52 protein-coding genes, 2 tRNA genes and 1 pseudogene (2 of these 55 cut by a window edge) are annotated in these 57,671 nt (G+C 54.5%); 19 read left to right on the top strand and 36 right to left on the bottom strand.

Annotated elements, in window-relative coordinates; genetic code table 11:
* On the bottom strand, positions 1 to 27 hold the beginning of the coding sequence (efp, locus tag J7412_RS10255; RefSeq protein WP_209065234.1) for an elongation factor P. 537 nt of this gene lie to the left of the window's left edge; 27 of the gene's 564 nt are visible here — the first part of the coding sequence; the start codon lies at positions 25 to 27; its stop codon lies beyond the left edge, outside the window.
* 219 nt (positions 28 to 246) lie between these two features.
* On the opposite strand from efp, the gene J7412_RS10250 reads away from it, so the two are divergent.
* A complete protein-coding gene (locus J7412_RS10250) occupies positions 247 to 567 on the top strand; it encodes a DUF6280 family protein (protein ID WP_209065235.1) in 321 nt (106 codons plus the stop codon).
* Positions 568 to 763: 196 nt separating this feature from the next.
* On the opposite strand, the gene J7412_RS10245 is transcribed toward J7412_RS10250, so the two are convergent.
* From J7412_RS10245 to J7412_RS10235, 3 genes are all read right to left on the bottom strand, one after another.
* Positions 764 to 1,759 (bottom strand): hypothetical protein, encoded by a 996-nt coding sequence (locus tag J7412_RS10245; RefSeq protein ID WP_209078770.1) that lies wholly within the window; start codon positions 1,757 to 1,759, stop codon positions 764 to 766.
* A 73-nt stretch (positions 1,760 to 1,832) separates the two neighbouring features.
* Positions 1,833 to 3,251 (bottom strand): TolC family outer membrane protein, encoded by a 1,419-nt coding sequence (locus J7412_RS10240; protein WP_209078558.1) that lies wholly within the window; start codon positions 3,249 to 3,251, stop codon positions 1,833 to 1,835.
* A gap of 43 nt (positions 3,252 to 3,294) precedes the next feature.
* A complete protein-coding gene (locus J7412_RS10235; protein ID WP_209078557.1) occupies positions 3,295 to 3,948 on the bottom strand; it encodes a protein-L-isoaspartate O-methyltransferase in 654 nt (217 codons plus the stop codon).
* A gap of 244 nt (positions 3,949 to 4,192) precedes the next feature.
* On the opposite strand from J7412_RS10235, the gene J7412_RS10230 reads away from it, so the two are divergent.
* Positions 4,193 to 4,266: transfer RNA gene (locus tag J7412_RS10230), tRNA-Cys, on the top strand.
* A 282-nt stretch (positions 4,267 to 4,548) separates the two neighbouring features.
* Here J7412_RS10230 and J7412_RS10225 read toward each other — a convergent pair.
* The gene (locus J7412_RS10225) at positions 4,549 to 4,950 is read right to left on the bottom strand and encodes a hypothetical protein (protein ID WP_209078556.1); all 402 of its coding nucleotides are present in this window, start codon (positions 4,948 to 4,950) and stop codon (positions 4,549 to 4,551) included.
* A complete protein-coding gene (locus tag J7412_RS10220) occupies positions 4,950 to 6,365 on the bottom strand; it encodes a GMC family oxidoreductase (RefSeq protein WP_209078555.1) in 1,416 nt (471 codons plus the stop codon). The genes J7412_RS10225 and J7412_RS10220 overlap by 1 nt, the downstream gene beginning before the upstream one ends.
* Before the next feature lie 536 nt (positions 6,366 to 6,901).
* Between J7412_RS10220 and J7412_RS10215 the strand changes: the two genes are divergently transcribed.
* Genes J7412_RS10215 through J7412_RS10200 form a run of 4 tightly spaced genes read left to right on the top strand, consistent with a single transcriptional unit; the run spans position 6,902 to position 11,299 of the window.
* Positions 6,902 to 7,513 carry an alginate O-acetyltransferase AlgF gene (locus J7412_RS10215; RefSeq protein WP_209078554.1) on the top strand — a complete coding sequence of 204 codons (612 nt, stop codon included), beginning with the start codon at positions 6,902 to 6,904 and terminating at the stop codon, positions 7,511 to 7,513.
* Between the two features lie 10 nt (positions 7,514 to 7,523).
* Positions 7,524 to 8,942: an MBOAT family protein gene (locus J7412_RS10210; protein ID WP_209078553.1), complete on the top strand. Its 1,419-nt coding sequence runs from the start codon at positions 7,524 to 7,526 to the stop codon at positions 8,940 to 8,942.
* Positions 8,943 to 8,954: 12 nt separating this feature from the next.
* Positions 8,955 to 9,983, top strand: coding sequence for a hypothetical protein (locus tag J7412_RS10205; RefSeq protein WP_209078552.1), 1,029 nt, complete (start codon positions 8,955 to 8,957; stop codon positions 9,981 to 9,983).
* Positions 9,980 to 11,299: a hypothetical protein gene (locus tag J7412_RS10200; protein ID WP_209078551.1), complete on the top strand. Its 1,320-nt coding sequence runs from the start codon at positions 9,980 to 9,982 to the stop codon at positions 11,297 to 11,299. Before J7412_RS10205 ends, J7412_RS10200 begins: the two co-directional genes overlap by 4 nt.
* An 81-nt stretch (positions 11,300 to 11,380) precedes the next feature.
* Here the strand turns inward: J7412_RS10200 and J7412_RS10195 are convergent, their stop codons facing one another.
* Complete coding sequence (locus J7412_RS10195) at positions 11,381 to 12,253, bottom strand: SDR family oxidoreductase (RefSeq protein ID WP_209078550.1); 873 nt, start codon at positions 12,251 to 12,253, stop codon at positions 11,381 to 11,383.
* A gap of 131 nt (positions 12,254 to 12,384) precedes the next feature.
* Here J7412_RS10195 and J7412_RS10190 point away from each other — a divergent pair, with 131 nt between their 5' ends.
* The 3 genes from J7412_RS10190 to J7412_RS10180 all read left to right on the top strand — a co-directional run bounded on the left by J7412_RS10190 (position 12,385) and on the right by J7412_RS10180 (position 14,817).
* Positions 12,385 to 13,284: a LysR family transcriptional regulator gene (locus tag J7412_RS10190; protein ID WP_209078549.1), complete on the top strand. Its 900-nt coding sequence runs from the start codon at positions 12,385 to 12,387 to the stop codon at positions 13,282 to 13,284.
* 157 nt (positions 13,285 to 13,441) lie between these two features.
* The gene (locus J7412_RS10185; RefSeq protein WP_209078548.1) at positions 13,442 to 13,915 is read left to right on the top strand and encodes a carboxymuconolactone decarboxylase family protein; all 474 of its coding nucleotides are present in this window, start codon (positions 13,442 to 13,444) and stop codon (positions 13,913 to 13,915) included.
* The gene (locus J7412_RS10180) at positions 13,912 to 14,817 is read left to right on the top strand and encodes a sigma-70 family RNA polymerase sigma factor (protein WP_209078547.1); all 906 of its coding nucleotides are present in this window, start codon (positions 13,912 to 13,914) and stop codon (positions 14,815 to 14,817) included. Before J7412_RS10185 ends, J7412_RS10180 begins: the two co-directional genes overlap by 4 nt.
* A 45-nt stretch (positions 14,818 to 14,862) precedes the next feature.
* Here J7412_RS10180 and J7412_RS10175 read toward each other — a convergent pair whose 3' ends face one another.
* A complete protein-coding gene (locus J7412_RS10175; protein ID WP_209078546.1) occupies positions 14,863 to 16,272 on the bottom strand; it encodes a DUF1266 domain-containing protein in 1,410 nt (469 codons plus the stop codon).
* 266 nt (positions 16,273 to 16,538) lie between these two features.
* Between J7412_RS10175 and J7412_RS10170 the strand changes: the two genes are divergently transcribed.
* Positions 16,539 to 16,615: transfer RNA gene (locus J7412_RS10170), tRNA-Arg, on the top strand.
* Between the two features lie 907 nt (positions 16,616 to 17,522).
* On the opposite strand, the gene J7412_RS10165 is transcribed toward J7412_RS10170, so the two are convergent.
* Both J7412_RS10165 and J7412_RS10160 read right to left on the bottom strand, forming a co-directional pair.
* Entirely contained in the window at positions 17,523 to 19,658 is a 2,136-nt protein-coding gene (locus tag J7412_RS10165; RefSeq protein WP_209078545.1) for a hypothetical protein, read from the bottom strand.
* 1 nt (position 19,659) lies between these two features.
* Positions 19,660 to 20,754 carry a phosphatase PAP2 family protein gene (locus J7412_RS10160; RefSeq protein WP_209078544.1) on the bottom strand — a complete coding sequence of 365 codons (1,095 nt, stop codon included), beginning with the start codon at positions 20,752 to 20,754 and terminating at the stop codon, positions 19,660 to 19,662.
* Positions 20,755 to 21,017: 263 nt separating this feature from the next.
* Here J7412_RS10160 and J7412_RS10155 point away from each other — a divergent pair, with 263 nt between their 5' ends.
* Complete coding sequence (locus J7412_RS10155; protein ID WP_209078543.1) at positions 21,018 to 22,604, top strand: hypothetical protein; 1,587 nt, start codon at positions 21,018 to 21,020, stop codon at positions 22,602 to 22,604.
* 100 nt (positions 22,605 to 22,704) lie between these two features.
* Here the strand turns inward: J7412_RS10155 and J7412_RS10150 are convergent, their stop codons facing one another.
* The 7 genes and pseudogenes from J7412_RS10150 to J7412_RS10125 all read right to left on the bottom strand — a co-directional run bounded on the left by J7412_RS10150 (position 22,705) and on the right by J7412_RS10125 (position 32,459).
* Positions 22,705 to 24,657, bottom strand: coding sequence for a serine protease (locus J7412_RS10150; protein WP_209078542.1), 1,953 nt, complete (start codon positions 24,655 to 24,657; stop codon positions 22,705 to 22,707).
* A gap of 6 nt (positions 24,658 to 24,663) precedes the next feature.
* Entirely contained in the window at positions 24,664 to 25,833 is a 1,170-nt protein-coding gene (locus J7412_RS10145) for a GDSL-type esterase/lipase family protein (protein WP_209078541.1), read from the bottom strand.
* 24 nt (positions 25,834 to 25,857) lie between these two features.
* The gene (locus J7412_RS10140; protein WP_209078540.1) at positions 25,858 to 28,089 is read right to left on the bottom strand and encodes a hypothetical protein; all 2,232 of its coding nucleotides are present in this window, start codon (positions 28,087 to 28,089) and stop codon (positions 25,858 to 25,860) included.
* Positions 28,090 to 28,460: 371 nt separating this feature from the next.
* On the bottom strand, positions 28,461 to 29,813 hold the full coding sequence (locus J7412_RS10135; RefSeq protein ID WP_209078539.1) for a hypothetical protein: 1,353 nt from the start codon (positions 29,811 to 29,813) through the stop codon (positions 28,461 to 28,463).
* Positions 29,814 to 29,827: 14 nt separating this feature from the next.
* Complete coding sequence (locus J7412_RS10130; RefSeq protein WP_209078538.1) at positions 29,828 to 30,199, bottom strand: hypothetical protein; 372 nt, start codon at positions 30,197 to 30,199, stop codon at positions 29,828 to 29,830.
* 729 nt (positions 30,200 to 30,928) lie between these two features.
* A pseudogene (locus J7412_RS21845) lies at positions 30,929 to 31,087 on the bottom strand (IS6 family transposase); the annotation flags it as partial.
* Positions 31,088 to 31,568: 481 nt separating this feature from the next.
* On the bottom strand, positions 31,569 to 32,459 hold the full coding sequence (locus J7412_RS10125; RefSeq protein ID WP_209078537.1) for a LysR family transcriptional regulator: 891 nt from the start codon (positions 32,457 to 32,459) through the stop codon (positions 31,569 to 31,571).
* A 162-nt stretch (positions 32,460 to 32,621) separates the two neighbouring features.
* On the opposite strand from J7412_RS10125, the gene J7412_RS10120 reads away from it, so the two are divergent.
* Complete coding sequence (locus J7412_RS10120; RefSeq protein WP_209078536.1) at positions 32,622 to 33,560, top strand: DMT family transporter; 939 nt, start codon at positions 32,622 to 32,624, stop codon at positions 33,558 to 33,560.
* Positions 33,561 to 33,572: 12 nt separating this feature from the next.
* Complete coding sequence (locus J7412_RS10115; RefSeq protein ID WP_209078535.1) at positions 33,573 to 33,803, top strand: hypothetical protein; 231 nt, start codon at positions 33,573 to 33,575, stop codon at positions 33,801 to 33,803.
* A gap of 139 nt (positions 33,804 to 33,942) precedes the next feature.
* On the opposite strand, the gene J7412_RS10110 is transcribed toward J7412_RS10115, so the two are convergent.
* Together J7412_RS10110 and J7412_RS10105 are read right to left on the bottom strand one after the other, a co-directional pair.
* Positions 33,943 to 34,338, bottom strand: a complete 396-nt coding sequence (locus J7412_RS10110; protein ID WP_209078534.1) for a hypothetical protein — start codon at positions 34,336 to 34,338, stop codon at positions 33,943 to 33,945.
* Positions 34,339 to 34,617: 279 nt separating this feature from the next.
* A complete protein-coding gene (locus J7412_RS10105; protein WP_209078533.1) occupies positions 34,618 to 35,529 on the bottom strand; it encodes a LysR family transcriptional regulator in 912 nt (303 codons plus the stop codon).
* A 136-nt stretch (positions 35,530 to 35,665) separates the two neighbouring features.
* On the opposite strand from J7412_RS10105, the gene J7412_RS10100 reads away from it, so the two are divergent.
* The 3 genes from J7412_RS10100 (at position 35,666) to J7412_RS10090 (ending at position 38,617) form a co-directional block, all read left to right on the top strand.
* A complete protein-coding gene (locus tag J7412_RS10100) occupies positions 35,666 to 36,406 on the top strand; it encodes an SDR family oxidoreductase (protein WP_209078532.1) in 741 nt (246 codons plus the stop codon).
* Between the two features lie 30 nt (positions 36,407 to 36,436).
* Entirely contained in the window at positions 36,437 to 37,564 is a 1,128-nt protein-coding gene (locus J7412_RS10095) for an aldo/keto reductase (RefSeq protein ID WP_209078531.1), read from the top strand.
* 261 nt (positions 37,565 to 37,825) lie between these two features.
* Positions 37,826 to 38,617, top strand: coding sequence for a hypothetical protein (locus tag J7412_RS10090; protein WP_247743859.1), 792 nt, complete (start codon positions 37,826 to 37,828; stop codon positions 38,615 to 38,617).
* A 793-nt stretch (positions 38,618 to 39,410) separates the two neighbouring features.
* On the opposite strand, the gene J7412_RS10085 is transcribed toward J7412_RS10090, so the two are convergent.
* From J7412_RS10085 to J7412_RS10035, 11 genes are all read right to left on the bottom strand, one after another.
* Complete coding sequence (locus J7412_RS10085; RefSeq protein ID WP_247743858.1) at positions 39,411 to 40,937, bottom strand: ABC-three component system protein; 1,527 nt, start codon at positions 40,935 to 40,937, stop codon at positions 39,411 to 39,413.
* Positions 40,938 to 41,168, bottom strand: coding sequence for a hypothetical protein (locus J7412_RS21835; RefSeq protein ID WP_247743857.1), 231 nt, complete (start codon positions 41,166 to 41,168; stop codon positions 40,938 to 40,940).
* Positions 41,165 to 41,410: an ABC-three component system middle component 6 gene (locus J7412_RS10080; protein ID WP_209078530.1), complete on the bottom strand. Its 246-nt coding sequence runs from the start codon at positions 41,408 to 41,410 to the stop codon at positions 41,165 to 41,167. The genes J7412_RS21835 and J7412_RS10080 overlap by 4 nt, the downstream gene beginning before the upstream one ends.
* The gene (locus tag J7412_RS10075; protein ID WP_209078529.1) at positions 41,407 to 42,318 is read right to left on the bottom strand and encodes an ABC-three component system protein; all 912 of its coding nucleotides are present in this window, start codon (positions 42,316 to 42,318) and stop codon (positions 41,407 to 41,409) included. Before J7412_RS10075 ends, J7412_RS10080 begins: the two co-directional genes overlap by 4 nt.
* Before the next feature lie 589 nt (positions 42,319 to 42,907).
* Positions 42,908 to 43,123: a hypothetical protein gene (locus J7412_RS10070; RefSeq protein ID WP_209078528.1), complete on the bottom strand. Its 216-nt coding sequence runs from the start codon at positions 43,121 to 43,123 to the stop codon at positions 42,908 to 42,910.
* Between the two features lie 540 nt (positions 43,124 to 43,663).
* Positions 43,664 to 44,977 (bottom strand): hypothetical protein, encoded by a 1,314-nt coding sequence (locus J7412_RS10065; protein WP_209078527.1) that lies wholly within the window; start codon positions 44,975 to 44,977, stop codon positions 43,664 to 43,666.
* Positions 44,978 to 45,467: 490 nt separating this feature from the next.
* Positions 45,468 to 46,052 carry a TniB family NTP-binding protein gene (locus tag J7412_RS10055; RefSeq protein ID WP_348540493.1) on the bottom strand — a complete coding sequence of 195 codons (585 nt, stop codon included), beginning with the start codon at positions 46,050 to 46,052 and terminating at the stop codon, positions 45,468 to 45,470.
* A 14-nt stretch (positions 46,053 to 46,066) separates the two neighbouring features.
* On the bottom strand, positions 46,067 to 46,456 hold the full coding sequence (locus J7412_RS10050) for an ATP-binding protein (protein WP_209078522.1): 390 nt from the start codon (positions 46,454 to 46,456) through the stop codon (positions 46,067 to 46,069).
* On the bottom strand, positions 46,446 to 48,587 hold the full coding sequence (locus tag J7412_RS10045) for a hypothetical protein (RefSeq protein ID WP_209078521.1): 2,142 nt from the start codon (positions 48,585 to 48,587) through the stop codon (positions 46,446 to 46,448). Before J7412_RS10045 ends, J7412_RS10050 begins: the two co-directional genes overlap by 11 nt.
* Complete coding sequence (locus tag J7412_RS10040; RefSeq protein ID WP_209078520.1) at positions 48,584 to 49,108, bottom strand: TnsA endonuclease N-terminal domain-containing protein; 525 nt, start codon at positions 49,106 to 49,108, stop codon at positions 48,584 to 48,586. Before J7412_RS10040 ends, J7412_RS10045 begins: the two co-directional genes overlap by 4 nt.
* A 417-nt stretch (positions 49,109 to 49,525) precedes the next feature.
* Positions 49,526 to 49,771, bottom strand: coding sequence for a helix-turn-helix domain-containing protein (locus J7412_RS10035; RefSeq protein WP_209078519.1), 246 nt, complete (start codon positions 49,769 to 49,771; stop codon positions 49,526 to 49,528).
* Between the two features lie 943 nt (positions 49,772 to 50,714).
* On the opposite strand from J7412_RS10035, the gene J7412_RS10030 reads away from it, so the two are divergent.
* The gene (locus J7412_RS10030; protein ID WP_209078518.1) at positions 50,715 to 50,987 is read left to right on the top strand and encodes a hypothetical protein; all 273 of its coding nucleotides are present in this window, start codon (positions 50,715 to 50,717) and stop codon (positions 50,985 to 50,987) included.
* A 131-nt stretch (positions 50,988 to 51,118) separates the two neighbouring features.
* Here the strand turns inward: J7412_RS10030 and J7412_RS10025 are convergent, their stop codons facing one another.
* The 5 genes from J7412_RS10025 to J7412_RS10005 are packed head-to-tail and all read right to left on the bottom strand — an operon-like array spanning position 51,119 to position 54,860.
* On the bottom strand, positions 51,119 to 51,565 hold the full coding sequence (locus tag J7412_RS10025; protein ID WP_209078517.1) for an SgcJ/EcaC family oxidoreductase: 447 nt from the start codon (positions 51,563 to 51,565) through the stop codon (positions 51,119 to 51,121).
* Positions 51,566 to 51,603: 38 nt separating this feature from the next.
* Entirely contained in the window at positions 51,604 to 52,134 is a 531-nt protein-coding gene (locus tag J7412_RS10020; RefSeq protein WP_209078516.1) for a hemerythrin domain-containing protein, read from the bottom strand.
* A 2-nt stretch (positions 52,135 to 52,136) separates the two neighbouring features.
* Positions 52,137 to 52,751, bottom strand: coding sequence for a glutathione S-transferase N-terminal domain-containing protein (locus tag J7412_RS10015; RefSeq protein ID WP_209078515.1), 615 nt, complete (start codon positions 52,749 to 52,751; stop codon positions 52,137 to 52,139).
* A 26-nt stretch (positions 52,752 to 52,777) separates the two neighbouring features.
* Positions 52,778 to 53,620 (bottom strand): hypothetical protein, encoded by an 843-nt coding sequence (locus J7412_RS10010; protein WP_209078514.1) that lies wholly within the window; start codon positions 53,618 to 53,620, stop codon positions 52,778 to 52,780.
* 1 nt (position 53,621) lies between these two features.
* Positions 53,622 to 54,860, bottom strand: a complete 1,239-nt coding sequence (locus tag J7412_RS10005) for a hypothetical protein (protein WP_209078513.1) — start codon at positions 54,858 to 54,860, stop codon at positions 53,622 to 53,624.
* Between the two features lie 264 nt (positions 54,861 to 55,124).
* On the opposite strand from J7412_RS10005, the gene J7412_RS10000 reads away from it, so the two are divergent.
* Entirely contained in the window at positions 55,125 to 55,463 is a 339-nt protein-coding gene (locus tag J7412_RS10000) for a helix-turn-helix domain-containing protein (RefSeq protein WP_209078512.1), read from the top strand.
* A gap of 294 nt (positions 55,464 to 55,757) precedes the next feature.
* Here J7412_RS10000 and J7412_RS09995 read toward each other — a convergent pair whose 3' ends face one another.
* On the bottom strand, positions 55,758 to 56,777 hold the full coding sequence (locus J7412_RS09995) for a LacI family DNA-binding transcriptional regulator (RefSeq protein WP_209078511.1): 1,020 nt from the start codon (positions 56,775 to 56,777) through the stop codon (positions 55,758 to 55,760).
* An 80-nt stretch (positions 56,778 to 56,857) separates the two neighbouring features.
* Between J7412_RS09995 and J7412_RS09990 the strand changes: the two genes are divergently transcribed.
* Positions 56,858 to 57,671: the 5' portion of a phytanoyl-CoA dioxygenase family protein gene (locus J7412_RS09990; protein ID WP_209078510.1), read on the top strand. Its footprint extends 368 nt past the window's final position; only the first 814 of its 1,182 coding nucleotides appear in the window; it begins with the start codon at positions 56,858 to 56,860; its stop codon lies off the right edge, out of view.

Raw genomic sequence — 57,671 nt, 5'->3', positions numbered from 1 at the left:
AATTTCATTTCCGTTGATCTTTGGCATGTTCAGAAACCGATAGAAAAAAGGTTGATTGAGTTGTTTCGCCTCCTATATCTGGCCAGTCGGCAGCTGGCAAGGAGGCCCGATGCGGAGCCCGATTTTTGAGCGATATGCACTTCACGCATAGAAGCTATGCAAATACAGGCTACCCGAATCGCGCGGAATGCTTCATAAGGAGCGGCACGCCGAAAAACACAAGAGCAATAACACAAGGACGACGAGATGACCGATTTCGTTGATGCAGCGGCTTACAACAATGAACAAGGCAACCGCGCCCGCAAACTCTTTGCGGCAGTTGTTTTGGCTGCGTTGGATGATGCCATTGCGGACGACAAAAAATACGGCAATGGTCCGGAGCAAATCGCGCGTTGGGCGCGGTCCCGCGACGGTCGCGAAGTGCTGTCCTGCGCCGGTATCGACCCGAACGAACGCGTGGTCGAAGGGCTGATGGAATTTGTCGGCAAGGGTGTTCGCACCTCTGTTGCGTTGTCGCGTGAAGAAAGCGAACGCCGCAATGCTGCTGCTCAGGCAGAAGCTGCCTAAGGCAAGCCACAAGCTGCCAAACAAAAAACGCGCCTAAAAGGGGCGCGTTTTTTGTTTTCTAATGCCATGCACAAATGCCGAAACCGGCTGTGGTATCACCGGGAAATCACTGGGGTATCGCTGATTTCATCGCTGGATGAAGCAGGCAAAAGACCTGCGCGCTCAAGGTGCAAAAGCCGTGGTGCGCGGTTGCTGGTCAGCCCAGATCATGCGCGGCCAGCGCGCGATGGATCTCCCGCCGCACCAGCTTGCGCACATTGCGCGTGATGCGCTCACCCAGCGCGCCCTGAAGCTCCTGACGCACAATGTCTGCCACCATCTCGCGCAGCATTGCCTCGTCGATTTCAGAGGTCTCTTCCAGCGTCTCCGCCAGTTCTTCGATGCCGGGCAATTCTGCGGATTGCACGACCTCTTCATGTATCTTGCCTTCCAGATCCGCCATCATGGACTCCGCCGCAACAACATCCTCCTCATGATGCGCCCGCTCTGCTGCTGCCATATCAATGGCGGCAACATCCTCTGCGGTTTCAGCATCACGGAACTGATGAATGCGTGTTTCCAGAACTTGCTTGAAGTCAAATGGCCGATCTTCCTCGATCGGCTCCTGAGGCAGATCTGCTGCCTCCTCCGTCACCTCGGCCGCGTCACTTTGGGCCTCAGCGTCCGCCGCCTCTACCACATCTTCGACAGAGGAAAGCGCCTCCTCTTCGACAGCATATTCATCGCTGTCTGAGAGGGCTTCATTTGCAAAAGCCTCGATGTCGAGATCATCTTCGGCTTCCAGCGGGGACAATGCAAAAGGGTCTTTCGGCTCGTAAGGATCCTCTTTGGAGGCCCGCACGATATCCGCATCAAAGGAAAACTCATCCGCCTGACGAGTCGACGCCAGCGTCTCCTCGCCCTCAGCCGAAGCGCTCTCTACATCAGCCTCCGGCAAGTCATCCGCTTCCGGCACACGCTGCGCCGGTGTCAACACCAACGCAAGCGGCGCATCTGCGGCAGACGCTGTTTCGTCAGCCTCTGTCTGGGCCTCAGTCGAAACCTCAGCCTCGCCACGAAAGGCAGACAACGGAGCGGCCGCGTCCTCAGACGCATCGTCATCCCGTGCATCAACCGACCGGTTGTCAGAAACCAGTCGGCGAATGGAAGACAACACATCTTCGATTTCAGTATTTGTTACCGCGTCAGACATCGTTGATTACCGCTCTTACCTCACCGCGAGTGTAACGATTGGGAATGAACGGCACAACAGATAGGAAAAATTGTTATTCTTTCCCAATGGCTCGCAGCACACGGTCCAGCTGTTGCCCCTGCTTTGAGCGCAGCGCTGGCGCGTCTTTAACCAGGTTGTAATAGGCTTCCGGATCGTAGCGCTCCACTCGCAGGTTCAGGTGATCCACCGTCAGCAGCCCCATGGAGGAAAGCACACCATAGGCAGCCACAATCTGTGTCGCCTGTGCGGTGATTCGATCTGCTTCCGCGTCGAGCAGATCCTGCTCTGCGGTCAGAACATCCAGCGTGGTACGTGCGCCCAGTTTGGCTTCCTCACGAACACCCTCAAATGCAATCCGCGCTGCATCCACCTGACGGCCGCTGGCCTGAATTTGCGAACCAGAAGCCACAAAGCGCGACCATGCCGTGCCCGCCTGCTGACGGATATTGTGGCGTGTCAGGTGCAAGGAGGCCCGCACCGCATCGCGGCGTGCCATGCTCTGGCGCAGCAGCGCCGACAGGCGGCCGCCCTGATAAATCGGGCCGGAGACCACAACACCGAAGTTTGCCCCTTCGCTGTAGTTGTCGTTGTCAAAACGCTGGGTCGTGGCCACCGAGGATTCAAAGCTCAGCGACGGGTTCATAACCGCGCGCGCACGGTTCACGTTGAACTCAGCCGCCAGAATTTCGTGCTGAACGCGGCGCATGTCCGGGTGCGAGCGGATGGCCACGGCTTTGGCTTCTTCAATCGAATTGGCCGCGCTTGGCAGAGAGGTCGGGGTCACAAGATTGTTCGGACGCGAGCCAATAGCCGCTGCGTAAAATTCTTCGCTTGCTGCGAGATCGCCCTGGGCTGCCGCCAAAGAGGCGCGCGCACCGGCAAGCCGTGCTTCGGCCAGCGCCACGTCGGTGCGGGTCACTTCGCCAACCTCAAAACGGTCCTGTGCGGCCTGCAGTTCGCGCTCCAGAAGGCGCAGGTTGTTGATGCGCAGCTCTACGATTTCCTTATCGCGCACCACGTCCATGAAAGACTGTACCGCGTCAAACAGCACCTGCTGCTCTACAGAAACCAGCGACTGGCGGGTGGCCAGCACGGTTTCCTTTGTGGCTTCCACAGCGTTTTTGGTCGCGCCGCTGTCATAGAGCAAAATGCTCGCAGAGATGCCCACAGAGCTGCTGGTCGCCCAGTCGGTGACGCGGCGGTTGCCGGTCGCGCTGGAGCGGTTGGCGCTGTAGTTGTGATCAATGCTGGCAGACCAGTTGATGATCGGACGCAGCAAGGCGGTGGAGGCCGCGACATCTTCGTCGGCAGCACGCAGCAACGCACGGTTTTGCTCAAGCAAACCGCTGTGTTCATAAGCGGTGGCCAGCGCGTCTGAAAGCGTCTGCGCCTGAGCAAACCCGCTCAACCCAACGGTCAGCGAGAGCGCAAGCATGCCATGCCGGGCCGTTTTTTTGAAAGTGTGAAACATTTTTGCTGCCTCTTTTTCTATCCGCGCAAGGTGCCTGTTTTGCTTATAATTCAAAAGCGCGCTGTTTCTCAAAACCGGGCAAGACCGGCGCATTTGCATTAAACGCAAAGCTCCAGTTGACCTGGCCATCAATTTTATACCCGATGCGCACAACCCCCAGCGCACCTTCCACAAAGAGGGCGCCAATCCGGCCACCCTCTTTGAGCTGTTCAAGAATCGTTGCAGGAAGCTCTTCAACGCCGCCCTGCAAAAGGATCACATCATAGGGGCCGTGTTCTGCTGCGCCCTCAGCAAGCGCGCCGGTATGCACAATCGCATTGTCTGCGCCCTGCTCGCTCAAGGTGGTCTGCGCCTCAGAAGCGCGGGACTCGTCATCCTCAACGGCAATCACCGCCTCCGCCATGCGCGCGATGACCGCGGAGGAATACCCCAGCCCGGTGCCGATATCGAGCACCAGCTCTTCGTTCTGAATATCCAGCGCGTCCAGCATCTTCGCAAATGTGCGCGCATCCAGCACCACCCGCCCCGAATCCAGCGAGACGCAGGTGTCGGCATAAGCCGCGGCGCGCTGCCCTGTCGGCACAAACGCTTCACGCGGCACCTCCAGAAGGGCCTCAATCACCGTGTATTTTGTCACGTCTGACGGGCGGACCTGTGTGTCCACCATGGTGGTGCGAAGTTCAGCGAAGTCAGTCATTTCAATCCCATGGAAGGAGACTCTCTGCAAAAGTCTTGCCACAACTGCGCAGTCACAGCAACGGAGTCGATCTGTCTTTTGCGTCACCTGTGGCATGTCTGCGCAAAGGAGGCCGCCTCATAAGGCCTGCTTGCGATTAATTTTTTGTGGCAGGATTGCGCAGCATTCTGAAAAAGGGGCTTGCACCCGCCTCAGATTCGGATCATTTATGCGCCACTTTTGGGAGATCCCAAACACCACGGATGGCGAGTTGGCGGAGTGGTGACGCAGCGGATTGCAAATCCGTGTACACCGGTTCGATTCCGGTACTCGCCTCCACTTATTCCCTTAGCGGACGGAAGCCACTGACAGCGTTGGAACAACAGATTTCCGCCTAACTGGCTCAGTGTCATAGACTATACGCTCCTTCAGAACAGACCAGCTTACCAAACTCTTCCCTCGTGCCTTTGTCGGCAAAGGGTCGGAAATACCAGGTGTGCGCCACGACGCCCGAAACCCTGCAACGCGGCTCAAAAAGGCAAGTATTGCGCTCCCCCCAATGGAGCCCCGGCTCATCATGCACTTACATTCAAACGAGGCCTCTCGCATCGGGCTGATCACTCACCCGCCAACATCCACAAACCAATTTGACGTCAATTGATTGGCGCAGGGGGAGACGTATGGATCGGAAATCCCCGAAAACTCGTAGTTTTCAACGCGACCCTCGGCAAACAAAACAACATTGGTTGACTGAACAAGCTGCAACAGCAAGTGCTGTTCGCGTCGTCTTGAGGTTTCCCCGAGCACTGACTTGATGAAGTCTTTCGCCTGTCGAACCAATCCAACGTCTGGCGCCACGTAGGACTGCAGAAACGCCTGCGTCGTCGTGTGTTGCGCGATCTCCTTGCCAAAAAACCGCTCTATGATGGCGTGTTCTGCCGCCAAACCGCGCCGGAGTGCGAGCGTCCCGCCTCCCGCTATCACGACCGCTGGCATATATAAAAGGAACACACGCCTTTTCATCACGTCACCTTGGTTCCTGCCCTCAAAGAGAGCGCGGACAACGTCAATGTCGGATTGGCTGGAGAACTGGATGGAAAGGCGCTCGCCCCAAGGACCCAAAGGTTGTCATTACCGTGTTTACGCAGATCTGCATCGACGACACTTTCGTCTCCGCTGTGTCCCATGCGGCAGGTACCTTGGATATGCGCCTCGGTTACATTTACTGGTGACGCGTTCACAACAGACACAGGCCAAGGGAAAATCTCAGACAGGTTTGCCGCCGCGTAATCTATACCGTTGTAAGCATAGTCATGATGGCCATGCCAAATCACCTTTGGAACGCCTCCATCATCTAGAACCACCTGATTTCTTGCCTGAGGTATATCCTCGGCGATCAGTTTGATGTTCATGGTGTTGGTCACGGCACCCGGCACAAGTTGTATGGCAGGAATATTGAAGTTCTCGATCAATACTGCCGCGCGAGCCCCTCGGTCAGCATCTTTATAGAACTTATAATTGTGCCCAGTGATCGACGTGCCGCCATAATACCCCGGACCCGGCGCTGTCAGGCTTATGTTTTTTGACGCCTGCTCGTGGATGTAACGTCCCGTGCTCGGGTTTTCATCTCCTGATCTCAGCAGAATGGATGCATTAAAAAACGCGTTGGCGGCCAACGCAACTCTGTCAGCTTTGACCTTATAGCTATTCGTCCGCTGTCGTATTTCCACTCCACTGACCGAGGTGCGCGCCAGGTCGAGCACCCGAGTGACTTCGCTATCAAGAAGCAAAAACGTGTTATCGCGATCGAACAACTCCAAACCGTTCAAAATCGAGAATTTGGCATCTATTGGACATAGTCCACAGACATTATTTCCGCAGCAGATTGCGCGGCAACCACCGTTGCTGCGTGCTGTCGCATTTGGGACCCAATAGCTGTCGGCACGAAGTCGGAATTCATGGCGCGTTGGAGAATGACTTGGATACGGATATGGTCGGGACATGGGGTGCAGAAATTCCCGCCCATCACCGGCAATCTCCATTATCGCCTCAGTTTCAGAATAATAAGGCTCCAAAGTGTCATAGGTGATTGGCCAATCCCTTCCGATGCCAAATCTCGACCAAAGCATGAAGTCATCCGGAAGGAAGCGAGGCGTTTGCGCCCACCAACAATTTGAGTTTCCACCAAATTTAGAGTGGGCAACCCACAGCTTTTTGTGAGCTGACAGGTTATCCATTGCAATTGTTTCTAACGCATTTGCGTGACTTCGGACGTCGAGCGCATTGGCATGACTGACCCAGGGACCTTTTTCAACTATCAGAACACGAAGGTTGGATGGCAGCGCTCTCAAAAAGAACATGCTGGCAAAACTGCTTCCAACGATTATCATATCCCAGCTTCGAGAAGCTGCGTCGGCAATTTCAATAAGTTTAAGCATTTATAAAATCCTGAAAGCTCAGCTAATAATTGCTTTCATCTGTGCTGGATTCTTTTTGGTATTAAATCAACGTGTACAACCTTTGGAATCACCATATACCGCTTTTGAGATTCCTACATGCAATAATTTCAACCGTTTCACTCGCGTCAAATTTCGCCAATGGCCCAAGAAGCAACGCCATGAGACAGTTAGTTGTGCACATTCTTTAAAATATCTGTTTTCCGGGGACTTAAATTAAAGCACGTGCGCTGGTGGGAGTTGTTGCCAAATTTTCGGCAAGAATGAGACTATGAATCTCCGTGTATACTTCAGAAGTCTCACCTCAGCATATTGCTATACTATATCTTAAATAGAAAATTCTCCCACGGCACTCGTCACTATTTACCCCCTGCGCAGCAACACCGCCCAAAAACCGGCCCATGCCTCTCCTTTGGCGGGCTTGCCTATACTTTTGGCAATGCGGCTAACCAGCTGCCCGTCCCTCCGCCCGCTCTCCCCGCGCTATCCAGCTTGGGACAGCGATTTGGAGCCGGACGATGCCCTTTTTCAAACCACAGACGATATTTGCCGCCCTTATGGCCACCGGAGCCGCGATCTTGCCGCTGCGCGCTGAGGAGGCGGCGCTTTATGAGGCCCCCGCGCCGGAAGATGCGGTGTTTGTCCGTGTGCTGGCGGAATTTGACGCTGCTGACAAAGCGATCACTTTCGCGGGGCAGCATTTGCCCCGAGGAGAGACTCCGGCCGACACATATGTGGCCATCAGCGCTGCCAATTTAAGCGGGGTGCGTGCGGGTAGCTATTATAGTCTCGCCGCCGGCTCATCCGCCCCTGTTGTCATAGAGGAACCAGCTCGGGAGACCGCCGCCAAGGTGCACCTCATTCTTGTGAACACCGCAACAGATCCAGTGCGCCTGATTGTGCCAACGCGCGAGACTGAGGTGATTGCGGCGGTGACCGAAGGCGCTGCAGCGAGCCGGGCTGTGAACCCCATCGCGGTGACACTGGCGGTTCAGCGTGTCAGCGACGGCGCGCTGCTCGGCACCTTTGATCTGTCGTTGTCGCGCGGACAGAACATGAGCTTCATCGCAAGTGCTGACAGCGCGCGCCTGATTGAGAACAGCTTTGGTCCTGTTCTCTCATCCAACTGAGGGCGCGGCCATGGTGTTTTCCACCCCCATCTTCCTGTTCGGCTTCCTGCCCGTCTTTCTGTTGATCTATTACCTCACGCCCCCGCGCTTCCGCACCTTGGTGCTGCTGATGGCAAGCTGTGTGTTTTATGGCTGGTGGAAGGTGAGCTACCTCGCCTTGGTGCTGGCCATCGCGTCGATCAGCTATGTGGCCGGAGCTATGGCAACACACAGCACTTCAGCATCACGGCGGCTTTGGGCGGTGCGCCTCGGTGTTGCGATCAATCTACTGATCCTCGGCTGGTTCAAATACGCTTACTTCATCGCAGGTTCCTACAACGAAGCGCTTGCCCGCCTCGGAGCCACGCCCAGCGGCGGCGTCAGCCTACCGGAGATCGTCCTGCCAATCGGGCTCTCGTTTCTGGTGTTTCAATCCATCAGCTACATTCTTGATGTGGCGCGCGGCGACGCCCCGCCCGCCGCGCGGCTAGTGGATTTTCTGGCGTTTTCTTCCCTGTTTCCACAGCTCATTGCAGGGCCGATCCTGCGCTACAAGGATCTCGCCCATCAGTTTGAACACCGCACCCATTCTCTGACAAATTTCGTCTCAGGTGTGCGCCGCTTTGTGACAGGTCTGGCGATGAAGATCCTGATCGCAGACAGCGTCGCCCCGCTCGCGGACCGGATGTTTGCGCTCAGCACCCCAACCATGGCCGAGGCCTGGCTTGGCGCAGCAGCCTACGCGATCCAGCTCTTTTTTGATTTCGCAGGCTACTCCGCCATGGCGATCGGGCTGGGGCTGATGCTCGGCTTTCGCTTCATGGAGAATTTCAACGCACCTTACGTGAGCCAATCCGTCACGGAATTCTGGCGGCGCTGGCACATCAGCCTGTCTACATGGCTGCGCGACTACCTCTATGTGCCGCTGGGCGGCAATCGCCGGGGCGCGGTAAGAACCTATCGCAATCTGATCCTGACAATGCTTCTGGGCGGCCTGTGGCATGGCGCAAACTGGACCTTCCTGCTCTGGGGGCTGTGGCACGGCGGCTTGATGGCGATTGAGCGCGCATTGGGCGCCAAGCACCGCGCCACGGTCTGGCCCCGCGCCCTGGCCTGGCCTCTGACCATGGTGTTTGTGCTGATCGGCTGGGTGATGTTCCGTGCCGACACGGTGGCCCACGCCTTTAGCATCTATGGTGGCATGATCGGGATAAACGGCCGCCCGCTGCCACCTGAGAGCGCGCTGCTGCTCCGACCAACCGAGCTTGCCTGCCTGATCCTCGGCGCTGTCCTCTCTGTGCGTCCCTTCTGGCAAGCTGCCTTGCAGATGCCACGCGGCAGCGCGCTCTGGTCCGCCTCCGCCCGCCTGCGCAGCGCGGCCCTGTTCCTGCTCTGCGCTGTGGTCATTCAGGCGCGCGGCGAGGCCCCTTTCCTCTATTTCCAGTTTTGACGGAGCCCCGTGATGTCGTCTCGCCCCTACCTTCACGCTCAAACCTTTGTCGCCGGTTTTGTCGCCCTGACGCTCCTTCCGGGGATCTGGATGTTTGCCAAAGCGCCCCTTACAGGCCTTGAGGCCAATGTCCTCTCTGGTGCCGCCCAGCGCCAGTATGAGAGCCGGTTTGACAACAGTTTCCCTCTCCGGTCCTCCCTGCGCCAGACATGGGCCGCGCTGAAGTTCGGTCTTTTTTCGGAAATGGCAGAAGGGGCTGTGGCAGGGACTAACGGCGTCCTCTTCACGTCAGAGGAGCTGTTGCCGCCGAAAGACAGCCAAGACTTTTTGACAGCGCTGCGCGCGGCGCAGGCGCCGATTGAAGCGGCGGGCGCTGAACTGGTGCCGGTGATCCTACCGGATAAAATCCGCATGATGCCAGATGCCCTGCCCCGCATCCGTTCTGCGCAGTTTGCTGAGCGCTATGACCACCTGCTTCAAATGATTGCCGCAGAAGGGCTGCGCACTTTGGATGTGCGCCCAGCGCTCTCAGGGCCAAATGCCTTCATGCGCACAGACACCCATTGGAGCCCCGAAGGTGCGCGCAACGTGGCGCAGGCTTTGTCTAACACCCTCGCCGGTAAAATCAGCAGCCAAACACCTTTTGAGACACGGCACACCGGCACCCGCCGCTTTGACGGGGATCTGCTGGCTTTTGCCGATACCGGCATCTGGCGGCCCTACGTTGGCCCCGCGCCCGAGCGGATCAACACCTACGATACCCAGTCCGCGGCCCGTCAGGAGCTTGGCCTCTTTGACGACATCAAAACGCCGATTGCCCTTGTCGGCACCAGCTTTTCGGCGCGTGAGGACTTTCACTTCATAGGTTTCCTGAAATCCAGCCTGCAGGCGGAGGTGTTGTCTTTCGCCATGGAGGGGCGCGGCCCGTTCACGCCGATGGAGCGCTTTCTGGCAGACGGGCAAATGACCACCACCCAGCCGCAAATCGTCCTTTGGGAAATCCCTGAACGCTACATTGACACCTGGAGCACCACACCATGAAACACATTCTTGCCGCCCTCGCCGCCACCAGCATCTGCGCAACCACAGCCCATGCCGCGCCCTTGTGTTCAGAGTTTCGCTCGCCTGACACCATGCCCAAGAAGTATCGCAAGCTGGCCCCTGTCCTCTCGGGCTCGCCAACCGATTGGGTGATCACCGCCGACCAGATGGACACCACCTATCTGCCTGATGCGCAGGCCGCCCATCTACTGTCACAGATCGCCTCCGAATTTGAGGCCCGCGGCACGCGGCTTGCCATTCTGATGGCCCCGCCTCGCCCGCTGATCGCCGGACAATCCACCTTGGAGACACTGGCCAAAGCGGAGATCGACTTTGATGCGGCTGCGGTGAGCGAGTCTTTCACGCAAATGATCGAGCTGCTGCGCGCCTCAGGGGTAGTCGCGCCAAACCTGCTGGAGCACGCAATCAGCGATGAGACCCTGCGCGAGGCGTTTTACTACCGGCACGACACCCATTGGACACCGCGGGGCGCGGCCGAAAGCGCCATGGCCCTCGCTCATGAGGTCAGAGCCGCCGGGATTGACGCCTTTGCCGACACCCCCCCTGTGCAGCCCGATCTCGCCTCAACGCAGGTCTTTTCCGAGCGCGGCTCACTGGCCGATATGGCAAAAGCGGTGTGCGGCGTAGAGCTTCCTCCGGTGACACAGACCATACCCGCCTTCCCAAGCGCGGAGACCGATCTTCTGGCCGACACCACAGGCCGCCCACGTATCCTTTTGGCGGGGTCAAGCTTCAGCAACCGATACAAGAAAGACGCCTACCGCGTGGCCGATGCGATCAGCGGGACCTTGCAGGCGGATGTGATCAACCACTCTGTCTCCGGCGGTGGGGCCATCGGCGCAATTGAAGGCGTGATCAATGCCGGCCTGCTGAAGGATGAGGACCCATTTGATCTGGTCATCTGGGAGCTGCCCTACACAGAGGGTCTGCGCAGTCCGGGCGTCTTGCGTCAACTGCTGGGCGCCTTGCAAAACGACCCTGCCAAGCTGGCTGCACCCGTCGCCACGCTCGCACCATCCGGCAAGACACGGATTGATGTGGCCAGCCAACAGCCCGCGATGATGGCGCTGCATCTCCCTGAAAGCACTGTGCAGCGTATCAAAATCGATCTGCGCTTTGAGGACGGCACCAAGCAAACCCAATCCATGATCCGCAAGAAACATGTCCCTGCAGCGCTGCGCTCTGACTGGTGGGCCTTCAGCCTAGATGGCCTGTCAGCACAAGGATTGCAGTCAATCACCCTGCGCTATGACGGGCCAGCGATCGGCACCGGGGCCACCGCGCATTTCTATTGAGCGCATAGGCAAGCTCAGGTCACAGACAAAAGCCCCGAGGGGGTCTCCTCCAGGGCTTAGCTTTTGGATCGAAGATGCCCCTCAACCGCAGGTGTTGACCGACACGCCAAGATGTTCCAACCCCAGCGCCTTTATGGTTTCTGCCTGTATCGGCGCGGTCATCGTGTTGATGGCCTCCGCCCCGAAGCTGTTGCCCACCACAACCCGCGCCGGGCGCTGGCCTGCGAACTGCACCACCAGATCCGCCACAGCATCGGCAATATCCTGCGGGTTGGGCGCCTGCTCCCCTGACAGCATCACCATAAACTGATCAAACATCGCCGCTGGGATCTGCCCGACCTCGCCATAGGCCTCCACCCGGCTGTGATCCACCGGCTGATCGGCGCTGGCATACATCTGTGTCGGATAGGCACTTGGCTGCACCAGACACACATCAATCCCCAACTGGGAGAGCTCATAGCGGTAGCTGTCAGTCATCGCCTCCACCGCAAATTTGCTCGCCCCATAGAGACCAAAAAACGGAAAGGTCACGCGCCCAAGGATCGAACCGATGTTCACCACCAGCCCCGTCTTGTGCTGGCGCATCAAAGGCAACACCGCACGGGTGACGCGATGCACCCCCATCACGTTCACATCAAACAGATTTGCGAGTTGTTCCTCGGAAAACGCCTCAGACACCCCGGCAGAGGCCACACCCGCATTGTTGACCAGAACATCAATCTGGCCTTCCTTGCCCGCAATGACATCCACAGCCGCCGCGACCGACTGGCTTTGCGTCACGTCCAGGTCCAGCACCTGCAGCCCCCGGTCACGCAAGGCCTCCGCATGGGCGCTGTTCTTCCCCTCAGTGTCGCGCATGGTTGCATAAACCCGATGGCCGCTCCCCGCCAAAGTCTCACAAATCAGCCGCCCAAACCCGCTGGAGGCACCGGTCACAAGAATTGTTTTAGGCATATCAATCTCACTTTCATCTCTCTTGCCATGGCAACGCCGGACTGGCGTCTCGCCTGTGGTTTCAATATGATTTATGCCAATGTTGAGATAAGTCGCTAACCGGGAACATCATATGTGCTCATGAGGAATAAATGGATGATCTGACTCTGCTGCGCCTGTTTGTGCAGGTGGTGGACAAAGGCAGCTTTTCCGCTGTCGCCCGCGCCACGCACACCACGCCCTCCGCCGTATCCCGCCAGATATCCCGGCTGGAGGAGGATCTGGGCACCCGACTTCTGCAACGCACCACCCGGCAGCAGGTCCTGACCGAGGCCGGAGAAATCTACCTGCGCCACGCCCGCCAGATCGTCGAAGACACAGAGGCCGCGCGGCGGGCTGTGTCCCAGCTGGGGCAAGACCCTTCCGGCGTACTGCGGATCACGGCAGAGGCCGACCTTGCCCACGCGCTCCTATCGCCGATGCTACCGGAGTTCCTCGCCAAATATCCGAACCTGCGCGTGCAGCTGCACACCTCCGCCAAGATGGAAGACCTCATCGACCGCGGCATCGACGTCGCCATCCGCATGGGCCATTTGGAGAGCTCAAGCCTGATCGCCAAACGGCTGGTGATGAGCCGGTCCCTGCTTGTGGCCAGCCCTGCGTTTCTGGCCAATAACGGCCCCCCCAGCCACCCCGGTGATCTGAGCACCCTGCCCTGCCTGTCCTTCAAGACCGGAACGGAGCGCACGATCTGGCGCTTCAAAACCGGCGATGAGGTGCGCGACGTCCCGATTGCCGGGCGTTTTCAGGTCGGCAGCCTTGTTCTGCTCAGAGAGGCGGCAAAATCCGGTTTGGGCATCGCCATGCTACCAATCTGGACCGTGCGTGATGATCTGGATGCAGGCACCTTGCAGCCGGTGTTGCCCGGCTTCCCGCTGGAGCCCCCCGCCACCCCGATCAATGCCGTCTACCCCAGTGGCCGCTTCCTCGCCAGCAAGGTGCGCGTGTTCATTGATGCGCTGAGCCTCTGGGCGGAGACACACTTCAAATAGCGCGCGTTGCCTCAAGCGGCCTTCAATGGCAGCCAGCGTCATAGATCTTGCTCCGCGCAAACAGGCCGTCAAAAAGGTGCAGAAAATCTTGCGGTGGGATGTCACAAATCCCGCCTGCCGCACGTCCTCCTTATGTCACGAACAACAAAAGACAACGATGTCCACGCAAAACGCCCAGCGCCTTGACCATTTCGGGGTCGCGCCTGACCTGCTCAAACCCCTGCTTGATCAGGAAGCCCTCCTGAAGCAAAGCGGGCTCGAACACAGCCTGATTGAGCTGGTGAAACTGCGCGTCTCACAGATCAACGGCTGCGCCTTCTGCATCAACATGCACTGGCAGGATGCCAAGACCCACGGCGAGCGCGAAGAGCGGCTCTATCTGCTCAATGCCTGGCGCGAGGCCTCGGTCTACACCCCGCGTGAAACCGCAGCGCTCGCTTGGACCGAGGCGCTGACCCGCATTGAAACCACGCAAGCCCCCGATGCGGATTACGCCGCAATCAACGCACAGTTCACCCCGCGCGAGCAGGCTGCGCTCACCCTTGTGATCTGCGCGATCAACAGTTGGAACCGTATTGCCATCGGGTTTCGCATGCCCCACGATTTGCCGCAGGAGGCAGATGCCGCATGACCGCCGGGGCGGACCCGATTTCCACGAGAGACTTCCTCTCTTTACGGCCGCGCCTCTTTGCGGTCGCCTACCGTATGCTCGGCTCGGTCAGCGACGCCGAAGACATCGTGCAGGACTGTTTCATCAGGTGGCAACAGGTCAATCGGGAGCATGTGAGCGACCCCACCGGCTTTCTCATCAAGATTGCCACCAACCTCTGTCTCGACCGGTTGCGCGCCGCCAAACATCTGCGCGCGGAGTATCCCGGCGAGTGGCTGCCTGAACCCATCCTGACCGACGATCCGACAGAGCGCACCGACCATGATGTCTCCGTCGCGCTGCTGCTGGCACTGGAACGCCTGACCCCGCTGGAGCGCGCGGCGTTTCTGCTGCGGGATGTGTTTGACGTCGACTACGACGAAGTGGCCACAATCCTAGAGCGCAGCCCCGCCACCTGCCGCAAACTGGTGACCCGGGCGCGCAGCCATCTGCATGAGGCCCGCCCGCGCAGCACTGTCAGCGCCTCAGAGGGCGAAGCGATTACGCTGGCCTTCTTCCAAGCAGCGCGCACGGGTGACACCGGGGCCTTGTCCCGCCTGCTTGCAGAGAACGCGCAGGTGATCGCGGATGGCGGCGGCAAGGCCATTGCCGCCCGGCGTGTGATCGCTGGGCGAGAGCGCCTTGTCCGCTTCCTTGCCGGCATCGCCAAAAAACAGCAAGGCCTGCCACCGGAACCGTGGCACTTCCGCCATCTCAACGGACTGCCTGCCATCCTCCGCCGCACGCCCGAGGATGGCCTGATCCAGACAACGGCCCTCAAGATCGAAGACGGCCAGATCACCGGCATCTACATCGTTCGCAACCCGGAAAAGACCGCCCATCTGACCCCTGTCTTCGACCTTCCAATGAGCTCAGACATCTGAGCGCCTTTGCCTTTCGTGCCTCGTCGGAGGCTAAAAACCGCGCGCTTAGTGTAAAAGCGCGCCCTCAGGCTGGCTGATCTCCGCAAGCGGCGGCGGCGCAACAGCCGCGCCAAGCGTTTGCGGCATAAAGAACGGGTTCACATCATTGCCCGCCAAGGCCTGCGCCAAAGCCTCCTTCGCCGCCGCATCGGCCTCTGGCCAAGGCAGCTGACGCCCGATCGGAAAGTGCTGAGCCATCACTTTGTGGCACTCATCCGCAGCGCCGGAGGTCTCGGAATAGGCATCCGCCGGTTTGCTATCGCGCATCTTCCAGGACAGATATCCGATGACTTCGCTGCAGAAATAGCTCTGCCAATCCGGAAAGACCGCACTGGCCACCTGCCGGTAGGCGGGCAGCTCACTGCGCAGCTCTTCCCGGCTCAGGAAACCGGCGGCATAGGCATTGCGCAAAAGGAACATGCCCCGGCTCAGATCAAACCCCCAGCCCAGCGCCAGCAGATCGTCCTCACCCTGCGGATAGAGCACCTGATCAATCGCCTCCGCCTTAAACAGAAACATATTGCGCAGGTCATTGCGCAACGCCAAACGGCCCACATGGCGCACGATCTGGAACATCTGATCGCGCGCATCCCCATGCAGCTTCAGGCTCTGCGGATCCTCGAACTCTTCGCATTTGTCCCTGATCGCGGCCAGAAACACCGCTTCATCCAATCCAAACTGATCCAGTGCCGCCACCAGTGACTGCCCCTGTGTCTCCGCCGCATGGGGCTGATCTTCATCCGGGAAAAACACCTGATGAAAGCTGTCATGGGGCACCCCGGTCAGGCTGGACAGAATGTCATAGACAATATCAAAGCCTTCCTGATTGAACATATTCACAATTGAGCACCGGTGCAGTTTGCCGTCACGCAGATCATGGATCATCGTCAAAGCGCCCTTCTTGGAGGTGATCCCCCAACTCTGCTTCAGCGACCGCGCAAGATGCTCTGAATAGTCAAACTTCAGCGTGATGTAGGGCCGCGTCTCGGAAAACGCCGGATCATCATAGCCTGCCTTGCGGTCCCAGAACGGGAAGTTCTCATAGGTGTGGTACCAGCCCTGATCGCGATAGGTGAACCGCGCGCACAGATTAAGCGCCTGCAGCTCCTCTTCTCCCAGGAGCTCGTTTTCGCGCGCTTTGTGATAGCGCGTGATTTCCTGCTTGGCCCGCCCGCGCAGCTTTCTCACAGCAAAATGCGTCAAAAACAGCGTCGGGATCATAAGGTAGAAAAAGATCTCGCTCACCCCGAAAAACGGCAGAGACAGCAGCGCCGGCAGGCTGCTCACCGACAGCACGATCACGCGGATCCGGGTGAATAAGTTGCTATACACGCGGCGCCAGGGTTCTTTGGGTAAAGTCAGCGTCCGGGTGCCTGCGAGGTTCTGGATATTGCTCGACAAAAAAGGCTTGGTCATTCGGGTCACACAGTCTCAATAATGCCCGTCTGAAGTGGCACAGCTTTTGAGCGAATGCAAAGGACGCAACACCCGAAAGACCAAAGCCGCGTTAAACTCCGCGTTACTGCCACAGCTTACAACCCTGCCGCGCTTTGCGCCGCACCACGACCATGCCTGCGCCATGTCTTTGCCGACGGATTTGCGCAGAAAGAAGTGAGATCTGACTTTTCTGTCTTTTTGCTCTTGCGCTCCCGCGCGCAAGGCTCTAAATCCCCCTTCACCGCGCTCTGGTAGCTCAGCTGGATAGAGTACTTGACTACGAATCAAGGGGTCGGGGGTTCGAATCCTCCCCAGAGCGCCATTTTTCAAATGTTGTTGCACGTCACATGACTTTGACCTTTGCGTCATAAACTGACCCAACATTTCCACTTTGCTCCCGCAGGCTGTTTCGATTGATCTGACTTCCCGTTCGGAAAATCAGGGCTGATTTGCAGGTTCAGTCGGCGAAGCCGCCTGCTCCTGCTGATCTGCCACGTAGCGAACGCGGGAGGGGGCGAGGCAATGCTATTCGACAGGGGGGGTGCGGCCCGCAGGCGTAGCCGAGGACACGGCCCTGTCTAATAGGGTTGCCCGAGGGGGAGGGCAGCGCCCTCACCCTGACGGCTAGGGGCGTTTGGCTCGTCCAAATCCCGCTGGCCCAACAAACCAGAGCGGCGGGGCGATAAGTCCCACCACAATCGACGTCGCACTTCAGAAATCACTATTTGTGCCGACGATGATGAGCGCTGCGGAATAACACGAACGGCCCAAAGCCGCCTTTCAAAACACGTAACGTCGCCGCGGCGCAGCTTCCCAGAAGCGGACGATGATACTAAGTGCAGCATTTTGAGGGGGTGAAAGACGGCTCAGCGGACTTTGCGGCCATCCGCATTATTTCTCCAAAGAACCGCAGAGGGCCCAAAGGCGACATGCAACGCACCGTCCGGATACTGCGGCTGCAGCCCGCATGACAGACATTGACATTGAACGCGGCGAGACTCTTGCACGCAAATTGCGTAGCGATCTGTTGCAACCGTCGCCAACGTTGATCCAGCCCGTTGAACAAGTAAGGTCAGATGAAAACCTGCAATGCGGAGCGAAGAAGAAGAGGACATCCCTTTGCAACAGAGCCACCTTCAGATGTCGCGCATGTCACCGCTCCGTTTCTTAAACCGTGAACCTATTGGCCCAGCAAGAAATCATCGCACCCGGTCGCTATGGCCATGTCATCAAATCCCGCTTCTGCGTGCACGCATCCCCACTCCTGGGCCAAAGTCACAGTAGCCATGAGGATACGGCAGATGCCCAGCCCCTGCTTTCAATGGCGCTGCACGCATGTAGTATTCGGGGCGACCGTCATTCGCGTAGTCGCACGCCTGTGTTTGTAGCCATGGCTGCCCAAGTTCAGAGTCTGGATTGGTCAACAGGAAGTCGATCATCATGCGCGAGCTGAGAGCCGCCGCCACGCTGGTCCCATTCATCGCCAGTAGCGCACCGTCCCGAGGCCCAGCTCCAAGAATACCTGCGTTTGCAACGCTGTCGTCGCAAGGGAAAACTACATCGACATCAGACTGACTATTGAACGCAGGCGGGCCGCGATACCCTGTTGCAGAATAGTTGGCGGGGCGGCCATCAGAGTTGCGATACCCTCCTATCATGGAAACATACGGCGTCGACGCGAGTGCGTTGTGTGTTCCCACACGGCTGATCGGCCCTTTATCAAGCGGTTTGGGCGGTTCCTCGTAGGAAAAACTGTCGCGCTCATGACCGCTTTCCAAGTAGTCGCGATAATGCCTGTGATCGAAATAAGCGCGTCTTGCATTTTGCGGCAATGGGCCGCCGAACAGATCTGCCTGAATATATGCGTCAAATCGCAGTGTGTTTGTGAGACCGGTGAATGTAAACTTCCAACGGCCCGCAGGTGCAAGCTTCACAGTTGTGTCGAGGATTTGGTTTCTCATCGGAAAAAACACGAGAGTTGGCGCAATGGCAACAACAACGCGCAGTCTTACCTGATCCCTTGAGCGTAAAGCCGACCGATTCAGGTTGAAATAAACACGCCCAATCTCGCCCGATTTATCCCCCGCCAGTATTGACCGTACCCTGGGGACGCGCCGCCTTGGCTTCTTTAGCTTGATTGAGATTTTCCGACCGTCGGGCAAATCAACGTGAAGCGTGAGCTTATTCAGATAGCCAGCACTTCTGTTGAAGGGTTCTGACCAAAATTCGATGTATGTCGAGGAATGATCGCTGGGTTGAAGGATGGCTTCGAAAGGATCATGGCCTTCCGGTTTAACCACTTCACGCCCCGAAACACGCATTAGGTTTGAGTTTCCCGCAGGCATGTTGACGAAGGTTCTAACCTCCCGAGGCTTACACTTGCGTTTTCGCTTTCTTACCACTTCGTCGTCGTCAAGATCGCAGGCCCGATCGCGTATTTCGTTTCGGATCGCCCGTTCCATATCCAATGAGCCGTCTTTTGGCCCTGCTTCAAATCCGAATGAGAAGTTCACGACAACTGGAAACTGATGATCTTCATCAAAACCAGAACAATTGGCTTCGCGCTTAGCCGCAGAAATTGCATCTGCAATCCGAATTATTCGAATCAGACCCAGAACAGCGTGATATTGCAAAAAGTTCCCGCTGTGGCCGTGGAAGAAAAGCGGAGGCAAAGATACAGCCACCAAATGGCAGCGTCGGCGGCCATCGGCTAGGCTTGCACCAGATGCACCCGGGTTTATTCCACCCGCCACGTCAAGAATATGGGTACCATGAGAGATCGAAAGTTGAAGTTCCTTAGACCCTTCCCAGCTTGGTTTATCCGCATCTATAGCGCCAGTGGCGCGGTTAAAGCCTTCCTGATTCAAAGGTTTCCTTAAGTCTCCTCCGCTGTGTTTGCGCAGCTCCTCTTCGATCTGAACCGTCGAGAATTCGCGCCCGAAAGGAAGATGCGGTGCGCCCCGGTTGCAAACATCTGCCCCTTGCTGCCAGGCCGCCAATAGCCGAGGCTGCCCACTTTCAAATCTCAGGCGTCGTTGACCCAACGCAAAGCTGGTATCAATCACCCCCAGGATAACATCGTCAGCGCGAATATAGGGGTAGTCAGACGCTTTGGCCGTCCAGGAATCCCAAGCTTCAGGACAAAAGTTGAAGTTGGTTGCGCCGTTTGGCAGTGGAACATCAAAATTCCGTTTCTCTGAACCTCGCAGGCCAAAAACCTTGCGTGACAATGACTGAATTTCTATCTGTGTGCTCTTGTCACCGGACTGGGTCCTGCTGCCTTCTGCCATGGCCCACCAATCCACGTAAGGGTCGGAATAGTCGGGTCGCGGCGGTCTGGAAGAAGATGAAGCACGCTTTCCCATATCACCACTCCTGATTTGCTTCATTCCAAATATGACGCGCTATCGATAGCGGAGCAAAACCGCCTACCAGCTCCGTCACATCGCCCTCTTCGGCCAGTTCCCCAAAGTCATTTAGCAGAAAATCCGGTGTATCATGTGAAGGACCCCATTTCGTATTGGGATTACACTTCTGCACTCTGAGTTCACGCAAAGCTTCGGCTTGTGCTTCGCTCGTGTCTTTGCACGCACTTGCACCCAGATTATAAATCAGCTCTCCCAAGACTACGCCGATATAGGCACCTGCACGGCAATCAATTGGGAAATGTACTCCAGCAATAACCCGATTGGCTGCAATCCGATGCGCCAGCATGAAAGGTAATGGGGCTTCTTCTTCGCAGAATTTTACATTCCCGATGTCACCAGCAAGTGAGCCGATCATGAAGCGATGCAAAACCGTGGCAACCGCAAATGCTTCGATCGAATGGCCAGCCGGGAACGTCGAATGATCGGGGGTCTGGATTATTGGCTGAACTTCAGAGGCATAGTCTATCGGACGCTTTTGGCGAAGGTGATACTTCATCAATGCAGCGACGTGGATTGCTACCGAAAGCGTAACTGATAGGTACAAGAGCGTTTTGCTACGACGTCCGTTGTCCAGGTATGCATGTGCGCCAAAGAATGACAGCATGTCGCTCAGCTGCACCTGTATCTCGGGCATCCTGTCAGCCCTGAGGTCCGCATATGCGCGTACCCAGCGCAACTGATCTTTAAAGTAGTCTTCTTCCGGCCTCTTGAGCTTGACCAAAACCTGAGACTTGGGTGTCCCGCCAACATCATGAAAATACACAAGTCTGGCCTTACCATCGGTGACGCAGCCACTCTCGTTCGTCGATCCCGTAACAGCCAGACGACTGCGCAATTCGCAATCAAGGATCATGGCCTTGGTCGGGTCTCGAACGTCTTCCAGATATGAAGCGTCGGTTGGGAATGGCTTTACCGGCCTGCCGCAACCGTTCCAGTAGTTTATTAAGCCGTCCCGTGATGTATTAAGTGCAGTGCTTAGAAATGGCGACGCAGGTGAGCCGGCGTGTCTGCTGATGAAAACCTCGCCTGCCAACCCGACATCACCTGAACTACCCGCGCCGGGCCCAGTCCCTGGCCCTGTTCCCGGTCCTGTGCCTGGTCCCGTTCCGGGTCCTGTCAAACTCGTCATAGCAATTCCCCCTCAGCGAGTAACCTTAACAACAGTCAGCGCAAAATTGTGGGAGTCAATGCCACGGCCCTTGCGCGGCTGCACTTTTAACGCATTAATAACGGAAGCCGAACCAAAGCACCGTGACTTATTTGTGCTGCTAAAGCTATTTGAGAGGCTACGGAATTGTGAGTGTTGTCGCGCATATGACGGGCCCATTTCGATTGGAGACCGAGCAAGGCGTTGATCTGACGCCCAGATCGGCTAAGATCTGTGGCCTTTTGCTGTTGCTTCTGACATCTCCCAATGGAAGCCGTGAACGCGCATGGTTGCAGGACAAATTGTGGAGCGATCGGGGCAAGGATCAGGGAGCGGGCAGTCTTCGTCAGGCAATCTATCAATGCAAAAAGATGCTGGGCGCGGACGGCTCGCTTTTTACTTCGACAAAGCTAAGAGTATCGCTGAACCTTGCCGAGATACGCATCATTGAGGGTGGTTTTGGAGAATTCGCGGAAGGCATTGATGTACGTGATCCCGAATTCGAAAACTGGCTTACATTAGAACGATCGGGTCGTTCGGGTGATCAGAGGACGGCACCCTTATGGCAGCAGCGCTGTGCAGAACCATCGCCGCTCCCACCCACCATAGCTTTGGCCATAGAGACACTGCCTGGACCGAGCCCTTTGGCCGAGTGGTTCACGGAGGTGACGGCAGATCAGTGTTCGTCAATGCTCTATCAGGTTATCGGTGCAAATGTCGTTGGGCCAGCAACCGAGACGCAGAATGAACCCGAGTTTCAGCTAACGCTAAACGCGGTGCAGAGCGAAAACGGCTGGGTGTTCATGCGTGCCAGACTTCGCGAAGCGCCGTTTGGGTTGCAAATTTGGTCTGGGCATCGAGTGATCAAGTCCCTTCTGGATGATCCGCTACAAAACGCAGATGTATCGCAAATGGTGTTCGAAATTGCTGAGACCATTCGGCACCGTTTCAGTCAGCGTCCAGATGACAAAAAATCCGCGCCGCCCTTGATGAGTTCGAAGGCGATTTCGAACATGTTTACCATGACCGAACAAGGAGCAAATGATGCCGATCACCTGCTAGCGTCTGCTTATGAGCACGATCCACATGCAACACATCTTGCTTGGCGGGCGCAAGTCCGTGTCATCCAATTCTTCGAGCGCTACAAAAACGGGGATGTAGGCATTCTGGAAGAAAGCCGAGAGCTCTCGTCCCGAGCACTCGAAAAAGAGCCCAACAATTCAATGGTTCTGGCGTTGGTGGCCAATAGCTTAAATTACCTGGAGGGTCGATTTAAAGATGCCTTGTCTCACGCTAACCGTGCCGTCGAATTGAACCCTGGCAATCCATTTGCTTGGTGGACACTCGCTGCCGCACAATTAAACAATCACGAGTTAGAATTAGCATATGAATCCTCGCAACGATCAAGGGAACTACTGCGCGGCTCAACGCTTGAGTTTTTACCCGAGTCGCTGTTGGGCGGTTCGGCTTTGGCGCTCGGGATGGAACAAGTTGCACTTCGGCACTTTGAGCGCTCGCTTAGTTTCAGGCCAACTTTCAAGCCTTCGCTGAGATATGCAATCGGCCTTAATGCCAAACATGGAAATATGGAACGCGCGCGAAAGCTTGTCGCTGCTTTGAGCGATCAGGAAGAAGGGTTCAAACCTGACCAACTTGTGGAAGATGGAAAGTACCCCACTTCGTTGCTCAGGCGGGATGAGAGCGTTGATTTTCAGCTTTTCCGAGACCTAATCTGACTTTCCGCTGAGTTACCACGCACGAGAAACATAAGACAGCGGACCCGACCAGTTCATTGGCGATGACTGGAAGGATCCGCAGAGTATAAGCGAATGAACCTTAGAACTGAAGGTTCATCAATCGTGCCATATCCAGTGTCCATGTCCCTGTTGCAAAACCAAGGGTGTCGTTCTGAACGTCGGTTAATATTTTTTTGGTTCCCGGGCCAAAGTTACCATCGCTTGCCGCATTTATTTGCTGTTGGAGCTTTGCAACGAGTTCACCTCGCGAGCCGTGTCGCAAACAAGCCAAACGCGGCCAGTCCGCCGGATCGGTAGCCGAAAAAGCTGCTGCCTCGTGCCCGCTCAGCAACAGAACGTCATAACGTGCCCCGTGTCTTTCACCATCAAACCCAGCGGCCTTGCGGAAGCGGCGCCATTCTCCTGTTCCCGTCGTGTGAGATGAACCATCGCCGCTTTGGGTTCCAGGCAGCGTTAGACACCCTTGCGACGAAAAACTTGCAGAGAGGAAGGCCGGATGAATATTGTCACCGGGTTTGGTTCGGTCCCAATAATCCTGAGTTCCGTAGGCCAGATCATTGTGGGTGCGTAGTGTCGTGACTGTGCTGGCGTTGGCAGGAAGCGGACCGTTTCCTTGGCGCAGGATGAACTTAATCTCTCCATTCGATATAGAAATATGTGAACCTACACAGTACTCGTAACACCCGGTGGGAAGCATGTTGCACAGTACATTCGACGTGCCGAAATTCACGCGATTATAGTATTTTAGCATCTGCGTTCGGCGAGGAACCGTGGAGGCAGAGTAGAGCGACAACTCGCCTGAAACGGTATCGGCGACTCCGATCACGCAGCGAAAGTTCTCATGGTCCGGCGAGATCGGTTGCAGCTGTGCTTGGGTGACGCCCTCAAGCCTCGACCCACCATTGCGAAGCTTGCATCCCCGCAGCGCAAAGACCAACTTATTATGGCCATCTGTCACCGGTACGAACGCGTTGATTTCAACCATACCCTTTAGGATTGTCAAATTCAGTTCGAAGCTTCGATCCGCAAACTCCTCTGTAAGATGCCAGGTGTCCGGGGTGTTGCGTGGTGATGATGGCCAATATGCATCTTGCGCTGACAATCGCGGTCGTATGGTTCCTGTTTCAAGTGCATTTGGCGTGAAGTTGGTCGTGTCAACGTTCTCCATCCATGCGCTTTCATCCATACGCTCGGATGGGTTGCAAGAACCAATCAAGGGGGTCGAAACCGGCGCATTCAAGGGCAATGGATCTGATCCGTTTCTGGCTTGCAACAGTAACTGATCGACCTCGGCTGCCGAGGCGCTGCCCGCATTTCGTTTGTTCAGAATGTCCTTGAGAATTTCGCTGACGCGTATGCCCCGATTTGCCACGAACTGACCTGGTGTTTCTGGATCAGGTACCGCCATATGATGAAGGGCGACAAGCTGGAACTCTTCGTTGAAGACCGGTGCTCCAGAGGAGCCCGGCTCAGTGTCCGTGACATAATACAAGAACTGCCGACGTCGCCCTAGAACAAGGTTTTCCCGCAATGCAACTTTCTTTAGATCACCGCGCGGATGCTGAATAATGTTAACGTATTCGCGCTTCAATGCCTTACCTGATCGGGGTAGCATTTCGATATGACCAAACTCTGACAAACTGCGCCCATTGCTGGACGTCGGCTCAACACTCACGATTGTATAGTCGTGGGATACCGAGGTCAGGAACACATCCTCTGTCATGCGAAACGTCGCCGGCTCGCTAAGCGTGCCATCTATGTCGAACTCATGTCCAAAGGTCGCTTGAGAGCTCCGCGCCAGACCTAGATCCCCAAGCACATGGTTGTTTGTGATTAGCAGGTTGCTGCCAATCAGGAATCCAGTTCCAAAACTGGACCCAAAACCGGGCGAGCGCACGAAAAGCCGGGCGACGGCGTTTCCCACCATTGCACCCCGCGAAAGAACATAAAACTCATCAAGATTTCTATCATCGATAACGCGCTCATATGCTGCTGCCGCGTTCGGCAGACGGTAATCCTGCCGGGCCTGCACAAGTTCCTAGTCGTCCGGCAGGTGCATTTCCCGCTCTAGCACTTTGAGATCGGCAAGCGCGGTCGCCAAATGGTGCGAACCAGACGCCAATTTTGCGCGAGCATTGATTTGGTGCGGCACAGATTGTTGCTTAAGGCGATCATACAGCGCATTTCCAATGATGGCTTCGGGCTGCGGTCCACCGGAAAAGGGCGCCGCAGCGGAGTGTAGGGATAACCCTTTAATCGATATCCTGGTGCCAAGACGGCCGAGGACCCGCAAGATTTTGTCTGCAACGCGCTTGAATCCAGGGTTGCGCGGGTGAATCTCATCATACCAACTGGACACGTTACCACCGACGGAGGTTCGCACGTCGATGTAGCGCACGTTACCGGCAAAATCGGACGCAAACTCCGCCAGGGCTTCATTAAAGCGCCCGACGATCAGTTCAACAATTTCGCGCCCGATTTCGAGCGGAATACCCTTTTTTGCCAATGGCTTGCCAAGCCACTTACCATTATTACGCGGTTGCGCATTATCGTAACCATGTATCAATACAACCAGCGTTGGCTTTGCGGCCAGCGCGCTGTTGATCATTGCGCGATAGCTGTCCATCACCGAAATCAATGCCGATCGGAATGCAAGCTCGTTTAACAGTTCTGTAGCGGTAGAACCGGATTGGTACGGTTTCAAGAGTTTCACAAACCGCCCATCTCCCAACAAATCGTTTCCTCCCATGGACAACATGAAAATGTCTGGGTCAAGCTCGTGGATTTTGTCAACATGCTCGGATTCCAGTGCCATGTTTGATGCAAGATCACTTGGCGCGGACAAGGAGTAAGTTGGGAACACTCGAGAAACGATGTCGATGATGTCCCAAAGGATGACAGGGTATTGATGCCAACTGTCCCCTTCTTCCAGAATGCGCAGTTTGTTTGGATGTTGCGCAATCATCCCCTTGTACTTGCCGTTGCGAATTCGGCGTGCCCATTTCGTTACGAGGCCGACCAGATCAGCGCCTTCAAGCAGGTTTCCCTCGTAGTCCAACCCCTTAAATGTGACGGCGGCAGAGAATGGCTGAGTTTGATCCTCTCGTGTTAGCTCGTCAATATATTCAGCAAAAAACGCTTCGGCTTCTTCAAACTTCCCTGCATTGATTAAGTCTGAGAGTTTCTTTTCGAAATCGGAGAGTTTCATGGGGATACCTCTTCAGGAATAGCATCAGTTTTGTGCGATTTGATCTTCCGTTGGCGCGGGCATTGCTGACGGTGTTTTGAGCTCGCACACGAAGATCTCGACCGCGCGGCCAGAGGTCGCGCCTGTCGGCATCCGTTCACCCATGCCGAACGCGACAAAATGCAGTTTCTGTTCAGAAGAGGCCTGCGATGCAAGATCAGCGGCGTTGCTAGTCCGGTCGTTGAACAAATCCGCCAGCAATCGGGTTTTGACCCACTTCGCGCGCTTTTCAGACAGGCGCAGGTTCGCTTCAGAAGACCCTGTAAAACTCGCTCCGCCTCTAAGAAACACAAGGTTAGAGCTGTTTTCTGACTTTTTGCTGTTCATCAGATCGCCCAGGTGAGCCAACGCATGCCCATAGTTTTTGGGTGCATTGCCTTCCGGCCACCGCGCTTGGTTTTCTGCGAACTGAATTGGTCTCAGCGAAATACCGTTGCGAACACATGTCGCAATAAATGCATTGCCATGGCGCCGGACAAGGTCGTCAATCACGCTGGGTGCTCTGGAAGCTACTCCATGTGAAACCAATGCGCCCAGATCGGGAAATATCGAGGTGCCACCACCACCATTGCCGTGAACAAAGTTTTGCACGATGGGAACGAGGGCAAAGAAACGCTTGCTGCGGTGGGTGGCTGCAATTTTCAAACCGTTCAAGGCTTTGACGTTCACCTCTTGCAGATGAATTTGGAGCGCGTTCACTTGCGTGCGCAACTCAGTGTTTTGTTGTTGCAGGACTGTGACCAACGCCTCTGTGCCAGTTTTGGGCTCATCTTCTGGGGGGTTCAACACCTTGATCCTGGTATCCAGCGAGAACTCCAAAACCGCAGAGCGCCGGATTAATAGTCGCTTTTTGGGATCAACGACCTTGGCTACATACACCCAATCACCAAAGTCACCGATGTGAACCACCGGCTCGGTTCTGAATGAGGTTTTGCCCAGCGTACCTGGCTCTGCCTCGACATGGCTAGCGGTTGGTGCTGTATCTCGAGAGGAATAGACAAATGTTCCTACTGCCACGCGGGGGCGAAAAGTGTCCCGCGCCCACAGTGAAAGTTGCGCAAATAGAGGGGGTTCTTGAATCTCAGTCGCCTCACCTGCTACACGCGTCGTTCCGTCATCGTTGGTTTGCTGATTGTATTTCCGCGCCAGTGCGGCTTGTGCGTCAAACAAGTCCAGAATCTTATTCGGCTGAATCTGGGGACATTCCATGTTCAACCCGTAGTTGGCGCAATTCTCGTTTTCGGCAGCCACTCGGAAAACTTGACGATCACGGTCATCCGCGTTCAAAATCGCCAACGGGATTCCAAGCGCAAGAACAAGAGCGACCACCGCCAGACGCGCGAATACAACGCGTCCCTGAGGTCCTTTGCCCAGATAGATCACCTGGTAGGGAAACCCCATTGCGTAGCGGATTCCTTTCCGCGTATCTAGCCGGGCCTTCCCGAGCCAACTTATGATCCTATTGAGCAGCTTTTCGATCTTGTTCAATGCGCGTTCGACCAGCACGGGCCGAGACGGATCCTCGCGTCGGCTATGCAGAAACATCAGAAAGCGTTTACCCACTGCAAACCTGACCCACATTGTCGAAATCATAAGGGACAAATTTTGAACAACGCGCCCTATCAACGCGAACATCAAAAGAAGAAAACCCGAAACGAACGCAGCGGCGATGCTCGTGAAAATCAGTATGATGGCGGCTAGAAAGGTCACCAAAAGGACAAGGGGCAAATTGTGCAGCGCTGCGGTCGTAGAGTTAAAACCGGAGAGTGTCATGCCGAAGGGTAAATCCAGGCGCGGAGCCTGAATATACAGGATCAAAGCAGCATAGGCTGTCACAAACACGGAAAGGACGGCGATTGATATCAGGTTAATCGACGTCTCACTCCTATCTTTCGCTGAGCCAGAAGAACCGGCGCGTCGTTGTTCTTGAACGTCTGATCCGCTTTTTTGTTCGACGGCGTTTACAGTGTTGGAATTACTCTCTTTGTTCGTGATATTCGCTGAACCACCGAATTCCGCGATCAGTGAATCCAGTACTGTTTCGGCGGAGCGTCCAGCTTGTTTGCTGATCGTTATGTTCTCGCCTAGCCGCAAACGCGTCATGTGTTTTTCGCAGAGTATGCCGCGGCCGTCTTCCGCAACAGGTTGACGGCAAATCGATCCGTCCAATGCAACGCATGTGGGGTACTCACTCTTGTGCTCAGTTTTCTTAGTCACCGATACCTCCTATCCCGCCTAGATTGGGCTATGATTGCGAGTTTAGGGATACGCCGTCAGCGCAACGTCAAACGGGCGTCAAAACCCTGTAAGTTCGGACTTGGGGGCCGTGTTTTTTGGCTCCATTGGTTTTGAGAGGATCGTGGTTTGGTACAAAGATGCAGACCGGACCTATTAGTTCGCTGGAGGTCATGAGTGTATCAGTCGCGGCGCACGCAGCGCGTCAGAACCAAACCAAAAAAGTGTTAAAGCCAAAGGAGGAACAGGCGTCCATACACTGCGCCTACGCCTGACATCGAATACTTATGCCCCATCTGACGATGCACGTAGTCGAGGTTTTCGTATTTTATCAGAATTCAAACGGTCAACATTCATTTGACCGACGCCCGCGTAAAAGACCACTTCAACTGTGCACTCAAATACTGCGAACGATTAATACTGCTTCCAAAAGTCTCTCCTAAAGCGAATTGCAAAAAGAGGTTTTCGGCGACCCTGACCTCTCCACCAAGTCCAGCTTGCCAGTAGGCGTCATTGATCCCTGAGAATTCTTCATCGTAGTAGCCTGCCTCAATGAATCCTCGAAACTCTGGTTTGCTCTTGTCCACATTGACCGTTGGAGCTCCGAAGCGCTGTGTGTATCTGAGGCCGACCCCCCATCCATCCACTGTTTCAATAGTGTCGACCCCACTAACTTCCCGCGACCGAACTAAGTTCTCCGTGTAGCGGACCGACCCAGTGATTTGACCACGTTCCTTAGCAAAAGGAGCAGGACCAGAAGCGGATGCCCACAACCCAAATCCACTTTCGTTCGAACCGGTTTGTGGGTCAGTCAAGTACGCGGCAACTCCAATACCATAAACCGGGCGGTTCCAATGTTGCACTTCGTCGACGCAAGACTGTACAGCCTTTTGTCCAGATGTGATTGCGCTACGGTCGCCGTCGAAGATTAGATTTTTGTGCTGATCAACAATCTCCTGGGCCGCGCCGTTCTCGCTCCCGGAATGACCATTTTCTTTCAAAATCTCACCAACTTTCTCCACCGACAGGGTGCCATCAGCTTCAGCAGCTGCCCAGATTTGATTTGTAATTATTGGAGATTTCGTAATGTCGATGCCACCCGAGGTTAGTATGGGGGTAATCTTTATCCTAAATTCCGTAACCCGGTTTTGAACGTTACCGGGGTAAAATCCTGAGCGTCCGATGCATTGTGTAAAATCATCGTATGCGAACAGAGGGCTCTTTTTGTCATAGATGTAAGATACCCCTAGGCCATACTGCGTGAAGCCCGCGTCCCCACTGGTTTCAATAGCCGAAAACGCGACGCTCATCCCGCTTAATTTTCTTGCTGTACTATAGCGCCCACCCAAATCGGAGATCGATACATTGTCCGGCAGCATGAGTAAGCCTGGGTTGAACTCCAAACCCAACGAAAATGAATCCTCTCCAACAGCGTTGACGGCATTTGGCAAAACCGAAACAGCAAATTCATCTGCCGTTTTTACTTCCATGACATTTTCTGGCGATGCACCTAAAAGGGTGAAGAGCGGTGTGCTTGGAACACCTAAATCCAAAGCCCCAAAGAGATCGCTGGCCTCAAGGCATTGTCCATCGGAACCGACTATACAAGAGTTTGAATCGCCATCTGGGTTAGTTTGTGCAGATACGTTGGTCGTGGTTAGCAACGCAAAGCCAAGAGCGTACCGAGTTGCATGAATTCGCTTCATAGTTACGCTCCAATTCAAACGAGTCTGACAAACAAAATTACGGATGTTGGTAGACCGCTTTGGGTCGCCACTACTAGGTCTTCGCCTGTAGGCCCACCACTTGAAATCATTGTGTGACGAAGGTTTACGTCCAACTGTGGCACCTGGTAGTTTATTACGTCATAAACAACGATGCGGTCATCTTCCGGGAGGCTTTTCAACCCATCTCTAATTTCGTTCAAGTCGCCAATATCGTTTGAAGAAATGGAATCCCCTATGATGACCTGAACATGGCCGGGTATCATCAAAGGCACTGCATTCACGGATACGACATTCAGAATGTCGTTGTGAGGAACTTCGATCTCAAAAGAAACGTCGCCTATTCTCGGCCATTCCATCTCATTCATTTTCATATCCTCTGACAGTTGTTGCAATTGTGTTGAAGACTCTCCGACTCTGACAAAGCACTTACCTGCACAAGCAGGTTTAGCTTTCCCAGCTTTCAGCGTTGTTTAGTTGAGTCGACGTTAGAACAACCGTTGCGGTCAGCGCGTCATCAGAGCGGGAAAATTGCGTGAAAACGGCGTGAATTCTAACGGGCTACAAAAACTATTGGTGTGTGCTACCCAATTTTGAACGGTCGGATCGGGCCTATTTTGTTGGAAAACTCATTCTTGCTTGAGGCCTGAACCGCTGATTCAATTTCTGTAATGGATGTGAGGGTCAGCCATGAGGGGACCGAGGCAGGAAGCGCAAGCGGCTTTCGTTCCACAAGATTTTTCTGGTAGATCATGTGCCACAAGACCGCCTGCTGCGGTCGATTGATGGATACTTTGGGTCTGCGCAGCGTTCGCGGCAATCTTGCCGACTTCTAAAGCCATACTGGGCGCTCATCGTTCGATCCGCCAAGCTGAGGTATATGGTAACCGAACCATATTGGGCCGGGTGCGCGGGCGCTACCTTGATGAGATGGTCCGAATTTTCCTTCAGGAAGAAGGTGAAGCTCGGCCCCAGAAGATCACCAACCTAGCGCAACGCTGCGAACGTATCTGGCAGGAGATTGCGCGCTTGGTGGACATGGGCGGGATTTGTCGCAAACTTGTTGGTGGGCAGCATCAATGGAATTGGTGTTCGGGTTACCCAGCGATTTCGGCAAACTGTTGAAACGCTCGGAATCTGGGCGTGAACTGACCTCTGAAGATCTTGTTGACCGCCTCGATTCCGGCCAACAAGAGTGATTTGAAGCTCAGCATTGGCCTGATCCTAAGTGTGATAAACCTATGATCCTGTTCAAGGTCTGCTTTACTTCGCGTTTTCGTGACTAACGCGGACTGCAGCACCTGGTAACTTTGGGCTCTCCTGAGACCTTAGCCGCAGCGTTGATGAAGGACCGCTATTCAGATTGGGTCAGAAATGCTTGACGCTTGGGTCAGAAATGAATGACGTGACTTGCAGATTTATTGAGGTTTTGGCCGTCAATTGAGTCAAACATCAGTGACGTTCAACAAATGTTGTATGTCATAAAGCTCAGCCAATTGCGGCAGCAACTGTCCATTGTATTGGATGGGGAGTGGCATCTGACGTTTGCGCGGTAAACTGACCGAAATGTCTTATCTCCTCACCGCGTTCGGCCTCAGCCCATCTGACTGCCATTTTTGCAAATCGGAGCTGCCGATCTGGAATGGAATTCAACGCCCCAAATCCTGCACTGTGTAGGAAAGCGGGCCTGTTCGCACACAACGCTTTTAGGTTTGGACCTATATGGGCTACCGAGCCTCAGCCCGCCAGAGACAAGCCGCCATTTCGGCCGATCTCATGCTCGATCTGAGCCACCAACTCATCAAGCGCAGGGTTGCGTTCGCGGCGACTACGGCGCACGACATAGCTAAGCGAAGGAGGTGCGGGGAACCGATCTTGGATCACATCCATATCCGGGGTGATATGGCGCTCGCTCAGCAGGGCCACGCCAAGACTTGCCCGAACCGCATTTGCTATTCCCGCAGCACTCGCGCATTCAAAAACGGTTTCAAGCAATGCGTCATCGTCCTGCCCGATGTCTAGGGCCCAGTGACGGAAAAAACAGGCTTCATCAAACGACAGGAATGGGATTGCGCCTTGATCCGGCAGGGTCAATTCCGGTGACTTCACCCAATGTAAAGTCTCATGGAACAACACAACATCCGTAGGGCGCACCTCATGGTCGAATACTTGCATGATCGCCGCATCCAACTCTTTGCGTTCCAGAAAGGATCGCAGCGTGAGGCTCATACGCACTTTCGTTCGCACAACGACGTCAGGGTGCAACCGGCGGAAGCGCCCTAAAACGCGAGACAGATCGGTCATGGCGGTGTCTTCGGTCAAACCAAGCTGGATGCGGCCAGAGAGGTTTGTGCGCACAAGGCTCAAAACGGCTTCGTCGTGCAGCTCCAAAATACGGTCGGCATAGCTGAGCAATTCTTCCCCTGATGATGTGAACATCGATCCACCTGAACGCCTTGTCAAAAGCTGGCAATCCAAACTGGTTTCAAGCCTCTTTATCTTGTGGCTGACCGCTGATTGCGTCACCCTCAATGCTTCTGCCGCCCGGGTGATCCCGCCGTGGTGCTGAACAGCCTGCAGCACACGCAGAGCGTCAATTTCGAGACGTTGAGATTTCACATTAGGCATAGGTGCTCACCAATCTTTGCCGCTCCAGGATGACATTTATGATAACCCATTCGCACATCTAATGCCACAATAGGCATGAAAATCATGATCATATCGATATTTGTCATGCCCTTTCTCGACCTCCTTCCTGTAGGCCAATGGAGCCGCCACAGGAGCACCTCAATGACCACTCTGACCAGTCCCGCCCGAGGATTTCATCGCTCGCAGTTACTATGGCCGATGTTGGCCGCACTCTTGATACTTGGTTGGAGTTCTGGGTTTGTAGGCATCCGCTATGCCAATGAGGAGGCTAGCATTGCGCTCCTGCTGTTCTGGCGAACTCTGCTTTCCGGTTTGATCCTACTGCCCTTTGCTTTGGCATGTGGACCAAGGATGCGCGCGTCTGCGGTGCTGTATCAGATGGGCTTTGGCGTCATGGCGGTTTTCCTCTATCTGGGCGGTTTTTCTGTTGCGATTGAACAGCGTGTCCCAACCGGACTTGTGGCGCTGATCTCGGACCTTCTGCCACTGGCAATTGCTGCTTTGTCCCAACCGATGCTTGGTGAACGCCTTTCGCACCGGCAATGGCTTGGTACCTTTGTTGCGGTTGGCGGCGTGCTGATCGTGTCAATCGACAGTCTGGGAGTTGGGAACGCGCCGCTTTGGGCCTATGCTTTGACTGTTGGCTCTATGCTGATTTTTGCATTTGCCTCCGTTCTACATCGTGGCCAAAAACGTCATAGGATGCCGGTCTATCAGAGCCTGTGCATTCACTCGCTTACCGGCGCCGCTTTGTTTGGACTGTCCTCTTTGGCGCTGGGAGATGGGCTGGCGCCCCCGATGACGCGGGGCTTTGCCATTGGAATGGCGTGGCTGGTCATCTTGGGCACCTTCGTGTCGTATTTTGTCTACTACATTGCCCTCCGCCTCTATCCCGCCGCCAAAGTCAGCGCTGCAATATACCTCGCGCCACCGGTCACGATGATCTGGGCGTGGTTCTTATTCGATGACCCTCTGACCTCGACCATGTTCATCGGTCTTGCGGTCACGATGGTCGGAGTTCTGCTCACAACAACCAGCCAAAAAACGACGGGGCCATGCCCGCACTCGATCAGGGACTAAGGACACCTACAAATGACAAACGCCAACAAAACTCTGGAATGGGGCGGTGCCCTTTTATCAATTGCCTACTCGCTGCTGATCGCGTCCAACTCAGGCTATGAAGTTCTTTCATTTGTGTTCTTTTTGCTGGCTGCTCTGCTGCTGTTTACGCTGGCGGTCCGCAAACGGATGTGGGGCTGGACAACAATGCAGGCATTCTACATCGCGACAGGTGCATATGGAATTTATGCTTGGAGTGTTTAGCAACTCATCTGTGAGCGGCTGTCCGAAATACGTTATGAAAGGATGGCTGTGTGCGCTTTTTTAGATTGATAGGAACCGCAGCTAAGGTTCGCGATGGTCCCTTTGATGATCAAAAATTCCGTGCATTGAGTTAATGAAATCAAACATAGCCATCCTCCCGAACCAAAAAACGGAAACGCTTGAAACCCGCGCACTTCATCATACAGGTTGGTCTGATGACCAAAATCATGAGAAAACTAAATAGACCAAACACAACCATGACAACGCCTTCGAAAACTGACAGGGCAACCGCAAATTTTCGGGGTTTTGGGAACGCGTTCAATCTAGATGAAGAGCCACTGTATTCGATCTCCTGCTCGTGTTTGCGGTGGAACCGCGCCACCCTCAGTCCAAAATAAATCAGCAGAGCTGACACAGATAGAAATATCCAGAACCCATACGTGATCCAAAGGATGGTGAACGATATTGCGATCATCAACTGAGCGGCAAAAATGAGCTTGAGGCCAAGCGCTCCTCTCATGCCAAGCAAGTACATCTCGTACTCTCGAAATCTTCAAATTTTGAAAAATTTATCCTCGAAGCCTGAAACCAACAACCTCGAAGCACTCCTACCGCTTGCCTTGCAGAAGGCAAAAACGGCCCCAGAACCCAAAACTATCCGATTTACACAAGCCGACATTCGCGACCTAGCAGACTGCGAATGCAGCATCCGGAGCTCCCTGTAGACGTCGCCTCAGGTCTGCCGATACCGTAGTTCGATCTCCCTCGATATGTGAAGATTGGGACCCCATGCCGTTTCAAAGTAGTAAGACATCTAAGCATCTGGGAGAGGTGTCTCCAGCGTTTCTCGAACAACGTCGCCGATGAAACGCCCTAAGGGATCGTGCGTTGTTTTGCGGGTGTGGATCAGGTCAATATCCCAGCTCGGTAACTCCAAAGGGGGATCGTATACGCTACATCCTGCGCGTTCCGCCGTCTTTGCCAGAGAGGCAGGAATGGTCGAGATCATGTCAGACTGCGCGATAATATCCGGCAATAGCGCAAACTGCGTGACGGTCATCACAACTTGCCGGGAATGACCGCGTTTGCCGAGCGCGCGATCGACCGCGCCTGCGAACCCTCCGCTCAATGTCATTAGCGCATGTCGAGCGGAGACAAAGGTGTCTAGGGACATCGGTACGCCGTCCGCGAGAAACCCTTTCCGCGTAATGCAAATAAAGTGATCTTTTAGAACTGTCTGCCTCTCGAATCTGGCAGGCAGCCTGCCAAATGTGCCAAGCGCGAGCGTCAGAGTGTCGTCATCGAGTTCTTGTTCGAAGCTGCGCTTGTCGAGGGGGAGAAAGCTCACGCGAAGCCCTGGCGCGGTCTCTCGCAAGCGGCCCATCAGTTTGGGAGCTAGGGTGGTCACGGTCAGATCCGCGGCGGCAATGGATACCTCAGCGTCGAGTGTAGCGGGACTGAACTCGGCAGGGGCCAGCATCCGTGTGATAACCTGTAGCGCTTCCTGAATTTGCGGAGCCAAAACTTCTGCCTTTGCCGTGGGCACCATGCCCTCTGGTCCACGTTGGAACAGCGGATCGCCAAAGCGCGCCCTCAGCCTGTTTAGGGCGTTACTCATGGAAGGCTGTGCAAGGCCAATTGCAGAGCCCGCCCGGCCAACGTGGCGCTCGCGGTATAGCGCATCAAAGGCTTTCAGAAGATTGAGGTCGAGCGAGTTTAAATTCATTTCATCAATTTAGGCCATTTGAAATATCCATTTCAACTATTTTGAGTGGCCTCCTATCTCTGCACCAGACCCAAAATCTCACCTAAGCCCCGGCGATGGTGTGGGGGTTTAAGACAGGACAAAGGATGGAATGGATATGACCAATCTGATTGGCAGCGAATTAAAGGATAAACATGTGGTCATTGTGGGCGGCGGCTCTGGCATGGGCAAAGCCACCGCAGAGCTGGCCGCGTATTTTAGCGCCAGGGTGACCATTGCAAGCAGAGATGCAGACAAGCTTACGAAAGTGGCCGCTGCCATTGAAGGCGACGTCTCTGTCGCACCCGTTGATACTACCAATGAAGCGGCTGTAAGGACTTGGGCGGCTGCGCTCGGCGCTGTGGATCATCTGGTGATTTCAGCGTCCAGTGCGGCACATGGCGCTTATTCTGACCTGCCCACTGGGGATCTGCGCGCAATGTTTGAGGCCAAATTCATCGGCCCTTACGTGACTGCGCGTGAAGTTCTGCGCCATCTGAACCCATCTGCATCAATCACATTTTTCTCAGGTGTGCTCAGCCGCCGCCCTTCTGCAGGTGCAACAGGGCTTTCCGCTGTGAACGCCGCCGTTGAAGCGCTGACCAAAGGTCTTGCGCAAGAGCTTGCCGGACAGGCGCGGGTGAACTGCATCAGCCCAGGAATGGTGGCAACTGAGGCTTACGCCGCAATGCCCGAAGCAGCCCGTACTGAGATGTATGCCCAAGTTGGCGATGCCTTGCCCGTAGGCCGCGTTGGCGAGGCCGCAGAGATCGCCCAAGCCGTCATTTTTGCCATGACCAACCCCTTCCTGACCGGCTCGGTGATCGATGTGGATGGCGGCCATCTTGTGCGAGCATGAAGCGCAGCTATCTTACTGCAAGGAAATAAAATGTCTGAAGCTCTTTCTGACGACCTCCCATTTGCGGCCGCAGATCTGCCGGAAAGCCGGATCTCCTCGCTCACCACCTACCGCATGCTCGGGAAAACCGGTTTGCGTGTTTCTCCGCTCGCCTATGGTGCTGGCAGTTTTGGCGATGCTTGGGGGGATGCTTGGTCCAGCGGCAAGACCGAGGCCCGTGCGATTTTTGACCGCTATCTAGAGGCGGGAGGCAACTTTTTTGACACCTCTGATGCCTACCAGAACGGGGAAAGTGAAACCTGGCTGGGCGAATTTGCCAAGGCGGCGGGAAATCGTGATCGTTTGGTGATCTCAACCAAAGGCACGATGAACCAGTTCCCAGGCGATCCGAACGGCGGTGGAAACGGTCGCAAACATATCTTGAAAGCGTTTGACGCCTCGCTCAAGCGGTTGGGGACGGACTACATCGACCTGTACTATCTGCATCAGTGGGATCAGGTTACCCCGATGGAGGAGGTGCTCGACACCTTCGACACGCTCATTCGTCAGGGCAAGCTACATGCGTTTGGCCTCTCGAATTTCCCTGCTTGGTATGTGGCCAAGATGCAGACACTGGCGGGGCTCAGCCATCGTCATCCGGTGTCGTCGATCCAAAACCAATACAGTTTGGCCGCGCGCCATGCCGACTATGAACATCTTCCGATGTGTGATGCACTGGGTCTGGGGTTCACCGCCTGGAGCCCGCTAGCCAACGGTCTACTGACTGGAAAATACTCGGTCGACGATGCAGGCAATCTGGTGGGCGCTGGCCGTTTAAAGGAGACCTGGACCACCGATCCAAGTGTCGCCAATCTCTCCTCAGAGCAAAACATCGCCATCGTCGGCGAGCTGCTGCGGATCGCTAACGAGACAGGGCACAGCGCGTCGCAGATCGCACTCAACTGGATGATCAAACACCGAGGTGTCACCTCTGCCGTCATCGGCGCACGCAAGCTCAGCCAACTTGAAGACAACCTCGCGGCACTGGAATTCACACTGGATGAGGCGCACGTCGCCGCATTGAACGTAGTGAGCGAAATGCCGGGGTTGTCGCCCTACACCTACCATACGCAAACGATGTTTGATTTGATCCACGTGGGCGCGCGGGTGCTTTCGTAAGCGCAAGAGAGCCTGCGGCGCACCTTGGTCGCGGGCTCTCGATAGGTTTAAGAGGCAACCGCGCTGCTATTGTGGGCGCCGACGGGCTCGACCAGCGCGTTCTTCGCCTTTCCGGATGCGGAGGCAGTAACCTTCGCACTGGCTCTGGTGCCATTCGGCAACAAAGTCTGTGGCGAGGCCTTCTCCGGCCCGCAGTTTCCAGCCAGACATGAAAGGACGCGCCGGTAAACGGTTTATCAAGCCTATTTCCGCATATTCCGTTTGAAAAATCTCGCCAGCAGAAAGCCGGTCCCAATGCCTATTGTCTCATCCTTGCGTTTCAGTCTGCTGGCCCTCTGCCTCGCGGCGTCCGATGTGCAGGCAAACAGTGTCTCATTGATCCAAAACGGCTTCTTTGCGCAGCGCGCCTCCTTTGATGATACCTCTTCCTTAGTGCCGAACCGTACCGCTCTCGCGCAACCGTCCGGCGCCGATGTCAGCCGCGGTGCGGTGGCCTTGCGCCCCGGCGCCGCCAGCCTTTTCCGAGGCCGCGCCAGTGGCGGTCTTTTTGCGCCGGTGCAAGTGCAGGTCCTGCCGTCTGCAGCCAAGCAGCTCATGACCCTGATTGCAGGCGCAGAGGCGGGCAAGGCCGGCTATGATGCAGTCCAGCATGGCGCCCGGACCCGGCCTGCTAAACGGCCAACCGAAATGACAATCGCCGAGATCTATCAATGGATTGACGCCACCCCGGGACAGCCCCATGCGATCGGGCGCTATCAGCTTATCCCCGCCACCTTGCGCCGTCTGGTCCGCCATCAAGAGGTGTCGCACAGCGAAGTTTTTGATCCCGAGCTGCAGGACCAGCTGGCACACCAGCTGTTGGAAGAGGCCGGCTTCAGCGATTTCCTCGCCGCTAAAATGCCACGTGGGGACTTTATGCTCAATCTGGCCAAGATCTGGGCGGGCTTGCCGACGTCAAACGGCCAATCCTACTACGAGGGCTATGCCGGCAATAGCGCGGTCTACACGTGGGACTATTTCGACAGCCACTTTAGAAAGATCTTTCCGGGCTAGCGGCTGATTTGGGTCTGAAGGGGGCGTGGTAGTAACTATTTGCCAGTCTACCGAAACAACAAAGTGAATCGACTGCTGGTTCCCCTACAAAATAAGCGTTAGCCATTTCCTTGTGATGTGGTGATTTGGGCGGAAAGCTACTGCCAAAACAGCCAGAGCGATCTTTTAGTACCCAGGCAGAAATCGGCGATCGCTGCCCACGGCTTTCAACGCGATCAAGGTGCTGATCTGCACGGCTATACCGAATGCTCAGAAACTGGGACTGGTTTTGAGACTCCAACGCCTGATCTGTAGTGCAGGCTATATGTTCGGCTTTAGTGGGGAAATTTGGTGCGATGCGCTGCAGCGCCGAGCATTCGCTATATTCCTGGTTGAACCATGACGCAAAGGTCAAAGTCGTGTGAGGTTCAACATCGAGCAATAAGAATATAAAGGTTCTGTCGCAAATGGCAGAACTATGTGTCGTCTCACATTTTTGCGGGACGACACATAGCTTTGCCATTGCCCAGCCGCTAAGCCGTTGAATTTGTGTCTACAGTTTTCGCCAAGCCGCACTATTTTTGCCTTTTACGACTCAAAGGTTTTCCATCGTATCGCAATTGACCGATAGCCGACATTACTCTCAAGTGCGGAGAAAGTCCGAAAAGAGCCCACTACGGAAGTCTTCGAATTTCGCTGCGCACACTCTCAGTATGAAAATCGCTGCAAGTGCGCGGGTAAGGACGCCGCTGTGCGGCGGTGAAGCAGGCCATGCCCGTTCGGGGGGGGGGCGAAAAGGCTGTCGGTTCAAATGTTAGAAACGGATGCCAAACAGGCCGCCATCGTCGACAGCATCAGTGATGCGCGTAGGTAGAACGTGATCATAGATGTTAAATCCACGCTGGAAGCCTTCCGAGGGGATCGCGTCGGAATTCATCGTGACGATGTATTGAAAGCCAAGATTTTCGGCCTTCTCTGCGCCGAGTTGTAGCGCTTTGGCGACCTGTCTTTCATCGACACCGTCGAAGAGGTGGCTGTCGTGGATCAGAAAGCCTGGTGACGTGCCACGCCGGGTGCACAGTTCGATGAGCATTAGATCAAAGCAGAAAATCTGCATATTGGTGATGCCCTTGCTGCGCTGACCGTCGATTTTGACTTCAAAACGTGGTCCCGCTGTCCCGGCGTCGATCGTTAGGCTGCCAGCTTGTTCGTAGAGAGATTGTGACAGCTCCTCGAACGCCAGAATGGCATCGCCCAGAACAGATTTACGTTCCCGGATGTCATCGCGCAACGCTTGGGCCAACCGGTTTCGGTCAGCGTCAAGTTCAGTTTTCGTGCTTTCCAGCGTTTCGGCTGTGTCCAGCCTTTGTCGCAAGGTTTCCACCTCAGCCTCTGCACGTCCCATCTCTTCGCGCAAAGCGGTGTATTGCTCAAGCGCGCCCCCCGATTGCAGAACGGTCATGATCTGCCGACGGCGTGTGTCGAGTTTCTCCTTCTCTTCTTCGCGCTTCTCGATGCGATTTTCGGCAGATGACAGCTCCGCTTTCAGATGCGAGGCCCGGTTTTGAAGAATAGTGCGATGAAAATTCTGCACTTCATCGAGGCGGCGGGTCAGCAACTCGGGCAGGACAACACCTGCCTCAGCATAGAGCTTTTCAAGATCCTCTGTGACGGGTGCTTCCTCTTCCAACAGGGATGCCTGAAGCTCTTTGATCAACTGGCGATCAACGAAATTCTCTTCTCCAAGCGCGTTGATGGATCTGGTTATGTCACTGGCTTCGGATTCCAGCTCACGGTACTCCGGGATAACTTGGAATGTGTCGATTTGAGTGCGGATTTGTTCCACGCGACGAGAAGCGACGACTACTTTCGTGCGCAAATCTGCCGCGCGACCGAAATGCGGCCCTAGCTCCCCGGACCGGGCGGCTTTCCCGAGCGACTTAACCAGTTTTTCTTTCTCTCGAAGCCCCTGAAAGTCTTGAGAGACGTGCCAGTCAAGGCCCAGGAGATAGGAAATGGCAACTTGTTGATCCCAGATTTGTTGCTTGCCGGCCTGTTGCGTCGGCGTCTGAAACGCGTCACTTGCCTGGCGTCGGGCAAAGTACGCAAAGAGGGACCTGAAAGTGGGTTGAAACTTGGTGTCGGAATCGGGCGGCGCTTCAAGCCCAAACCATTTGGCACCAAGGGTGTGACACCAATTGGTATTTGAAATCTCGAAGAGACCACGATCTTCTTTGAATTTTGGCGGGATTGGCCAATCCTCGACGGGGCCATTCAGGAAAATCTTACTGGGAGCAGAGCCGGAGCGCTCAGCGGTGATCTTATCGCCGCCAACATCCATCTAGATGTCAAAGCTTTCGTTGAGGAGCGCGTTAGAGCGAAAAATGCTGTCTGTTTTGGCGTTACCGCCGGTCAGGAAGTGGACGGTTTCGACAAAGCTGGACTTGCCAGCGCCGTTGCGAGTCTGAAGATCTGTTGCACCTTCGCTCTTATCGGCCAACAAGACGTTCAGCCCGGACGAAAATTCAAGCGATTTGAAGCTGTTAAGGCTGCTGCTCAGTCGTGTGATCATGACGCAGCCCGCACAATGATGCCGCGCCGGGCTTCCACCGCACCGATCATGAACAGAAAATCTAGCGCGAGAATGAACCAGGTGTATTCAACAGGTGCGTTGAGTGTTGCCGTTGAGCGGCGCTCACGGATTGCATCCCAAAGCCGGGAAACGGTCATCGGTTCGTTGAGCAAGCTGAGCAGTTCACCACCGACCCCGATGAGGGCCCGATCTGCGCGCACATGTTTGGTTGGCAGGATCATGAGCCAGTGACCTCGGTTTCGGGATCTTCGAAGATATCACAACTGTCGAAGAAGTAAGCCATGACGGCCATAGCCACCGCCTGGCGTTTTGGCTCGCCGCTAACGCCTGCGAATTTCTGCAGGTAAGAAAACATCTGATCGGCGTCTAGTTGCATGGCTTTCAGTTTAGCGTAATGATCGCGGAAGGCTTCAGCGATTTTTTCACCGATTTCCACGGGACCTGCCTTTTCGAAGTAGGTCTCGACAAGTCGCACTTTGCGTCGCCCAAGGCGCAGCAGATCGGCGGCTTCGACCGAGAGTTCATTTTTTTCCAGCTTTTTTGCGGATGGTGGTGCAGGCAGGGGCTCGGCCGGGTCCGGATCGCGGCGTTGCAAAACGTCGATCACCGGCTGCAAATCCGCAAGTTCAATGCCACTGGCAATTTGCTGATTGGGAACAGCACCATACATCAAAAGAGCGCGTGAATCATCTAACATGACATGCCAGTCGAAAAGCTCACTTTCAGACCAAAGCTCAAAAGAGATACCAGGATTTTCGGCGCGGAGTATATCAAGATGGGACACGACAGCCGGCGGTTGACCTCCGGGGATGTTGTGAACGAACACCCATCGTTGCATGAAATCAGGCCACTTGATCTGCGCGCCTGCGAAATCGACGTTCACTTTCGCAATTGTCTTTTGATTGGTGGGCGTTTCGGGACCATAACACTGGAAAATCGTTCCAGTGCTCAGCTGGCGACCGTCACATTTCCAGTCGCCTTGTTTGCCGTAAGGACGCACAATCTCGAAATCGGCCCCGAGGGCATGGCTGCCGAGCCTGGCAACCCAATCCTGGAATTCGGTTCCTTTCTTTTCAAGGAACGCAATTTTGAAATGCTGTGCATAAAATGCGGTTGAAACGGGGTCCATAAGTGCTCGAACGTGTCAGGCCTTGGCTGCTCTTTGGATGTTGAATTGGGCACATCTGTAGTGTTTCAGCGATGTAACCCTACCTTATATTGTCTCTCATATGAGCTGATTTCACAAGGAAAATGAGGGGCGTTCAGGCGTGAAACAGACTCTGTCGCGTGCGAAAGGATGCTGCGTCAGCGAAGGCTCAAAATCGAATGACGGCAAAGTCCGCATTCCAGCTGTTAGCGACACTAGCTTCAAAAGGCACGCTACCATAAATGCAAATCATGACGACAGCACAGCGTAGCTGTGATAACAGAGTTTATGATCTGATTTTCTACACTCTTTTTGCATTCAGCACGGACCTCTCCGTGGCTTTTGAGTTGCGCGAGAAGAAGGGAAACAGATGAAAAGAACAGACCTCCCCCAGATCCAAGGCAAACGCTTCGAAATCGAGACACTACACGGCGACATCGCCGACCTTACGAAACAAGCGAATGAGGGGCCAACTTTCCTCCGTCGGAACGGGCGTGTCTCCTACGTCGTCATGTCCGAAGACCTTTTTGAAAAGCTATGGCCCGATCCAAGAAGAGCCTGGGCCCAAAACCTAAACCGATAACCTGCCTTCTAACTCATCACAAAAGCGTTTCATGTCGAAATCCGGATCTAATGGCCCCATCAACTGAACCTTTTTTTGGAGCTCCTGCATTTTGGCCAATAGCTCCTCATAGCTACTGTCTGAAGGATCTGATGACTCGCTTTGATGAGTTGCTCGAGCGAGTTCCAGTTTAACTTCGCTTTCCCTCGTTTCTTTGTCGCTCATGCCAACTCACTCCCAATCAACAAAACGCTTGTCGTAGACGCGACCAGCCTCGCACCACAATCTATCTGCAGAACCTTCGCACGACTTAGCGGTCGCGCCAAACCAATTGCTGCTATCTTCTGGCGCAGCCCCATCTGCCAAAAGGATCATATCCACAACGTAAACGCTGAGCTTTCAGCTGGGGCGACATCGGTGTCGCATGACACCTGAATGCCTTGAGGCGCAGGGGGCTAACATGAGACGTCAGCAGCCCCCAAAATCCGGCTCCAGCGATTTTGAGCCGTTCAGCCACGCCTCAGTACTACCATCGCCTTCAGCGCTAGCTCAAAATCTCATCTAGATACGCTTTTGAACAAAGTCCGCAGCAAGCTCGTCAGGAGTGCTAGTACGCGTACAAAGACGTTGCAGCGGACGGAGAATTTCAGTGGTTCTTTTATGAACAAGGTCACCATTTACGACTGCTTCACTTGATCTTAGGTTTGAATGCTTGGCTTTAGGTGCCAGTGCCTTCCCTTTTGGCTATTCATAGTTTTTGCTTGCTCAGGTGAACTTCTGGAACACTTCGGGTTCTGATTTTGGGTAAGCGCGAACAAACCCAGCGTCGCAAGGTATTGTCTCAATCTCTTTTTTGTCCAGCGCGCGTGCTAGGTGGATTACTGCCACGTCCAATTGCTCTGCCAATTGACCAAGTGTAATAAATCTCTCTTCAAAATCTCGAATACTGCTTTCGGTTATGTAGCATCGGTAATGTTGCGTTTCGGGATTCCGAACTTTGTATTGCGTGAGGTACCCCCCATCCCTAAGGCGCCTTACCGATGCTACGTTCATTCGTAAGTGGGCCGCGGCATCCAGCAAAGCCAAGTCCCCCGCAAATCGGCGTGAACGACGCGAAAACACTTTGCCATCGCAGACCAAAATAGCGGCCAAACCCGAGGCGTCAGGATCTCGCGATAATCCCTCCCGCTTTCCGCTCACCCAATCTGAGATCACCCTGGCGAACGGAATCTGGCTCCGTCTGCAGAAATCTTTTAAGGGTATATTTTCTTTGCTGGCGGCGGCGGCGGGCAAATTTTCAAGACGTGTCAGAAGTGCCCTAACCGAAGACTTTGTCACGTATTGCAGGGAGGTTCCAAAGCGATGAGACTCCAGCGTCTTGCTTCGGATAAGAGCTTTCACCTGAACTGGGTGGATGTGCAACTGTGCTGCTGTCTGTTTTATGTTCTGAAGCCCCGCCCAAAATTGGAGAACTTTGTCGAGATCTTCGTAGCGAATATCTTGAAGATCGGCCAATTCCTCTACGGCAGCGCCACGAAGATGCGCAAGTATGCCCCGAACCCTAACTTTACCCACACCATGTTCTTCTCGCACGCACTCCAGCGTTACGAGCTCTGGCGCCCTTATCTCGGCACCAAGTATCTTCGCTCCGCTCTGCAATGGGTAGTTTTGACTGATGAAGTCACATACACACCCTCTGAGCGAAGCAGTTGCAGGGTCATCTTCGGTGCTTTTCAGCCACGCATAAAATTCGCCCAGATCTGAAGTAAAATATGACCTCTCTTCAGAGGGCCGCCGTTGCCGCGTTTGCTCCAAGGCGCTGGCTAGCGCATCGCCTCCCTTCTCAAGCACGCTAAAGCCTAAAGACATCGCTGTGCGCTCCTGCTCCCAACTCAGATCGGAACGCTTCAACTGAGATCCAAAGCCTAATTGCATGCCAAGCGAAAGGGATACCTGATGCAGGTGCGTAAGGTCGAGAGAGTCAAGCCAATCAGCGTGTTTGCCGAACTCAATTCGGTGGCTAAGGTAATTTTCGAATGAAGAACGCCCTAAAATACAAGCGGACTGAGCCGCTTGCATTATTAGACCCTTTGAACAGACACCTGCTGAACAACATCATATGTACGATGTGTGTTCAGAGCATTGGGTAACTTTAGTAGCGGCACCCCGTGTTTGGCACAGGTTCCAATTGGCAACACCAACCAGTCAAGCCGCTGAAAGCCCCCATGTGACCCAGCCTGCTCAAGCGTTTCTAGAACACACTGTGGACAGATCCGAGTGATTGCACGAAGCATCGTACCATTGGTCGCGCTGGAATGTCCTACACGATATCTACACGGGCCTATTTGTACTGGTGCATTAAACGTGAGTTGCTCTAGTAAAACTCCAGTCAACCTGGATAAACGCCAGAACTGATCCGGATATGCCGAGCATATTCTTGTCCACCGCAGCCCGAGATCCGAGCACCATTCTCTCGGTACACTGAAGTTTATTCTAGAAACCCTGGAAACAAGGGAAGCCGGCGTTTCTAGGTGCACGATTTTGGAGGTGAGAGCTAATTGTTCAATCATTAATCGCCCTCCAGGAGTCTAGAATCCTGGGAAGCATCCCGACCAATAATTTTGCGCACGTCTATTCTTTGAAAGTCCTCCGCGAGGAAGGGGTTGAATGCAGGGATACAGCCCGTCTTTCTCCGAAATGAGTCCGCAAAATGATCGACCGTAAGCTGACTATCATTTGAATAGAGCGCCTCCTCAATTCCGTCCAAACTCATTTCAATGATGAGGCCGAACTCATTTGCACCCGCGTGCATCAGCCTTTTGTAGAATTCACCGACCTGGACCTGTTCGGTGGGTAGCAAACCCGACTTGGCTATCAGACCAGCAAGGATTTGCGAAACACCACCTCCGTGCGACACCCAACTCACCGGGTTTAAATGGGTGACGTGCAGCCGTTTTCTTAGCTGCGCATCAGAGTTTATCATTTCAAGCAAATCATGTGTGCCAGATAACACCAGCCCCACAGGCCAATCCCGATCATTCATGAGAGCTTTGAGGGTATTCACCACATCGTTGCGAGTCTTGTTGCCCTTATTGATGTAGAGATCTTGTGCTTCGTCGATGCACAAAAAAGAGTTTTGCGCGCACGTAAAAATTGACGCACTTGCCTCTAAATTAATGCTTCTGACTTTTCACGTACAAGCTCAAAACCCAGAGCGCTCAAGAGCTCTGTTCCAACGACCTTTAGTGAAACAGGCGATGGAACGTCAAACTTGATTACTTCCGCAGGACCCGAGCCTTCCTCGACTATAATCAGGTCAGGATGCGTTTCAATTAATCGATCAACTGCGGTGGATTTTCCGCTCCCAGCAGCGCCAATAAGCGCTAAACCCCTGACTTTATTGCGGCTGCCCAAACGGATAGCTGCACGCCGTTCGCGAAGCTGACGATCAAAGGAAAGCCTGAGTTCATCTGAAGCCTGATGCGCTACAAACAAATCTCGCAAACGAGCGATCTGGATATCCACCGCTTCCAGTTGTGGTCTTGAATCACTCGTCATCTTCAAACCTCCAACCCGGAGCTGGAAGCGAGGTATCCCCAGAGTTTTGCTCCTTGGCCAAAACTTCTGAACCCGCATTGCCTGGCTCATTCTGCAAAGGAACTACATGCCCAAAAAGGTCTGGTTCAGGCGTAAGCTCAAAGATCTCTGCTTCGTCGACGTCAATACTCAGCCCGAGAAAGAGGTCTTCTTTAGCGCGCTCCAACCCGGCAGGAGTTTGTCGCTTTAGAACAACTCCGAAGCGCTCACGTTCATCGCGATCTCGTTGGATGATGTCGGCCAAAGCGTCAGACACGACCTGTTCTTGCAGGACTGCCTCAGCCTGATGTTTTAATCGCAATTCGCGTGCTGCGGCTTCCCACTGTTCGTAAGAAACGCCTTCAAAGCTTTTTTGCAGTGCATGCGCCACAAACCAGTCTTTGTCGATTTGCACCATGATCCAACCGAGATCCCTAAGGTGCACTTTCAGGTCAACGTGAGTTCTATGATCGTGAAGAAAAAAACGTCTTAGCTCTGCGCAGCTATAGTCGATCCCAAAAAGACAAACGCCCCTTCCGGAGACACTCCGGTGGTATTTGATACCAAAGGCAATACGGCGGGTCGCCTCTGCCAAATGAGTTACAACACCTCGTGCCTTGGAAAGCCGATCCCAGCAATTGTTGGGCGTTTCCCCGTTCAAGCCGCGATGCGGCAAGTTGTGGTAGATATCAACGACGTATCGGACCAAGATTTCCATAAGAGCATCATCCGAGAATATTGCCATTTCTTCAGACGGATAATCGCCTCTTTGTTGGGGATTGAAGAAAGTTCGCCCGGACAAGTAGGGCATCAGAAGCGCCCCAAATGCACCAAATATACGCTCAACTCGCCCCCTGAGGTGCGGGAGACCGCCACGCGGCGTTTCTACGATCCCAAAAGCTTCGCAAACCGCAAATCGAAAGGTATCATCTACGAAAGCGACACCAAGATCTGTCACCACCGAGCTCAAACCTCCATGGTGATGCCAATCTGATGCACACCCGGCCGCGCGCGCAATGTCAGTTTTATCGCGCGTCACATCAGATAGAAGGGCGATCGCATCCTCGCGATTTGGTTTCGCGGCGAGTCTCATACCCACAACACACCGTGTGGCGCAGTCGATTGCGAGATACAGCCATCGGCGACCTCGTTTTACCTTAGCTAATTCCTCCGCAGTTAATTGATCCAAAGCACCGCGCGCAGCGAGAAGCGAAACCAGATCCACGCACCACTCATCAATCTCTATTCTCTCCATCGGATAGCCCGCAGTGACGCCTTCTTCGTAGATAGCAAAATTGCGATTTGCATAGTCGACTCCATGCCGCTGCACGCATGTGAAGTAAGGATCGAGCTTCGATAGCTCGCGCTCAACCTTACGCTTTGAAGGGACTGTCAGTTTGGGCTTACCCTCCGCCGCTCTCGACCTATTAACTTTTTTGAATAGGTCCCGGCACAGATCAGCGACATTTCTCTTAGACAGTCTTTGGCGGGTCAAATAAGCTTCAACGCTCTTTCCGATCAGCTTGGATGCCTCCAGGCAAAACCGAGCAGTGCGGTTTCCGGAAAGATGTGTTCTTGGGATCAGGCCAAGCGGCGAGCACCCGGCATCTTCATAACGCTTCAGCCATGTCCTTAAGGTCCGCGAACTTGGCGGAGCCCGATAGTTGTTTTTCTTCCCCGCTCGCGGCTGTTTCCAGTTACTTTGAGCAGCCCGCTCTTGGGCGTTTACGTGCGCTTCAATTGCAGGGATGACCCTCTCTATCGACGCATCTGTACGCTTGGCTTCGTTGTCACGCTCATATTGAAGGAAACCATTTACCCACGCCAAGCGCCAAACAACTTTTGACTTAATCTCATCAGAGTAGCTCTCTAGCGCATCGATACCTGTGCTCGCGCGTAAATCCCTTCGTCCCGGCTGAAAGTAGAACGGGTCTAATGGTACATCCGATCTCTGTAAGAGATCATGTAGTTCGCCAAAGGTAAGGAACAGCTCTCGTTCTCTATCCTCAACATCCTCGAAAATGTAACCGTTTTCGGTTCGCTGATTGAAGGCATACTTTCGCGCATTCACTTTCAGCAATGCGAACGAACTCAATCTCAACGGGAGGTTCATATCATGCCCCCCCTCGCAACAATACTCTCGGTGCCAAGCAGTTGCGTTTTGTCTGCGATCAAAACCTTTTCATAGATGGCAATGACAATTGCTCTGAAGCCATCTCCCTCAAGATCCAACATTTGAGACAGAGCCCCCAACGTTATGGGAGAGCAGAGACTCTCAACGATACTCAGCAGTTTATTCTGATGGGCGGCGTTTCTTGAGCGCGAAAACTCGAGATAACGTTGTGCGTTTAACGCTTCGTCGCGGGTAAAGTCTCTATCAGTGACAAGAACTAGATCGTCGGCGAAGTCTTTGCGGAGGGCGGCGCGAATTTGTCTTAGTTCACAAAGAAAACCGCTTTCTATGACTTTCTTCCAAGGTTTTATGGCCAGTAACAATCGGCGTCCATTGCCCAGTTTGAGCAGACAATCCGGGAAATGTACTTGAGATCTACCTGCAGCATCTATGTATCTAACAGCCGTCGGCTGTTCCCAAATGTCCCTAACGTCGTGGTTAGCCAGATAGAGGAAGTACACTCTCTCTTCCAATTTGCTTTCATATTGAACGATCCTTGGATGCTCCCACCCAGGCAATTGAACGGGAAAACATCCCCGAGAACTAGCAGTTGAACGCCTTGGTATAGTGCGAGTTGCACGGCTTGGTTCGGGCGACTTAGTGCCCGTGATTATCGTTTGTTGCTTCTTCATGCTCAAATTGGCGGGCACGCCAGCTATACAAGCCGGAGGCCAACCACCCTTTTCTTCGGTGTTTATCGAGCAAAGCCCAACCGCCTCATCGGCTATAAGAGCCGATGAAAGAGTTGACTTTGCGGTGCTATCAGGGGAAGAAGGAGCATCGGTTCTCTAATCGACGCAGAAAAAGGGGTCTCGCGGTGTAAGGGCTTGCGAGGCCTCTTTCATTAATTCCTTCTAGGTGTGATCTTACAAATTAGGTCATTTAGCCTTGCCTCCATCTGTTTGATATCTTTCCGGCCACAGAACTTCAGGCGATGTTCCGAGCTGCACGGCAATGGCTTTCTGGATACGTTCCGATCGCCGATAGCCCTGCGAGACAGTTGAAACGGAACTGATGGAAACCCCAAGTTCTCTACTTATCTGCGCCAAACTCGTGCCCAACAAACGTAGATCGTACTTGATACGTTCATGTCTTGCCAAATCCACGATCAATACGCCCGCCAAGCTAAGTCCTCAGTCTAACACCAACAATAAGTACGTGCCATTCTACAGCACACCACATCTTGAGTCACTATTTTTGCTTTATTTCAATGGCTTAAGCAATAATGCCTTGAAAAAACGAAATCCAACCTTGTGCCGTTCGTGCTAACCGATTGAAATAAAGCAACACCGCGACAGAAAACATTCCCCCACAAACCGAGAACTCAGGTGCGAAAAGTCAGCAAAGTAAAAATTGGGAACGAAGAACTCTACTCCGTGATCGCTTCGAACACAGGTGCCAAAGTCTATGCGCGCGAGTGTTTAATCGCCTTATTGAAGGCATCAGATTGTCTGCGGACCTTCGCCAAGCGGCTCGGGGTATCGCCGCTCGTTGGGCGCAGACTACTGGAAATCGCTCGATTTAACTATGTTGTGCACCTTCACAGGCAATACAAGAAAGGGGCGACATGCTTTCAGGTGGCCCAAGACAACAGTTTGAAATTGTCGACATTGCTACGTCTGTTCCGTGAGCAAAAACTGAGAGTGCAGCGCGGAGTACGCAGGCCAAGGGTAACTCCAAGGAAACTAATCCAGATTTGGCGAGACACGGAAACGATCATAGGAGTTGCCAGAAAGCTCGGCATCGCAAGAAATATCGCACGAAACATACTTCTGGAAGCAGGCCTGATTCAGACGGAAATGCCACGCTACAGGAGGCCAATACTTCCCGAGGGAGCTATCATGGGAAAGCCGATAGCTACTTGATTTTCGAATTGACCTCTGAAGCACCCAAAAAGTTTGCTTTTCGTCACGAAGCTTGTGGGTATCGCAGATCGCAGAAAACACTTGGAGTTCCGCTTTCCCACAAACAGTGACGCCAGAAGATCTGCTAGAGATTGTAAATCTAGATTTGCACGGCTGTTCAACACCCCATGGTGCAAGAAGACTTTGCGAGCTTGGATTGGTCATGCCATCCGATTTTGAAATCACCAGTCAAACGGGCCAAACGCTGCAGTTTCAGACGATCGATATGGATCTGCAGGGCTACATCGTTTCCAAGAGGGTGCAAGACTGTCTGATCTCCGAACATCCATTTATTACGGAAGCCAGAGCAAATGTGCACAAGGATCAGTTTGCCAGCCCTGCCACGGTCGTCTTCGAAACAAATTTCTTGCGATCAAAAACCGCTGAAGAACTTGAGGTTTTACATTGGCGTTCAGCCAAGAGCTGGTGCACTTAGGCTCATGCACCTTGATAAGCGGGCTAATCTGTAGGGGCGCAGTGAAATGATTTTGAAACGCAGTTTGGCAACTTGCCGGCACTCAACAATCATTATCAGGTGCGATTGAGCAAGCCCTGTCCAAGGCCGTCTCATTTTCGATAATCTGCGGCTCGCATCGTTCCGTTGCTGATCGTGTTGGTTTCCGCGCCTGGGACAATATCGGTGTTTTGCGCAGCCAGAACAGCCCAACCAGAGCGCTGTCGCTCTGCGACAAACATCATAATCGCAAAACGCGTGTCGAGCTGTTCGCCTTCTTTGCCAAGCTGGCCCCGCAGTCGCCAGCGCGTGTGGATGATGGCGATATCATCACTGACCTGCCGCACCTTGATGCGCCGCGGTGAGATCTCGGAGCTTTGGAAAAAGGTTGTGAGCCCATAGTGGTGCGCACGCTCAATATCATCACGGTTATGCCACCAAAGCCCAACCACATTCACAAAATCTGCATCCTCAACAAAGAGGGAGGCAAGCGCGTGCGCGTCTCGTGCATTCCAGGCCTTGGCAAACAGGTGTGGAATATCTTCGGGTGTGTCAGCCATAGGCGCTCAGAACTGCGGGGATCAGGATATCCTCTTCATCATAGGTGTGCCGATGCAATATCTTTTTTGAGCGCCTCGGCCTGCTGAAGCGCTTCCGCCACCGTTGCCTTTGAGGTGCCTTCTCCATTGAGGCGCGCGAATACCAACTCGGATTGGTCCAGCGCTTGATCAAGAAAGCTGTGATCGTTTTCCAGCAGGTCTATCGCCTGCACGAGCTGGGGAAATCGGTGAAGAAACCCCGGCAGCACATTGCTGTCCTCAAAGCTGTGATGCGCATGTACGTGACCGACCAGATCAAGGCCCAGCCTGTTCATGCCGCTCAGCCCCATCACCTCCTGCGCACTGCCTTCAGGCTCATCGAGCACAGCCTCAAGTCCGCCAACCAACCGCGCGCTGGCCTCTGATATTGTGGCGTGCAGTCGTTGCAGATGGGCAGGCCAGCCCAGAAACTGTGGATCATTGTCCCAAGAGGCACGATCCGCAGGAAAGATGCCCTGCAACAGGTCCGTACTCACCATGTCGCGGGTCGCGACATGGTAAGTACGGGCGTTGTAGTCATAGGGCGTCATGGTTAGCTCAATCCTTGCGCTTTCATCGCGTTCTGCACGCCTTTGTCGTCCAGCATGGCCTCCATAAAGCGCTTCACAGCAGGGTAGTCTTGCCAAGGTTTGGGCGTGTGGGCTGTCCAGCGGGTCATGGCAAAGGCATAAGGATCCGCTATGGTGCGCTTGCCGCCGACCAGATGTGTGCCATCCTTCAGAAGTGCCTCAAGGTGGGTCATCACCCGATCAATGCGGGCAAAGGACGCCTCACGCACATCATTGATTGCGCTATCTTCCGTGCTCACCGTAAATCGGGGTGCTGCGAAAAAGGGCCAGAAGGCCGGGTGGAAATCGCCTGTCAGAAAGGCCAATGTCTCATCTAGCTCAAACTGGCTGAGCGGATCTTTGGCAACGCCGAGATCTGCATCCGGGAATGACACCTCAATGTATTTCAGGATTGCATCTGCCTGTGTCATGATCCGGTGGTCGCCATCTTTCAGCGCGGGCACCATGCCAAGCGGATTGATCTTCAGATAGTCCTCAGAGCCCAGCTCAACACGTTCTGCCTCATAAGAGGCACCGGTCCATTCCAGTGCAATATGAGGGGCAAGAGCGCAGGTTCCGGGGGCGTAGTAGAGTTTCACTTTGGGTAGTCCTTTCGTGTGTAGTCTCAGTTTGGGCGTGGGGTGAATGTCAGCGTTTCCACCGCCGAGCCCGGTTCGCTAAAGCCGTCCGTCACCAGAGGGCGATCAAACAATCCCGTCAGTCGGTTTCCAGCGATGTCTTCCAGTGTTGTGTTGACTTCGAGGTGATAGGCAGTGCCGGCCCAAGGTGCTGTGGGGGTGAATAGCCATTCCCGCTCCTCGTCGCCTAAGCGCAGAGCGCCACGCACAAGGTTGCCTTGCGTATCCTTGACGCGAATTCTGTAGGCCAGTGACAGATGGTCCGTTGGACCATCAAGAGCCACGCGCAGGGTGTCTCTGGAGCCTGCTGACGGCTCAAAAATCCGCCAGTCGGCCAGATCTGGCACGGTAAAGTCAGCCTCAACGACGTCAAAGGTCTTGCTGTATGCACGGCTCATAGCGCAGCCGCTACGTGTCTCCGCACCCGCATCAACCCTTAGGGTATAACTCTCGCCGGCCTCCAGAGCACGGCCCAGAGTGTTATGGGCCACAAGTCCTGTCTTTACGCGGCCCGGATCAAACAGCACCGTCAAACGCCGATCATCTGGCGACCAGAGATCAAACTTGTTCTCGATGAAAGCACCGGTAACAATTTCGCCATCTGCATCCAGCAGAACAACTGACTTCCAAATTCCCTCTCGTGCCATTGGCTCTGAGAAATAGATATAAAAGCGCAGCAGGTTCTCCGGCAAAATCTCCGCAGTTGGGTACACCTGGTCAACATATGCCGTAGGTGTTTTGTTGCTCTCACAGGCGTGTGCAGTCGCGCTGGCCGATATAAAACCGGCCAACGCAACGCCTGCAGATACAATCAGGCTTCTCATCTGCATGTTACCGCTGCAGATCTGGATAACCTGCATCCACCTTCAAAAGGTTCTGGAAAGTGCGGTAAAATTCCTGCTCTTCGGAATATGCGTAGTCCGGGAAGTTGTATTCGCTGACAAAGTCATTCAGCCGGAAGTACGCCCCTTTGCGGTAAGACACGAGATCCACATCCCCGGTGTCGAGGTTCCGTTTCAGTGTCAGAAGATACTGTTCATCCTGATCATCCGCCTGCAACACGGCACCGAGCGGGCGCGATGTGGTTTCCACTCCGGCATCCCCCCACAATACTGGTTCTGACAACCCTTCGCTGGTTGATGCGGTCGCCAGATCGGCCACGCGCATGAGATCGGCGTCACGTTCCTTGTTGATCACAAGCACATATTCTTCGGGCTGGTACTGATCATTGGGGGCGGTGAAATGCAGAACCTCGAGCGGGGTATTGCCATAGCCAAGTTCAGCCACGGTCTTGGCAATGACATGGCTGCCATCAACCAGATCCGCCGAAGGAATGGTGACCAATGGCGTACAGGTATAGGCCGCAACGACCGTTTGCGTGCCGTTCAGATCCACCACGCTCATCGCTCGGATGGGCGCACGGGTTTCTGTCTGATTGTGAACCGTGTGGAACATTTCGATGCTAGATGCGGAGGCGCTTCCGTCAAACGGATAAGGCAGGTGCCGCAGGGTAGAAGCGAATTCCCCGGTAGACAGCCCAGCGACAAACAGCGCGCCGTCAACATAGTCCATATCGGTGACGGTGAAGGTCGACGCCGGGATATCACGCCAGAATGTCACGCTGTCATCCGGTGTATCGCTCAGCGTGAAGGAGGTGCTCGCCAGAGACGCAAGATCAAGCGGCACAATGTCCCCGGCCTGATTGACCTTGATCACCATGGGGGATTTTTCGCCGCCGGACCGCACGGACAAGGAAATATAGGTTTCCTTGGAAACCGGGTTCACGGCGACATCATGATAGCTGATCGCAAAAGGGTTCACGCCAAGCTGCTCAACGATCTGCGCACCAAGCCCGATCAGATTATAGCCCTGCGATTCCGTGGCTGGCACAACATCGGGCAGCGTGTAGGCAAAGATCTTTGCCCCATCGGAATCTGCCACAAACAGCGTGTTGGCGTCTGCGAATTCCAACACAGTGGTGGATTGCGGGGCCTCTGACGCGGCAACGCTGGCCGAAAACGCGAGGGACAACGCAGCTGCGCTGAGGGGAAGAGGTGATATCGGTTGCATAGGGCCTCCTATCTGGTTGAGCGATCGTTTTGCGTAAAGTCTTTTTGCCATTAGGTTTTTTGTCACCTTTGGGAACAGCGCTGGACGCTTCAGCAATCGTCGTGCCAATATGGCATGTACCTATGGTGCATGTTAGTAGGCACCAAAAGGATACCATGAACAAAGTTTTACAGGCACCCGAAGTCCGCAGCGCAGCGGGCGCCTTTGGCAGCGTCCGGGCTACTACCGCAAAACAAAAAACAGATTTTAAGACAGAGGTCTGAAATGGCAGAGGAAACCACAGATAACACCGCGGCCCACTACTGCCCGGCTGAGGCGACAATTGAGATCATCGGGGGCAAATGGAAGTGCCAGATACTGCACACATTGCAATCGGGAACCAAACGCTACGGCGAGTTGCGTAAGAAGATGCCCGATGTCACTCAGCGGGTTCTAACGCGCAAACTACGAGAGCTGGAAGAGCATGGGGTCATTCAACGCAAGGTCTATGCGGAGGTGCCCCCCAAAACCGAATACTCTCTGACGGAGCGAGGGGAGACCTTGCACACGGTTCTGAATGAGTTGGAACGCTGGTCGCGGCAATGGGAAAACGCGCTCGATTAGCCAGGCGTTTGTTCCACTGCTACGTGAAATTCTCCTTGGCGCGTTTGGATGGCGGAAACCACAACGGAGTAAAGTGCCAGCGCTCTATCGGCGGTACGAGTGCGGCGATCGGCCCATGCCGGTCACTCAACCATGGTCTCGAATGCTGCGGACGCAGCCCGCTTAGCGGTCATTCGCTGCACTTGCAATATTGAAGACCGAGTGGACTCACACATCGCGGACGGAGCAGAAGTTGCCAATGAAAGCAGTGATGACTGCCTTTCCGGTTGAAGTGCGCCCCTGACTGGACGGATCTTACCGCGGTATATTCTCCGGTGTCAGCACCTGGACTGTGGAGATCGGCGCCTCCACAAGACCGCTGGACAGCCCATGATAAGATAGGAAGGTGTTGAACGTGTTCCGTACGTCCAGTTGCAGATCGTGATGCAGGATGAAGTCGATGCGCCGGTCCTGAATCAGCTCTCTGTTTTCCCGATCGAGGTCATGGGCCACGTACACGTCGGGGCGCAGACCTTTGTGCTCTAGCGTGCGTAGGACCGATAGGTTGCCACCCCCCATCGAATAGACCGCGCGCAGATGATGAATGCCGTCCACGGACTTCGTTAAGAGCCTTGACGTTTCAAAGTCCACTCCACTGCCGCCCTGGACAGCAAGGACCTGTAGATCAGGACGCTCGCGTGCCAAGGTTTCGGTAAATGTGTACTCGCGTTGTTCTTCTCCCAGAAAGCGTTCATGGCTGCGAGTGGCTAAGACCATTCCCGGCTCATCCCCAAGCATACGGGAGATAAGATAGGCAGCAGTACGTCCTGCTCCGGCGTTGTCTAACCCAACATAGGCAAGACGATCGGTATCCCCGATATCGGTGACAAGCGTGACAACCGGGATTTTTGCGGCGGTCAGCGTCTTCACTGCTTCCCTAATACGTGCCGTATCCCGCGCCTTAATACACACTCCCTGACTACCTCGCTTCATGATCCGTTTCAGCGCTGCGACGACCTCATCCTCTTCCATGATCTCCTGCAGCAGAAATCGAGGGCGGCACACCGCAGTCCTGATCTGTGGCAATACAGTTTCTGCGGCCGACTTTACCTCGCGACTGAATCGAGATGGTGCCTCTACAACGAAGTCAAAGAACAGACGTCTACCGCGGGCAGCAAGCTGGGCTTCTTGCGCCTTCAACTCTTCGATAGCTGTTGTCACACGCAGCTTTGTTTGCGGGCTCACATGGGCCCGTTCGTTCAGAACCCGATCGACAGTGGCGGTGCTCAAACCAGCCTGCCGGGCAATCTCTTTGATTGGAAAGCGGTGTGTCATTTGATGTGTTTTTGATGTGTTTTTGGACCCAACGCAATGCCTGCGCTTGTATCCTCTTTGGGAAAAAGGGAGGAGCCGCCATGAAGGATGCCGTCGAGAACACCGTCGCCTACTACGACCCCGATACTTGTGATCTTGGGGAGTTCACAGCACTCATCGATCAAGCTACGCGCGGGGAGCAGGTGCCGTATGCAGCTACAATTGAAAAGAACATCCCGATCTACGATATGGCGGACCTGCGTCCGGCCCTCGAGGGTGACCAAACTCGTCGAAAGCTCATGGCGGAATGGGCGAAAGTCCTGCGCTCTGGTGCAGGAGTCGTGGCCTTGAAGGGAGCCTATGCCGATACGGCAGCTCTGGATGAAGCGACCCGCATCTACGATAAAATTATTGCGGAAGAGAAACAGGAAACTGGTGGCGCGGGCGATCACTTCGCGGCGTCAGGAGCAAATGATCGGATATGGAACTCGCTTCAAAAACTCTGCGAAGCCTCGCCCGAAGTGTATCTAAACTACTTCGCAAACACCTCTATCGCGGCGGTTTGCGAAGCTTGGTTGGGGCCGAACTATCAGATGACGGCGCAGGTAAACCTGGTTCATCCCGGCGGCGCAGCTCAACAGGCTCATCGCGACTATCATCTGGGATTTCAAACCGCCGACGTCAGCGCGTCTTATCCTGCACACGTCCACGACGTCTCGCCAATTCTGACGCTTCAGGGCGCTGTTGCACATTGCGACATGCCTTTGGAAAGCGGCCCGACCAAACTGCTGCCCTTTTCGCAAGCATATCGTCCGGGCTATGCAGCATGGCGCCGGGACGACTTTCGGGCGCTTTTTGAAGAACGCTATGTTCAGTTACCTCTGGCCAAAGGAGATGCCGTGTTCTTCTCCCCCG

This window comes from Shimia sp. R9_3 (assembly GCF_017743755.1).
Lineage (GTDB): Bacteria > Pseudomonadota > Alphaproteobacteria > Rhodobacterales > Rhodobacteraceae > Shimia.
Note: the sequence above shows the minus strand (reverse complement) of the source record. Positions and strands in the feature narration are given on the sequence as shown.

Bases quoted from the DNA above. Each gene is read 5' to 3' on its own strand.
- J7412_RS10250 (WP_209065235.1), top strand. From the start codon at position 247: ATGACCGATTTCGTTGATGCAGCGGCTTACAACAATGAACAAGGCAAC.
- J7412_RS10245 (WP_209078770.1), bottom strand. From the start codon at position 1,759: ATGTCTGACGCGGTAACAAATACTGAAATCGAAGATGTGTTGTCTTCC.
- J7412_RS10240 (WP_209078558.1), bottom strand. From the start codon at position 3,251: ATGTTTCACACTTTCAAAAAAACGGCCCGGCATGGCATGCTTGCGCTC.
- J7412_RS10235 (WP_209078557.1), bottom strand. From the start codon at position 3,948: ATGACTGACTTCGCTGAACTTCGCACCACCATGGTGGACACACAGGTC.
- J7412_RS10225 (WP_209078556.1), bottom strand. From the start codon at position 4,950: ATGAAAAGGCGTGTGTTCCTTTTATATATGCCAGCGGTCGTGATAGCG.
- J7412_RS10220 (WP_209078555.1), bottom strand. From the start codon at position 6,365: ATGCTTAAACTTATTGAAATTGCCGACGCAGCTTCTCGAAGCTGGGAT.
- J7412_RS10215 (WP_209078554.1), top strand. From the start codon at position 6,902: ATGCCCTTTTTCAAACCACAGACGATATTTGCCGCCCTTATGGCCACC.
- J7412_RS10210 (WP_209078553.1), top strand. From the start codon at position 7,524: ATGGTGTTTTCCACCCCCATCTTCCTGTTCGGCTTCCTGCCCGTCTTT.
- J7412_RS10205 (WP_209078552.1), top strand. From the start codon at position 8,955: ATGTCGTCTCGCCCCTACCTTCACGCTCAAACCTTTGTCGCCGGTTTT.
- J7412_RS10200 (WP_209078551.1), top strand. From the start codon at position 9,980: ATGAAACACATTCTTGCCGCCCTCGCCGCCACCAGCATCTGCGCAACC.
- J7412_RS10195 (WP_209078550.1), bottom strand. From the start codon at position 12,253: ATGCCTAAAACAATTCTTGTGACCGGTGCCTCCAGCGGGTTTGGGCGG.
- J7412_RS10190 (WP_209078549.1), top strand. From the start codon at position 12,385: ATGGATGATCTGACTCTGCTGCGCCTGTTTGTGCAGGTGGTGGACAAA.
- J7412_RS10185 (WP_209078548.1), top strand. From the start codon at position 13,442: ATGTCCACGCAAAACGCCCAGCGCCTTGACCATTTCGGGGTCGCGCCT.
- J7412_RS10180 (WP_209078547.1), top strand. From the start codon at position 13,912: ATGACCGCCGGGGCGGACCCGATTTCCACGAGAGACTTCCTCTCTTTA.
- J7412_RS10175 (WP_209078546.1), bottom strand. From the start codon at position 16,272: ATGACCAAGCCTTTTTTGTCGAGCAATATCCAGAACCTCGCAGGCACC.
- J7412_RS10165 (WP_209078545.1), bottom strand. From the start codon at position 19,658: ATGGGAAAGCGTGCTTCATCTTCTTCCAGACCGCCGCGACCCGACTAT.
- J7412_RS10145 (WP_209078541.1), bottom strand. From the start codon at position 25,833: ATGAAACTCTCCGATTTCGAAAAGAAACTCTCAGACTTAATCAATGCA.
- J7412_RS10135 (WP_209078539.1), bottom strand. From the start codon at position 29,813: ATGAAGCGAATTCATGCAACTCGGTACGCTCTTGGCTTTGCGTTGCTA.
- J7412_RS10130 (WP_209078538.1), bottom strand. From the start codon at position 30,199: ATGAATGAGATGGAATGGCCGAGAATAGGCGACGTTTCTTTTGAGATC.
- J7412_RS10125 (WP_209078537.1), bottom strand. From the start codon at position 32,459: ATGCCTAATGTGAAATCTCAACGTCTCGAAATTGACGCTCTGCGTGTG.
- J7412_RS10120 (WP_209078536.1), top strand. From the start codon at position 32,622: ATGACCACTCTGACCAGTCCCGCCCGAGGATTTCATCGCTCGCAGTTA.
- J7412_RS10115 (WP_209078535.1), top strand. From the start codon at position 33,573: ATGACAAACGCCAACAAAACTCTGGAATGGGGCGGTGCCCTTTTATCA.
- J7412_RS10110 (WP_209078534.1), bottom strand. From the start codon at position 34,338: ATGTACTTGCTTGGCATGAGAGGAGCGCTTGGCCTCAAGCTCATTTTT.
- J7412_RS10105 (WP_209078533.1), bottom strand. From the start codon at position 35,529: ATGAATTTAAACTCGCTCGACCTCAATCTTCTGAAAGCCTTTGATGCG.
- J7412_RS10100 (WP_209078532.1), top strand. From the start codon at position 35,666: ATGACCAATCTGATTGGCAGCGAATTAAAGGATAAACATGTGGTCATT.
- J7412_RS10095 (WP_209078531.1), top strand. From the start codon at position 36,437: ATGTCTGAAGCTCTTTCTGACGACCTCCCATTTGCGGCCGCAGATCTG.
- J7412_RS10085 (WP_247743858.1), bottom strand. From the start codon at position 40,937: ATGGATGTTGGCGGCGATAAGATCACCGCTGAGCGCTCCGGCTCTGCT.
- J7412_RS21835 (WP_247743857.1), bottom strand. From the start codon at position 41,168: ATGATCACACGACTGAGCAGCAGCCTTAACAGCTTCAAATCGCTTGAA.
- J7412_RS10080 (WP_209078530.1), bottom strand. From the start codon at position 41,410: ATGATCCTGCCAACCAAACATGTGCGCGCAGATCGGGCCCTCATCGGG.
- J7412_RS10075 (WP_209078529.1), bottom strand. From the start codon at position 42,318: ATGGACCCCGTTTCAACCGCATTTTATGCACAGCATTTCAAAATTGCG.
- J7412_RS10070 (WP_209078528.1), bottom strand. From the start codon at position 43,123: ATGAGCGACAAAGAAACGAGGGAAAGCGAAGTTAAACTGGAACTCGCT.
- J7412_RS10065 (WP_209078527.1), bottom strand. From the start codon at position 44,977: ATGCAAGCGGCTCAGTCCGCTTGTATTTTAGGGCGTTCTTCATTCGAA.
- J7412_RS10050 (WP_209078522.1), bottom strand. From the start codon at position 46,456: ATGACGAGTGATTCAAGACCACAACTGGAAGCGGTGGATATCCAGATC.
- J7412_RS10045 (WP_209078521.1), bottom strand. From the start codon at position 48,587: ATGAACCTCCCGTTGAGATTGAGTTCGTTCGCATTGCTGAAAGTGAAT.
- J7412_RS10030 (WP_209078518.1), top strand. From the start codon at position 50,715: ATGCCATCCGATTTTGAAATCACCAGTCAAACGGGCCAAACGCTGCAG.
- J7412_RS10025 (WP_209078517.1), bottom strand. From the start codon at position 51,565: ATGGCTGACACACCCGAAGATATTCCACACCTGTTTGCCAAGGCCTGG.
- J7412_RS10020 (WP_209078516.1), bottom strand. From the start codon at position 52,134: ATGACGCCCTATGACTACAACGCCCGTACTTACCATGTCGCGACCCGC.
- J7412_RS10010 (WP_209078514.1), bottom strand. From the start codon at position 53,620: ATGCAGATGAGAAGCCTGATTGTATCTGCAGGCGTTGCGTTGGCCGGT.
- J7412_RS10005 (WP_209078513.1), bottom strand. From the start codon at position 54,860: ATGCAACCGATATCACCTCTTCCCCTCAGCGCAGCTGCGTTGTCCCTC.
- J7412_RS10000 (WP_209078512.1), top strand. From the start codon at position 55,125: ATGGCAGAGGAAACCACAGATAACACCGCGGCCCACTACTGCCCGGCT.
- J7412_RS09995 (WP_209078511.1), bottom strand. From the start codon at position 56,777: ATGACACACCGCTTTCCAATCAAAGAGATTGCCCGGCAGGCTGGTTTG.